Here is a 57,671-nt window from a genome sequence, read left to right on the forward strand (position 1 = left end):
TACAAAAAGAACATCCACCCGTGTACGTAACCGTATAAAAATCTTAACTTGGTTTATTGAATGTAATTTCTGTAAAAATTTTTTATGTCAGACTATATTAACCGCAGAAAATTTGTTGCCAGATCAGCATTATCTGCTGCCGGACTCCTGGTATCTGAGCAAATTATGGGCATACCCAGGTCTGCTTGTTCAGAAAATGCAATGAGTGTGGAAAATCCGGCCAAACCGTACAATCTGATGAAGGATGTGATGAACTATCGGAAACTTGATTCGCATGTTCACGCGCACCTCTTTGATGGTGGTCCGGAGGGAAATATTTCTTTTGCCAACCGTTTGGGAATAGACAGGATGTATGTTTCATTACCGGCTTATAGTGGGGAGGGGACGCCCAAAGAATTCAGGTCCTATAATGATTTAATGCTGAATTGCATGAAGCAGTATCCAGACCGTTTGATTGGACAGTTTACTCTGAATGCTATTTATCAGAAAGAGTCACTAGAAGAAATAAAACGCTGTGTGGATATGGGTATGGTTGGATTAAAGGTTTATACTCAGTTAAAAATCAATGATCCATTGTTTTATCCAATCATAGAAAAGATGATCGATCTAAAGATGATCATCCATATGCACGCCTATGCCCAACTTGGACTTGGAGGTTATAGAATGAAGTATGATACCGGTATCAGGCCGAACACATCGATACCGGAAGATTTCGTAGAAATAGCTAAAAAGTACCCTGAAGCAATGTTCCAGTATGCGCATATTGGGGGCGGGGGCGACTGGGAATATGCATGTAAAATGTTTGCAAAATATCCAAATATTTATGTGGATACTTCGGGAAGTAATAATGCAGAAAATATGGTTGATTTTGCGGTAAAGTGCATGGGAGAAGATCGCGTTTTCTTTGGATCGGATAATTGCTATTACCAAAGTGTTGGAAAGATCCTGGCAGCCGATCTTACAGAAGTACAGAAGAAAAAGGTTTTTTTTGATAATTACAATGCTATATTAAAAAAATCAGGACGAAATGTTGATTGATATTAATGCCTACGTCGGCCATTGGCCATTTATGCAGCTCAAGCATAATACTTGTGATGCCCTCCATGAACGAATGAATAAATTTGGGGTGGATATTTCGGTAATCAGCAACCTGAATGGGATTTTTTATAAAAATACACAGTCAGCAAACGAAGAATTATTCGGGGAAATCAAATCCAAAGCTAAATTCCGGGATCGTTTTATTCCATTTGCTGTCATTAACCCTATTTATGCCGGCTGGCGGGATGATCTGGATTTTTGCATTAACAAGTTTGGGTTTAAAGGAGTAAGAATTTATCCTAAATACCATGATTTCGAAATTCTGGATCCTGCATGTATTGAACTTGTAAAGCGGGTTCGTGATTATGGATTGCCAGTTGCTTTTAATTTCAGGATGGTCGATAGCCGGCAACGTTCCTGGATCGATACAGCTTATGTAAAGGATAATGTGATCAGGGAATGGAATTTCAAGAATATTCTACCAATAATAAAAGCAGTTCCCGACGCAAAATACATGATTCTGAACTTTGCGAATGCAGCAGCGCTGAATGCTGAGGAAATGACACTGGTTAAGAATGCTGATCTCTTATTTGATACTTCAGGCAGGACGATAACTAATATGTCTGATTTTCTGAAAATCTATGGATTCGATAAGTTTGCATTCGGTACCCATTCACCGATTCTGGATTATCTGACAGGATTACTGCGAATTGAATCATTAGGTCAGGAAGAAGCGGATGATGCATTGAAAGAAATGTTAAGGTTTGGAAATGCTAAAAAAATATTATCTATATAATTGTTTATCAGTAAATTATTTTTATATACCTAAATTAATTATTTATATAAAATGATCTTTAAAAATCGAATTAATCCGGGAATTATCTATGTATTAACACTTTTTTTTACTGTTAACTTGATTCCAATTGTCAAAGCGCAGGAAAGGATTGCAGACTGGATTCTGGAAACTCCAAATGCCGCATGGCAGGCAAGGGATTCACAGGGAGAACTGGTGTATAAAAACCAGCTCTGGATATTTGGAGGCTGGTTTAATTCTCAGGAAGCACCGCCACGTGACGTTTGGAGTTCTTCTGATGGTAAAATCTGGAAAATGCATACAGATTCAGCGCCCTGGATCCATAGCGATCTGTCGATGTCTATAACTTTCAAAAATAAAATGTTTATGATGGGGGGATGGTATAATGGACGTCTGAAAGGCCATTCGGCAAGTAATATGGTATGGTCATCAAAAAATGGATATTACTGGAAGCTCGAAACCAATCAGGCGGCATGGTCACCGAGAATTGCCTCTGCTATAGTTGAATTCAAAGGGAAACTATGGATAATAGGTGGAACTGAGAATTACTATTTTGGAGATCAAACTAGTCTTAAAAATGATGTCTGGTATTCTTCAAACGGCCGGGACTGGAAACTGGCCACTGCAGATGCTGGCTGGTCGCCACGGGCTTATCATCAGGCCGCTGTTTTAAACGGAAAAATTTATGTGTTTGGAGGTGGGAATTATGTTCCTGAGTATCATGCCAAAAATGATGTTTGGAGCTCTGAAGATGGTATTCACTGGACAAAACTGAGCAGTGCTGCACCCTGGCATGAGCGTTTATGGTTTTCATCGGTAGTCTATCGCGGTAGGATATGGGTACTAGCCGGATGGTCCAATAACCCATATAAGAATCATTCTGATGTTTGGAGCAGCAAAGATGGAATTACCTGGGAAGAGTTTAAATCAGAAAATGTCTGGAAAGGCCGTCATGAGCAATCAGCTTTTGTATTTCAGGATAAAATTTGGGTAGCAGGGGGTATGACACCACCATTGGTTAATGATGTTTGGTCGTTGAAATTACCGGAAGACTGGAGGTAGGAGTTCTTTAAGCTGAAAGCAGAAAGCAAAAAGCAAGTAACTGACCTTAAAGTACCATGATTATCGAATTTTCAATGAACCAATATATTGCTGCAACTGACAACAGATAACCGGCAACTATTTAAGCTTTTCTGGAAAACCCACTAATTATTTCATTTGAAGTAACCGTGTACTGACCATACATTTCGAAAAATAGTAAGGCTCCATTGGTTTGGAGTAAACCAGCCTGTGTTTCTCTTGATTCCATTCCGGTAGTGCAATCCCGGATTACACTTACCTGATATCCCCGATAATTCATTTGTAATACACCGTAATCTCTGGTAATCAAACATGCGTTTGTATTAAAGCCGCCAAAAAACAGGAACAGTATACCTTTTTGTTTGCAGTAACGATGTAATTCTTCTCCATAGGCAACAACTGCCTCCTTATTCACAGGTACAACTTTAGGGTGAAAGGTCAGCGGTGTAAGTGCATTACGCTCGGCATCTTTTGGTGTAGAAGGACGTCTGTATGAATTATATGGGCCGCTTAGATTTCGAAATTCTTTGGGTGGCCAGCTATCAGGAACAGGTTTTAACTCGGCCTCTGTCATTAGATTAACCCAGTTTGGATGTGTTTTTGCGACCTGAGGTGATGGACAATGGATTACTTCCATTCCGTACTCCCTGCAACTCTTTAAAAGTGGGACATATTTTTCATTTATAATCTTTTCGGCCCTTTCTTCGGGTTCCTTAAGATAGTGCCGCTGCCAGACATCAAGTAAAACCAGTGCACATTGAGAAACCGGTATATTCCAGTCGAGAATGGCCTGTTTGGTGTTAAGCTCCAGCCATTCTTCTCCTTCATCCACTATCCAATTATGAAATCTGGGTTTAACATGAAGTTTTTCATTACTGATTGAATGTTCCGCCGTATTAAGCCTTTCTTCCGCAATAACAGGAATCGTTGTTCCAATTCCTAAAGCGGTTCCAAGTCCACCCAGTGAAGTTTTTTTAATAAAATCGCGTCTTGATGTATCTTTTGCAGTCATAATTATCAATGATCAATTTGAATTTACTAAATCTTTCTATAAAAGCCAATCCTGTCTTATTTAGATGCTGAAGAAATCGCTTTCATTTTGCGTTCCCATCTTAACAACTCTGCTGTAAAAGCAAGATTTTCTTGAGCCCTGTTCAAATAAGTCTTGCGGATCTCATGATATACTTCCGGATTAAAAGCGGCCAGCTCCAGCCATCCATGAAGTATAGGGAAGTAGGCAGCGTGATCGCCTCCTTTACCATCCACCGCCCGCCGTATCCCGCTTCTGTCGGGGAGAATCACATTCTTAAGCAGGGTATTTGAAAACCTCATGATATCCTCTTTAGTAAAAACTATCCCCGCACGTTTAGAAGCAATTACCATCGCAATATCAAGCACTCCATGTGAACTGTCCTCCACATTTGGTGAACCTTTATACACCATAACATTTGAAGAAAGCATATCTTCAGGTTTCCAACCGGTGGTAGTCATTGGTTCATACCAGTAGGTCCATACATACAGATCTGAATCCTGATTGTACTGTAAGCGGTTTTTCAGCAGGTTTGCCATCTTTTCAGAACGCTCGAGATACTCCTTTTTACCAGTTAACCGATATAAGGCAAGTTGAGAACTGGTATGCATACCCAGAAAGTTGATAGGTTGTCCGACATTATCAGCCGGAAATGACTCTCCTCTTTCACAGGTTAAATAATAGCCTTCACCCTGATTCGGGCCATTTCGCCATAAGCGGGCCGATGCATCCCGGTAGGATTCCTCGGCAGCTTTTATGAAACGACTGGCAGCAGGGAGGAGTTCTTCTAATTCACTTTTTTGTCTTGCGAATTCTGCAAGTCTGAGCAGGGGGTTGTAAATTATACCCAGGTAGCCTGAATAAGCAAGTGGTATAGGCTCTAAGGTGATACTTTGTTTAACAGGAACTGATGATCCTGTGACTTTAACCCGGATGAGGTTTGATTTAATATCAACGAAATCTCCGGCACGGGTCGTATAAGGTGATAATGGATCATTCACTATTTTTTCAATGAACCGTTCATCATACGGATTCATGCTCAGATTCGAAAATGTTTCAGTTCGTTTAAAAAAACTGTTGCTTAATCTTAAATCGAAACGTCTTGACTCTGAATCAGGAATTAATTCGATAATAGTCAGATTATTGTTGGAGGAAGGGGTGGAGCGTATATTGATTGAAATTTTTCCAAAAACATCCAGTAGTTCTCCTTTTGCAACAACATATTTTAATCCCATGCTCCACGCCGGTCGGCTTTTTCCCGAACCATCGCTTACTCCACGAATGTCATCACGATGGCTTAGCATACGTTCACCCCGGCGTGCAACTTCCTTCAGATAAGCAGGATCATCGGTAGCCTCATACATATCCACAAGGGTTTCAAGGGTGGCAGCTTCGCCCCATGCCAAAGCACTACCGTCGGGTCTGGCATCCCATGGGTCTGCTTTGGGAAGCTTAGAGATCAGAAAATCTGCCCGGTATCTGCTTATTTCCAATGAATCGGTTTTTATAATTGAGTTTATCCTCTTTCCGGAAGCTATAAATGGGATAACTAACATTAAAGAAATAAATAATATATTTTTCATATAAGGGATTGCTATTCTACAGCATTTAATAGGCTTTGTTTTTTAAGTTTTAATTACGGGTACGTTAACGAATATATAAAAAAAATGAAATGTTTCCTATAATTTGATTTGAAAAGCCATTGATAAAAGTTATTATTGTGTAAGACATACACTATAAAATATTTTTGATATTATATGAAAAAGCGAGTTACTGAACTTACGGGAGTAAAAGAAATTGCAAGGAGAGCGAATGTTTCAATAGCTACCGTCGATCGCGTACTTCATAACAGAAAAGGGGTTTCTAAACAGACTAAAGAAAAGATTCTTAGCATAATAGAAGAATTAAATTATGAACCTAACCTGCTTGCTCAAAGACTAGCTTCCCGAAAAACACTCCGTTTAGCGACACTGGTACCTGAAATTTCAAAGGAAACCAGTTTTTGGGAGGCCCCATTGAAAGGTATAGAGCAGGCTGATAAGGAAATCAAACAATTCGGAATTATAATTGATAAATATTTTTACGATCAGAATAAGATTGAATCGTTTGTAGAGCAAACAAAGATTATTCTTGAAAGTAAACCCGATGGGATTTTACTGGCACCTTCATTTATTGAGGAGTCTGTCAGTTTTACAGATAAGTGCCGGGAATTAAATATTCCTTATGTTCTGATTGATTCAGATCTTCCAAATGGTGGCAGCCTGAGTTATATCGGTCCAAATCTATATCATAGCGGCTACCTTGCTGCCCATTTGGTGAGTTATCTGGTAAAAAATGGTGAAAAAATACTCATAGTAAATATATCCAGGGAGATTGATAATCATCACCATCTATTAAAAAAGGAAGAAGGATTCAGGGCTTATTTTAACAAGCATAATATGCCTGATTCAATAATAAAAATCGATATCAGGGATACTGATCTTAAATCAATTGAAAAGTATCTGAGCAAAATATTTATTGAACATACTGATATAAAGATTGTTTTTGTAACTAATTCAAGGGTTTCCAAGGTTGCTCACTTTATTGAAAACTCAAAAAAGGATGTGATTCTGATTGGGTATGATTTTCTGAAAGAGAACATCATGTATATGGATAAAGGGATTATTGACTTTTTAGTTTGCCAAAAACCAAAACAACAGGGTTATCGGGGACTCATATCTCTTTATCAGCATCTTGCTTTTTCTTCCCCGGTAGAGAAGATATACTTTATGCCTATTGATATACTTACAAAAGAGAACAGCGCGTTCTATAGAAATTAGATTCAGATACTTTTTTGCTCCAGAAAAACAGGGGAAATGCTTCCCATTATCAGATTATTATCATGAGAATTACCTTAAATTCTATTTATTCTATCCTTTGTTTTAGTATATTTTTAGTAAGCATTAACATTCAGGCTTTTGCTGCAGATTTCTATCCCCAGGCTGTTCAGGGGCAATTGAAACTGGCAACCTTTGATGTGGATGCAACCCCACCTGTTGGCAGTAGTTTAACTTATGATCCAATGATTAATAGCTGGGACCTGGGTTTGAGGGCAAAGGGTATAGTGATTTTAGGTGCCGGGGAACCCATTGTAATGTGCTCGGTTGACTGGATTGGGATTGCAAATGATAGTCAGGATGAGTTTAAGCGTATAATGGCAGAGGCTGCAGGTACGATTCCATCCCGTGTGGTAGTTCATGCAATTCATCAGCATGATGCACCGACTTCGGATTTTGGTGCTGAACTTATGCTCAAAACAGCGGGATTGAGTCCTCTGGCTTTTGAAGGAGGCTACGCCAGAGACCTGGTCCAGCGCCTGGGACAGGCTATACGTAAATCCATAGCCAGCGCTGTTCCATTTACACATATCGGTACCGGACAGGCTGAAGTTTATAAAGTGGCTTCAAACCGCCGGATACTTGGTTCGAATGGAAAAGTTAAGTATACCCGAACTTCCGCTGCAAAAGATTCAGTTATTCGTGCAGCCCCCGAAGGACTGATTGATCCAATGGTTTCTCTGATCAGTTTCTGGAATAATGATAAACCCATAGCTGTACTTAGTTATTACGCATCTCATCCCCAAAGTTATTACCGCACTGGGATTTCTAATCCGGATTTTCCGGGTATTGCACGTTTTATGCGTCAGCTTGCGGTTCCTGATGCATTGCATATTCATTTTAATGGAGCAGGAGGCAATCTTACGGCTGGAAAATATAATGATGGTGCTAAAGAAAACAGACTGATTCTTGCAGAGCGGCTGGCTGATGGAATGAAACGCGCATGGAATAATACCAAACTTGATCCGGTAAGTCCGGCTGCCGTGAACTGGACTATTGAACCGGTCGCCTTTAAGCCTGCAGCAGGTATAGAGAATCTTGAAACAGCAATGAAAACACAGACTTCAGTTTTTTTATCAAACAATTTATCTAAATTGGTTTGGTTAAAGCGTTTAGAAGCAGGTAAAAAGATTGACATTTCATTGCTTAGTATCGGAAGGGCACGAATCCTGCATCTTCCCGGTGAGCCTTTCGTAGAGTATCAGTTAGCTGCTAAGGCCGAGCGTCCGGATCTGTTCGTGGCTGTAGCCGGATATGGTGATTATGCTGTTGGTTACATTGGAAATGCAATTGCCTATTCGCAGGGAGGTTATGAAACCGGACAGGCATCGGGCGTTACTGCCGAGGCAGAAGGAATCTTAATGAAAGCCATTCACAAACTGTTGACAGGACAATCCAAATAAGTACTGATCGCATTAAATTGTGATCCGATTTTTAAATAAATTCGGTTACGTACACGCATATCTTTATATTAGGATATATTTTTTAACTCAGCAGCAATTTTGGCTTGAATCAGGGTTTCGAACAAAAATTCATCCCAGAATATCTGGATAAACATAATCTTATGAAATTCAACGACTTAAGCAGAAGGAATTTTATTACTGCGGTTACTGCCACTACTTTAGCAACTGCTTTTTCAAACGTGATTCCTGCATATGGTAATACCAGGAAGAAATCCGGAAAACTTGCAATTTTTGGAGGAACTCCGGTAAGAGTAAAGGTTTGGCCTAAATGGCCTGCTATGATTGCAGACGAGAACTTAATTGAATCGGTTTTGAAAACCACTAAAAGTGGTATCTGGAGCCGTATTCAATCGCCCACAGGAACCGTAGCAACTTTCGAGAAGGAGTATGCCCGTTTGATGGGAACCCAGCTTTGTATTGGCACAGGATCTGGTACTCAGGCATTGGCAACATCAGTTGAGGCTATGGATTTTGGGCCCGGAGATGAGATCATCACTTCACCATACAGTGATTTCGGAACCGTTTCTGCTATTTTAACCAGCCGTGCATTACCTGTTCTGGTTGATTTAGACAGAGATTCATTTCAGCTCGATCCGGAAGAGATAGAAAAGAAGATTAATAAGAATACCAAAGCCATTATTCCGGTTCACATCATGGGTATGCCCTGCAATATGGAGCGTATTATGGCTATTGCGGTGAAACATAACTTGAAAGTAATTGAAGACGCATGTCAGGCGAACTTTGCAAAATATCAGGCTAAGCAACTAGGTACTATTGGTGATTTGGGTTGCTTCAGTTTTCAGGCCAGCAAACAAATCTCATGTGGAGAGGGTGGTGCCATTATCGGGAATGATGAAGTTTTGATGGACAGGTGTTTTACTGTTCAAAACCATGGGACTAACCGAAAGGGTTCGAATGTGACAATCGGACCAAAATACCGTATGAACGAATTTGAAGGAGCAGTACTGATGGGGCAGATTGCCGGTGCCAGAGCACGTTTTGAAAAACGAAATGCAAATGCCGCTTATCTTGACGCTAAACTTAAGGGATTTCCCGGGCTTGTTCCTCAAAAAAAATATCCGGGAACCGAAAGTTCCGGTTATTATAAGTATGCGATGAGTTACAGAAAGGAGCATTTTAATAATGCCGACCGCAGTAAATTTTTAAAAGCCCTTTCTGCAGAGGGTATTAACCTGAGCCCATACATAGCGAGAGGTTTTCATGGAGAACCATGGGTGGATGAAATTTTAGGATTAAGAGAGTACAAGGCATTGTATTCAGCAGCCCGTCTTAAAAGCTACAAGGAAGAAATGAAAATGCCAGTTTGTGATTTGGTTTGTAATGAAGAAATGGTTGTTCTTGAGGGTGTAGCATCATTACTGGGTAGCACTCAGGATATGGATGATGTGATCAATGCGATCATGAAAGTGTATGATAACAGGGACAAACTATAATTTGCCGTATCTTTATTGAAGCCATAATTAGACAAACAAGCTAAATATAGATTTTAATGCGTAATTACAATCGGAGAAATTTTATAAAAATGTCGACTCTGGCTGGCACCGGGTTAAGTATTTATGGAAATATAAGTTCACTTTATGGTAAATCTGCCCTTCTAACAGGGAAAAGAGTCGGTATTATTGGTTTAGATACCTCGCATTCAGTAGCATTTACTAAAACATTAAATGCCAGGGATGCTGCTGCCGTTTATAGAGGCTATAAAATTGTTGCGGCTTACCCAAAAGGGAGTAATGACATAATTACCAGTGTTGAAAGAATTCCCGGATATACCGAAGAAGTGAAAAAGATGGGGGTAGAAATAGTTGGGTCTATTGCTGATCTGTTAAAGAAAGTAGATGTAGTTTTATTGGAAACCAACGACGGACGTTTACATCTTGACCAGGCGATGCAGGTATTAATAGCACGTAAACCGGTATTTATTGATAAACCAATTGCGGCATCACTGCTGGATGCAAAGGCAATATTTGCTGCAGCAAAACAATACAACACACCTGTGTTTTCTTCTTCGTCTTTAAGATTTATTACAGGTATTTCTGATATTAAGTTAGGGAAAATTGGCAAAGTGTTAGGTGCCGAAACCTTTAGTCCGGCAATTATAGAAAAGACGCATCCTGATTTATTTTGGTATGGTATACATGGAGTCGAGCTATTATTTGCGCTTATGGGTACAGGCTGTAAAAAGGTGACCAGAATACATAGCAAAGAGACTGATGTTGTAGTGGGTGTTTGGGATGATGGAAGGCTAGGAAGTTTTAGGGGTACGCGTAATGGCAATTATAATTATGGGGGGAAAATCGCTGCAAGCGATTTTGGAGGAACCGTTTTTGGCGAAAAGGCAAATCTTACTTTGGGTGAATTTAAGGGTTACGATCCTTTGCTTGAACAAATTATCCTGTTTTTTGAAACAGGAAGAGCACCAGTGAATCCTGAAGAAACATTAGAAATAATCGCTTTTATGGAAGCTGCTGATGAAAGCAAGGACAAAGGAGGGACTCCGGTAAGTATAAAAGTTTCCAATTAATGGACTCGATCACTCATATAGCACTTGGTGCATGCATGGGTGAAGCCTTTGCAGGTAAACAGTTAGGGAGGAAAGCAATGCTTTGGGGTGCCCTGGCTCAGAGTATACCGGATATTGATTTCCTGGCATCCTTCTGGATGGATACCTCATCCAATTTACTGGCACACCGCGGATTTACACATTCATTTCTTTTCTGTTTAATATCTGGAATAATTCTAGCCTTACTGGCTGAGCGCTGGCACCGTCCCCATAATATTAGATTTTCAAAGTGGTTCCTATTCTTTACTTCACTGGTGTTTATTCACGTCTTTATCGATGCATTCAATAATTATGGTGTTGGCTGGTTTGAGCCATTTAGCCATAAAAGAATATCATTTAATGCGATTTATGTCGCTGATCCTTTCTTTTCAATCTGGCCTGGTATTGCTCTTTTAGCACTTTTATACATAAAGGGTGAGAAAAATCAGCAAAAGAAAATTTGGTGGAGATTTGGGCTGGGGCTCTCCTCAGTATATCTTGTTTATTGTTTGATTAATAAAATGGTGATAAATAATGATGTCAGGAGGATATTGGATGAAAAGAAAATTTCATATACCCGGTATTTTACAACACCAGCTCCATTACAGAACTGGCTCTGGTACGTAGTGGCTGGTGATAACAAGGGATATCATGTGGGGTTCCGGTCTTTGTTTGACAGCAGCAGATCGATGGAATTTCAGTATTTTCCGAGGAATGACTCACTTTTAAATCCAATACTTGATCATTCGGATCTTCAAAAACTAATACGGTTTTCCCAGGAATTCTACACCGTGGAACAACAAGGGGATAGTCTGGTTTTTAACGATTTACGTTTTGGACAGATCGTTGGCTGGTATAACCCTAAAGGAAAGTTTGTTTTCCATTATTATTTACAGCATCCTGAAGATAATGAACTGGTAGTTCAGCGAGGGAGGTTTGATGGCTGGAATGTGCGAACTGCAAGAGCGCTTGTTCAAAGAGTAAGGGGAGATTAAGGTCAAATACCAGCCTTGATATATTATTTTATAAAGCATAGCCAGGAAATATGAGTTTTGTCAGTTTTTTTATTGACATCTGTCAGGCTGATCATTCACAGAATCAATTAGTTTTGTAAAAATCAGGTATTTTGAATCTATAAATAGCATGTCATTAAAGTCAGATTTAAGATCATTTTTAACACTGAATGGCGAATTATTCAGATTTACCTTTCGGTTTTTCAGTCATGGCTTAAATCCACCTTATGAGTTTGCTGAGTTTTTAAAGCAATGTTATGTAATCGGCTATAAATCGCTGCCACTAATAGGTATGACCGCTTTTATTATGGGGCTGGTTTTAACCATGCAGCTTCGGCCTTCAATGGCAGATTATGGTGTGGAGGCCCAGTTGCCCGCTATTGTCGCGATTGCGGTTATACGGGAAGTAGGTCCTGTAATTACAGCCCTGATCTTTGCAGGTAAGATTGGGAGCAGTATTGGTGCTGAATTGGGATCGATGAAAGTTACAGAACAGATTGATGCAATGGAAGTGAGTGGTACCAACCCTTTCAGATACCTTGTTGCAACCAGGGTTTTGGCCTGTACCTTAATGCTTCCTATACTGGTTATGCTGGGTGATGCTGTATCATTATATGGGGCATATCTTGGGGTAAATATTCATACCAATACCAGCTTTACCTTGTATTGGACACAGGTTTTTGATAATCTCACCTTCGGGGATGTTTTGCCTGCATTTATAAAAAGTTACTTTTTCGGTTTTGCTGTCGGAATCATAGGATGCTATAAAGGATATAACAGCAGTAAGGGTACGGAGGGGGTAGGCAGGTCAGCCAACTCGGCTGTTGTTGTTTCCTCCGTAATCATTTTTGTAATTGATCTGCTTGCTGTTCAGGTTACTGATATTCTGAATTATTAAATGGTATGCAATCTGAATTAAAACTAGATACAGAATCTAATAAAGTTTTGATAATCAAAGAATTGTGTAAGTCTTTTGGTGATAATCATGTTTTAAAGGATTTTAATCTTGAACTCGTTAAGGGAGAAAGTGTGGTTGTTTTGGGAAAATCAGGTTCAGGCAAATCAGTACTTATTAAATGTATTATTGGATTAATAAAACCTGATAAGGGTAGTATTCACATTTTTGGTCATAATATTCCTGATCTGGATCATGACAAATTGGATCAGATCAGAGCTAAAGTGGGTTTTCTGTTCCAGAGTAATGCCTTATATGATTCAATGACGGTAAGGGAAAATCTGGAATTTCCATTGCGAAGGCACTGGCTGGAAGTTAGCCAGAAGGAGGTTGATAATATGGTTATCAGTGCCCTTGAAGATGTGGGGCTTGCACATACCATTGATATGATGCCTGTAGAATTATCAGGAGGTATGAGGAAAAGGGTCGCCTTAGCCAGAACATTGATTTTAAAACCTGAAATTATTCTTTACGATGAACCTACAACTGGTTTGGATACTATTACCAGCAAAGAAATAATTGAATTGATGGTAGAAATACAACAAAAATATAAAACAACTTCACTCATTATTTCTCATGATATGAATTGTGTCCGTATGGCAAGCAACCGTGTTGTGATGCTTATAGAGGGAAAGTGTTATGCTAGTGGTACTTTTAATGAAATAACACAATCAGCTGATCCAAAGGTGAAGCAGTTTTTTGAATAGAAATTTTATGGCGAAGAAAATTGTAAACAGTGTGAGACTGGGGATATTTGTCCTTAGTGGTCTGGCATTTCTTATCCTGCTGCTCTTTATGATAGGGAGAAATAAAAGCCTCTTCGGTTCTACCTACGTGTTGAAAGCAAAATTTGAAAATGTACAGGGTTTAATTCCGGGAAATAATGTTCGTTATTCTGGTATCCAGTCGGGTACAGTAAGGAATATAAAAATTGTTAATGATACCATCATAGAGGTATCCATGATGATTGATACAGAAATGCAGGATATTATCCGTAAAGATGCAATTGCCTCGATCGGAACAGATGGGATTGTTGGTAACAAGGTGGTTAACATCGTTCCCGGGAAGGGGCATGCAGAACTTGCTCGGGAAGGGGATGTCATTTTCTCAAAAAAACCGATTGATACCGACGCAATTCTCCAAAAATTATCAAATACTAATAATGATATTTCAGAAATTGTTTCCGGTTTAAAGATAACAGTGGAGAGGGTCAATAGCAGTACTGCATTATGGGAATTACTTAATGATGAGACGATCCCTAAGGAAATTCGTCAATCGGCTGTAAATCTTCGTTTAACTACATCCAGAGCCGGTATGATGGCCGATGATCTGCATACCATTATTGCTGATATGAAGGCAGGTAAAGGCTCAGTAGGGGTGCTTTTAAAAGACACTGCATTTGCATATAACCTTAATGAAGCTGTTCTTAAAATGAATAAAGTTGGTAGCCAGGCAGATCGCTTAACCAATGATATTGGAACTATTGTAAAAGGTATTCAGCAGGATGTAAATTCTGGTAAAGGGCCTGCAAATGCATTCCTAAAAGACTCTGTAATGGTAAAAAATCTTAACTCAAGCATTGATAATCTCCGGAAAGGGACTGATGGTTTCAATCAAAATATGGAAGCACTTAAAAGAAATTTTCTGTTAAGAGGCTATTTTAAAAGGCAGGAAAGGCAGAAACAGGCAGAAAAGCCTAATCCATAATGAGATTAAACTGCAAACGGATACTCACTATGCTGAAACCTTTCGAAATTTATTTTTATGGATTTCCTGAAACTGCTGAATAAGTCGTTTTATGTCAATTGGTTTTGTCAGGAAATCATTCATTCCCGCATTTAAACAGGCCTCCTTGTCCTCAGTTGTTGAGTTTGCAGTTAAGGCAATAATTGCTGGTGTCTTTCCATATAAACTCCTGATCATTCGTGCCCCTTCCAAACCATCTAAATTTGGCATCTGAATATCCATCAATATTAAGTCATAATGTTTTAGTTTCATCAGCTTTAAGGCCTCAAGTCCGTCATTCGCCAGATCCGGAGCATAACCAAGATTTTTTAAAACCCTGAGGATAACTCTCTGATTCATTTGATTATCCTCAGCTACAAGAATATTAAAAGGATGCTCAATTGCAAAACTTGGTTTTATTAGGCTTTCGCTTTTATTTATTACTCTTTCTCCTGAAGAAACTGACAATTGATTTTCTATGTTTTCTACTACTTTGTACCTTAAGGAAAAGTATACCTGTGTTCCTGAACCTTTACTACTTTCAATTTTGATTGTACCACCCATCATATTGATGAGTCGCTGACATATAACCAATCCGAGTCCGGTACCACCATATTGCCTTGTAACAGACGAATCGAGTTGATGAAAAGCCTTAAATAAATTTGAATGTTGGTCTTCAGGTATACCAATACCGGTATCACTTACTAAAAATCCAAGCTGCCTGGTATTTTCAGTATCAGATTTGATTTCCCGAACCTGAACTACTATTTCTCCGGATTCAGTAAACTTGACAGCATTTCCCACAAGATTAATTAAGATTTGACGAAGGCGTAAACTATCTCCGATAATTTCTCCAGGAATATTATTATCTATCTCGTATCGCATAACAACCTTTCCCTTTTTAATAGCTGGTTGAAATAAGTGAAACACGTCTTTAATATATTTTTCCAGATTAAAATAATGTTCCTGCAGTTCAAAATATCCAGATTCAATTTTTGAAAAATCAAGAACGTCATTGATGATATTCAATAATGATTCTCCGCTTTGCTTTATCGCATTTATGTATTCAAGCTGCTCTTGACTAAGTCTGGTTTCAGAAAGCAGGGTAGCCATACCAAGTACTCCGTTCATCGGAGTCCTTATTTCATGACTCATGTTTGCTAAAAATGTGGTTTTAGCGCGGTTAGCCCGCTCAGCTTCCTTTTTCATTTCCTCCGCCAGCAGACGTGCCTTATATTCCTCGTTCTTTTGTTGGAGTAAGATTTCCGTTTGCTTCTTTAGTTCCTCATTTAGATTCTCCAGGTCAGTAGTTTGTTTAAGAATCTGCGAAGTTCTTTCATTCACCAGAATTTCAAGTTCGGCCTTCTGCCTTTGAACTGTGCGCATTTTGAATCTGAAGAACAGGTATATTACACTTATCAGTGCAACAATAAGTACGAATCTGAACCACCATGTCATCCAAAAGTGAGTTGTAATATTTGTATTTAAACTTGTGCCTTCAAGATTCCAGGAATCATTAGTTGTGGCCGCAATTACACTGAAGACAAATGTTCCGGTATACAGATTCGGATCGGTCGCTTTTGATCCATTTCCAGAATAGTTCAAGACCTTTATTAAAGCCCGACCATCGTATAAACTCATATTATCAGGAGTACTGAAACATTGGAAATTGAATTTACCCTTGTAAATATTCAGAATAGTGTTTTGCGAAATATCATAGGTATTAAGAATCCTGCTCAATTTGAACTTCGGATTTTGTGAAAAAGCCGCAGTCGCTAAAAAGACAATTAAAAAACAGAATATAAAGTGTTTCTTCTTTCGCATTGGGTTTATAAACTCAATATCTATGCCTTAGATTACTGATAATTAGCTCATTTGAAATACAATCGCGTTTTAACCCCTGTTTAATTATATTTCATATTTCAATGTTTAATTTTAATTTAAAGTGTTTAATCTTAATCCATATAAGCCTGTAAAAAAAGAATAATTGAGTACTTTTTTCCCCGATTTGAGTAATCTAATCCCCTTCAGATGAGACACCAGGGATAATTATTACAAATTTCCCTGATGAATCGCCATACCGCTCAATCTGCTTTATAATCTGAACTGTTTCAAGTATTAAAGCAGGATTGATTAACTTTCGGAAATTATTATATTAATCAGAAACATTTAAATGGTAGTTGATTATAGCACAGCCGAAAATGCGGTCAAAGTAATTAAAAATGGACAGCGGGTTTTTGTCCATGGGAGCGCCTCAACCCCAATGAACTTATTAAGGGCACTTTTTAACAGAAGCCGGGAATTAAAGAATGTGGAGTTAGTGAGCATAACTACCCTGGGTGAGGATCTGTTTAATGTCCGGGATTTTGGTGAGAGTTTTTTCATGAATTCCCTATTTGTTTCTCAAAATGTCAGGGAGATTGTCAACGGATCTCATGGTGATTATATTCCTGTATTTCTAAGTGAGATTCCCATTTTATTCGATAAGGGTATTATCTCTTTGGATGTTGCGCTCATTCATGTCTCAGAACCTGATAAACATGGCTTCTGTTCTCTTGGAACTTCGGTAGATATTGCCCGATCAGCGGTTAAGAATGCAAAGCATATCATAGCTCAGGTAAATAAGCAAATGCCCAGAACTCATGGAGATGGGATTATTCATATGAGTGAAATTCATACTCTGGTTCGTGTTGATGAAGCTTTACCTGAAGTGAATTACGGGAACAGGGAGGATGAGACAGCAATGATTATTGGTAGATATTGTGCAGAACTTATTGAAGACAGGTCAACCCTTCAAATGGGTATAGGTGCAATACCTGATGCAGTTCTTTCATGCCTTAAAGATCATAAGGATCTTGGAATTCATACTGAAATGTTTTCAGATGGTGTTATTCCCCTTGTGGAACGTGGTGTTATAAACAATAAATTCAAGAAAAAACACCGTGGCAAGATCGTAACCGGCTTCGCTATTGGGACCCGAAAATTATATGATTTTGTGGATGATAATCCGCAGGTTGTGTTTCTTGAGATTGATTATGTGAATGATACCAAGGTGATTCGTGCAAATCCCAGGGCGGTTTCAATTAATTCCGCATTAGAGATAGATCTGACCGGTCAGGTATGTGCCGATTCAATTGGAACTTATCAGTATTCAGGAGTTGGTGGTCAAATAGATTTTATGAGAGGGGCTGCATTATCAGATGGTGGAAAACCTATCATTGCAATGGCATCTACAACAAAAAACGGTGAATCCAAGATTGTTCCTTTTCTTAAGGAAGGCGCAGGAGTGGTAACCACAAGGGCACATGTACATTTTGTTGTGACAGAATATGGGGTGGCCTATTTATTTGGAAAGAATTTGAGACAGCGGGCGATGGCGCTGATCGCTATTTCACATCCTTTGCACAGGGAATGGCTTGAGAAAGAGGTAATCAAAAGATTTGGTAAGTATTGAGCTAAGAGAAGTTAATTGTGTCAAAAAGCTGGGTAAGGCTTCTGATTTCTTAGGTATAAGAATTATTTATAAATGCAGACTAATTAAATATCATTTGAATCTGATTTTAATTGATATATTTAATAAACCATTCAAATTCTATTTACCCAATTCAAAAAAAGAAAATTATGAAATCACCTTCGGCTCCTAAGCAAATCACCTGGGTTATTGGTTTATTATTCGGGATTTTAGGAATAATTGGTCATTATGCTAATGTTCCGTTCCTGACTGAGAATAATTATATTTTATTGTTAATTGGTTTTATTGCTTTGGCAGCAGGAACGACCTTTAAGGATATTTAATTTCTTATTGCTTAAAATGTACTTTTGATCATCTGATGATGGTCTATCTAGATAGGTATGTCCTGAAAATTAAAATTTCAAGAATAATGTTATGTTCTGCTGAACAATTTGGTTTTAACCCTATGGTATGGCTAAATCAATAACCCGAAATACCCGTTAACATTCATTATAAAACTATAATATTTCTACCGGGAATTATTACACGCTGCTTTTAAGGACAATCATTATTGCACTTTATTATTTACTCCTCAATCTCCGATTCTTACCTAATTAAGGCTTATTCTGTTCCTTGTTAATGGTTAAAAAAATCAGCGGACTAATCATCTGGTATGCTTATATTAGATAAAAAATTTAGTTAATAAACGGGAAATTGGAAATTTATGAATAAAAGAATTTCACTTTTAGTTCTTATTATCACCATAATTCTCTACAGTATTCAGGCATGTAATACGGTTTCAGATAAGACAGAAGTGCATGTTCCAGATAAAATCAGCTATAATTTTGATATCAGGCCAATTTTATCAGATAAATGCTTTAGCTGCCATGGCCCGGATGGAAATAAGCGGGAAGCTGGCTTAAGGCTGGATAATGAAGAAAGTGCCTATCAGGCATTAAAAGAAAATCCCGGATCCCATGCCCTGGTTCCCGGTAAGCCGAAACTGTCGGAAGTATTTCAGCGGATTTCTTCAAAGGATACGATGCTGCTGATGCCCCCACCATCATCCAACCTGAAATTATCCTCCCATGAAATTAAGCTGATTGAAAAATGGATTGAACAGGGAGCAAAATATGAAACGCATTGGTCCTTTATCCAGCCAAAGAAAAGCCCTCTCCCTGAACCTGAAGATCCGGATTGGGTTAAAAATGAAATCGACTACTTCATATCCAGCAAGCTCGGTCAAAGGGGCTTGAGTCCAAATCCGGAGGCTGAAAAGGAATATTTATTAAAACGAGTAAGCCTGGATCTGACCGGTTTGCCACCCGGCCTGGATTTGATGGATGCATTTCTTGCGGATAATAGCCCCTCAGCTTACGAAAAGGTGGTAGATCATTTGCTGAAAAGTGAGGCATACGGAGAAAAAATGGCCCTCCATTGGCTGGATGTTGCCCGTTATGCAGATTCACATGGTTTTCAGGATGATAGTTATCGTTCCCAATGGCCCTGGAGGGATTGGGTAATTTATTCGTTTAACAGGAATATTCCATATGATAAATTCATAACCTATCAGCTTGCCGGCGACCTGATTCCAAATGCAACAAAAGAGCAAATTCTGGCAACCGGTTTTAACCGGAATCACAAAATTACCGAAGAGGGTGGCGTTGTTGATGAGGAATATCGTGTTTCCTATGTCATCGACCGGACTAACACATTTTCAAAGGCCCTGATTGGCGTAACCATGGAATGTGCTCAATGCCACGACCATAAATACGATCCATTCTCCCAGAAGAACTATTATCAACTCTATTCTTTTTTCAATAATGTGAAAGAAGTAGGTATAGAGTCAACTGTTGGAGGGCCGGAGACCTATGCCAAAAAACCGATGATTGAGATCAGTAATGAGGAGGTCAATAAGATCCTGAAATTTATCAATAAACAGGATACCAGTAAGCTGATTGTATCGGTTATGGGCGATAGGGATACCCTAAGAAAAACCTTTATCCTTGAGCGCGGTGCATATGATGCCCTGGGTGCAGAAGTAAAAGCAGGTACTCCTGAATCTATCTTGTCATTTGATCCAAAATACCCTAAAAACAGGCTTGGACTTGCGCAATGGTTATTTGATAAACGTAATCCGCTTACATCCAGGGTTTTTGTAAACCAGATCTGGCAGGAGGTTTTCGGACGCGGAATTGTAAAAACATCCGGTGATTTTGGTATGCAGGGTGAATTGCCCACACATCCTGAACTGCTGGATTGGCTGGCAGTTGATTTTATGAACAATGGCTGGAATATTAAACGCCTTGTTAAACAGATGCTTATGTCGGCAACTTACAGGCAATCGGCAGTGATATCGCCAGATAAATTAAAAGCAGATCCCGAAAATGTATTTCTTTCCAGGGCACCACGGTATAGGATCAAAGCTGAACTGGTTCGGGATCTGGTTCTTTCAAGCAGCGGTTTATTGGTTAAAACGATTGGAGGGCCAAGTGTGAAGCCATATCAGCCGGAAGGTCTATGGGAAAATGCGACTTCAGGACGCGGGATCCTGAGAAACTACAAGCAGGATCATGGTGCTGATCTTTACCGGAGAGGGATGTATACATTTATCAAAAGGACTGTTCCACCACCTGTTATGGGAGTATTTGATGCAAGTAACCGGGATCAATGTGAAGTGACCCGTTTAAAAACCAATACGCCACTTCAGGCACTGATCATGATGAATGATCCGACCGTACTTGAAGCATCGCGGGTACTGGCCGCCAAACTCGATCGGGAACCAATAAAGGTGAGAGACAAGGTAATCAGGGCTTTCCGTTTAATAGTGTGCAGAAGACCCGGTGAAAAGGAAATTGATGTACTGTCTGCTTATTATTCCGATCAGCTCAATATATTTAAGAAGCAAAAAAGTCGTGCTGAAAGCCTGCTTTCCATCGGAGAGTACCCCTTAGCCCCAAACCTGGATAAAAGTTCTGTGGCTGCATGGATGCAGGTTATATCAGCCTTATACAATCTTGAAGAAACCATTACAAAAACTTAATCATGCAAAAAGATTTTCTGGAACATGGATTAAACTTTAACCGCCGTCGGTTCCTGTCGCGACTCAGTCTCGGTCTTGGAAGCGTGGCCTTAGGTTCCCTGCTGGTACCGGATCTGTTTACCGGTGATTCTGCTGATTCAGGATTTGTACCCGGTCTTCCTCATTTCGCTCCTAAAGCCAAGCGGGTGATCTATTTGTTTCAGAATGGAGCACCTTCACAGCTTGAATTGTTTGATTATAAACCTAAACTAAGGGATTTGATAGGGCAGGAGCTTCCATCTTCAGTGAGAGGCGGACAAAGGCTGACAGGAATGACGGCCAATCAGAAAGCCTTCCCGATGGTTGGTTCTTTTACAAATTTTAAGCAATATGGCGAATCGCGAAATTGGATAAGTGACATGCTTCCTTATACTGCAAAAGTTGTAGATGATATTTGTATCATTAGATCGATGCATACAGAGGCCATCAATCATGATCCGGCATTAACCTTTTTTCAAACTGGTGCACAGCAGGGGAATCGCCCAAGTATGGGTTCCTGGTTAAGCTACGGATTGGGAAGTGAGAATAAAAATCTCCCTTCCTTTACAGTATTACTTTCAAGAGGTAAAGGTAATAGTCAGGGTGTTTATTCTAAATTATGGGCTAGTGGTTTTCTAGACTCAATACATCAGGGAGTTCAATTCAGTAGTGGAGATGATCCGGTACTTTATTTAAATGATCCTGATGGGATGAATAAGTTTGAGCGGAGGAAGTTTCTGGATCAGATCTCTAAAATAAACCAGATTTCTTACGAAGAATTTGGTGACCCGGAGATCAGTACCAAAATTCAGCAATATGAAATGGCTTACCGGATGCAAACAGCTGTTCCCGAAATTATGGATCTTTCAAAGGAGCCGGATGAAATAATCAAACTATACGGTACTGATTCAATGACTCCCGGAACCTTTGCTGCCAATTGTTTACTGGCACGTAAATTATCGGAAAATGGTGTACGTTTTGTTCAACTATATCATCAGGGATGGGATCATCATGGTAATCTACCTACAGAGATAGCCTCACAAGCCAAAGATGTAGATCAGGCTTCTGCGGCATTAATTACCGATCTGAAGCAAAGAGGATTATTGGATGAAACTCTGGTAATCTGGGGTGGTGAATTTGGACGTACAAATTATAGTCAGGGAAACTGGACGGCTGAAAATTATGGCCGTGATCATCATCCCAGATGTTTTAGTATCTGGATGGCCGGAGGTGGAATAAAACCGGGTATTTCTTATGGTGAAACCGATGATCTGGGTTATAACATTGTGAAAGATCCGGTTCATGTACATGATTTCCAGGCTACTATCCTGAATCAACTGGGCCTGAACCATGAGAAACTGATTTTTAAACACCTTGGAAGAAGATATCGTCTGACCGATGTTTCAGGAAAGGTTATTAATGATATTTTAGCTTAAGGAATTAAATTCAATCTATGAATAGAAGGAAATTCGTGCAGAATTCTGCAGGGCTTACCGCAAGTCTTATAATTACTAAAGATTTATTTGCGAAGGAAAAAGGACCTGTTTATGGTCACAATGGTATGCGTTATACCCTTGATACCCAATGGGGGCAATTGGATTCTTCAATGTATCCGGTGAATGATTGTCATGAGATGGTTCAGGATAAGAAGGGCAGAATCATCCTGCTAACCAATGAAACCAAAAACAATATATTGATTTACAATAAATCGGGTAAACTTCTGGAGTCATGGGGTAATGAATTTCCGGGAGGGCATGGGCTTACTTTGGCTGATGAAAATGGCACTCAGTTTCTTTATATTACGGATACTGAAAAACATCAGGTCTACAAAACCACAATGAGTGGTAAAATATTGATGACCATTGATGTTCCTATGGAAGCAGGAATATACAAGAGTGCAAAGGAATTTGTCCCAACTGAAGTAGCTGTTGATAGTAATGGGGATTTCTTTGTTGCTGATGGGTATGGAGCCCAATATATCTTACATTACGATGCTAATGGTAAGTTAAAGAATTATTTTGGTGGAAGGGGAGTGGGCGATGAATTCCTGGATAATGCTCATGGAATAGTAATTGACCGCCGTTATACCCAGCCCAGCCTATTGGTCACCGACCGGACCCGTAATTGTTTTAAACGATTTACTATGGATGGTAAACTGCAGGAGATCATCAATTTACCAGGTGCTTGTGTTTGCAGGGCAGTTATAAAAAAGGATCATCTGTATGCTGCTGTATTACGTTCCCCAAGTTTGGCTAATGCCGGATCAGGTTTTGTGACTATTCTCAATAAGGAGAACAAAGTTGTTTCAAATATCGGCGGTACCGAACCAATATATAATAAGGATGCCAGCTTGCAAACCATGATACAGGCCGAGAAAATTTTTGTACATCCTCATGATGTTTGTGTGGATGATGATGAAAATCTATATGTCGCACAATGGGCTTCCGGCAAAGTATATCCCTATAAATTTAAACGAGTCTAACAATTTACCCTTTTTTTACATGAAGATCAATTTGAAAGCTTATTCGGGTAATATTTTATTATTTCTTAATACCCTGATCATCTTTTTATTGATTTTCGAAAATAAACTGATCATCCCCGAATGGCTGCAGCCTCTGGGTAGAATGCATCCTATGTTGCTGCATTTTCCTATTGTATTGCTCTTGGTTTCCTTAATAATGGAGTTTTTCCAGTTTAAAATTATTGAAGAAAGCAGAAAGTTCTACCGTGATATTACAAGCAGGATTATGTTCTCTGGAATTGTAATGGCTGCAATCACGGTAATCATGGGCATTTTCCTGTCACTCGAAGATTCTTATGAGCCTGGGGATGTATTAAATTGGCATAAATGGGCAGGTGTAAGCATTGTATTTTTAGCCTCATTGATTTTTATATTAAGAAGCTCCAATTGGTATAAAAATGCCGTGGCTAAAGCCGGCGCGATTATTCTCAGCCTTACCATTGTGCTTGCCGGACATTTTGGAGCGGTCCTGACGCATGGTGAAAATTTCGTTTTGCAGCCTGTTACCAAAATTCCGATTGTGCCAATTGAACAGGCATTGGTTTATGACCACGTCATTAAACCTATTTTCCAGGAGAAATGTGTAAGCTGTCACAGTGATGAAAAGTTAAAAGGCAAATTAAAGCTGACTGATTCAGCTTCTATTATGATGGGCGGAAAGACGGGCAAGCTTTTTGTTCCGGGAGATCCCCGGGTAAGTTTGTTATTGGAAAGAATACACCTGCCATTGAGCGACAAAAAGCATATGCCTCCATCCGGAAAGCCGCAGCTTAACCCTGAGGAGGTGCTAATTCTTTTCCAATGGATCAAAGGTCATCAGGATTTTAGTAAAAAGGTAATGGATCTGCCTGCAGATGATTCTTTGCGGATTCTGGCAAGCTCCCGCCTCAAGCCTGCTGTCAAAGTTCCGGATGAGTATGATTTTGCTGCAGCAGATGAAGAGACAATTGAAGACCTGAATACTTTCTACCGGATGGTTAGTCCCATTTCCAGGGAATCACCAGCTTTGGCTGTTAGTTATTTCAGCAAGAACGCATATAATTCAAAATCCCTCGAAGAATTATCAGAGATTAAAAAACAGATTGTATCGCTCAGGTTGAGTAGGATGCCGGTGAAAGATGAAGATCTGAAGTTTATTTCGAAACTGAAGGAATTGCAAAAACTGGATCTGAATTTTACAGATATCAATGGCAGCGGACTTCAGGACTTGAGCGCTTTGAAAAAACTGCAGACATTATCATTATCGGGCACCAAGGTAAAGATTCAGCAGCTTCTGCCGCTCCTTAACAATAGAAACCTTCGTGAAATATCCGTATGGAATACTGCACTGACGGAAAAGGATATAGTCCAATTAAAAAAAGCCAACAGTTCACTGAATATAATTACGGGATTTAAAGATGATGGGACAACATTAATCCAGTTATCCAAACCATCCCTTAAAAACAATTCAAGGGTATTCATGAGCCAGACAAATGTGCAGCTCAACCATCCGAGAAAGGATGTGATTATCCGCTACACCCTTGATGGAAAGGACCCGGACAGTGTGGCTTCCCCTGTTTTTAAAAAGGAGATCAGGATTACTGAAAATGTGATGATCAAAGCAAAAGCCTATAAAGCCGGTTGGAAAAGCAGTGAGGTAAGCAGTTTTGCTTTTTACAAATCAGCATTTAAACCAGACCATATCAATTTGTTAAGTATTGCTGATATCAATTTTAAAGGTAATGGATCCAAAACCTTAATTGACGGACAATTGGCTGATTCTGATGTTAATAACACGAATTGGCAGGGTTTTAAGGATAAGGATATGCTGGTGATTCTGAATTTTAATAAAGCTGTTGAGATTAGTTCAGTGGTACTAAATTCATTAGTCAATATTAATTCTTCTGTATTTCCACCAATCCGAATTGAAGTTTATGGTGGACCAGATCCGGATAACCTAAAATTGCTGAATTCTATTAATCCCAAAATGCCTGTCCTAAAAGATCCTCCGCAAATAAGCAAATACGAGATCAAATTTAAAACTACAACAGTATCTTACCTCAAAATTATTGCAAAACCTTTAAATAAAATGCCTTCATGGCATCCCGGAAAGGGGAAGGCGGCATTGATTCTTTTTGACGAGATCCTGATTAATTAGATAAATACCTGCTTCTTTATTTAGAATAATGGGAACTCAAATATTGAATATTAATTTACTTTTAAATAAAAGATCATTATCCATGCATCAAAGATCATTTTCCATTTTTTATATCCTTCTGCTTTGTATTATAGTCTGCTTGCAGCCTTCCAAAGGGTATACTGTTAATGTAAGGGATTTTGGAGCAAAAGGGGATGGTATATCAGATGATACCAGGGCTATCAATGCTGCAATTTCAGGTGCTTTCGACGGGCTGGTTGAATTCCCTAGGGGCAGCTATCGGATCACAAAAACTATAGAAATTGATCTTTCCCGCTATGGGGCCATTGGTCTTTCAGGACGTGGAGCAAGCGCCAGCGTTATTATGGCAGCTGAAGGTGCAGCTTTTAGTTTTATTGGTTCACATGCTAAGGGATCAGCGCTTCCTTCATCGGTAAAACAGGTGACCTGGGATAAAGAAAGGATGCCTTTGATCGATGCATTGGAGATCGTTGGAGATCATATTAATGCCGACGGTATAGAACTCAGAAATACGCTAATGCCCACACTGCGTGCATTGCTGATCCGAAATGTGCGGAATGGGATACATTTGACATCCCGAAACCGGAATATTCTGATTGATGCCTGCCATATTTACAATAACAGCGGTATAGGTATTTTTTTAGACCAGGTTAATATTCACCAGTTTATCATCAGTGACAGCCATATTAGTTACTGTAAAAAAGGTGGTATCAAGGTCTTTAGCAGCGAAATTCGCAATTTTCAGATAACTGGTAATGATATAGAATACAATTGTGACCCTGAAGGACCTGTGTCAGCAGATATTTTGGTGGATTGCTCTCGGGGTGGTAGTGTACGTGAAGGCACAATATCGGGCAATACCATTCAGGCAATACCCAGTACGGGAGGAGCAAATATCAGGTTTTTGGGATTGGAAGGCAATCCGGATAAGATTGGTTTATGGAGCATTACCGGCAACCATATCAGCAATCAGGAGTTAAATATTCATCTTGAAAATACCCGGGGGATTAGTATCACAGGAAATACCTTCATTCGTGGATATAATCGTCATCTGCTGATCAATAATGGCCGAAATCTGATCATAAACGGAAATGTTTTTGATCATAATGAGGATTATTTCCCTTCCCAGCCATCTGCATACGGTGGTATTTTACTCAGTCGCGGGGAGAACGTAATCATGAGTGATAACATAATTGATGGATCAGGAAATGGAAATAAGGAAGATGGAGGGGCTATTGTCGTAACTGACAGCCGGGAAATTAGTATAACTGACTGTCACATAAAAAATCCCATTTTCAACGGAATTCTGATTGAACGGAGCATAAATTTACAGCTTAGGAATTGTATTATCAGTGAGGGTATTAAGAATAATGGAATGCTGACAGGGATATTATTGAAAGGATTGTGTACCGGTACTCTGGTAAAAGATAATAGTATAGGAAATGGAAAAATTTCTCAGATAAAAAATATGGCTACCGGTGTAATTCTGAAAGAAAATACTTCAATTGATTAGTTAAACTTTTTAACGTAAATTTTGGATGAAAGACAAAATTAAGTTGTTTTATATTATGGTAAGCTTGTTTATCGGGCTTCAGGCATGTAATACCGATCAACAAAGCAAAGTACCGGAAATAAATGATATCGCTGCAAATGAAGACGTTGCACGCTATATGGAAGCTTTCAAAGGACTAGGGGCATTAACTGACTCAACCCAGCCAACCCAGCCTCAAAAGGCACTGAGCGATTTTCGCTATCCTGATGATCTAATCATGGATCTGGTCTTATCAGAACCCGAGATAGTTCAGCCTGTTGAACTCAGCTTTGATCATCGGGGCCGGCTTTGGGTGGTGCAATATCATCAATATCCATATCCTCTTGGGCTAAAAGTGACCAGTGTCGACAATTTTTTGAGGGTTCATTTTGACAAGGTACCAGTTGCTCCACCCGGCGGACTTAAAGGCGCCGATAAGATCAGCATTTTTGAGGATACAGATGGAGATGGAACCTATGATAAATCCACTGATGCGATTAAAGGACTTAATATTGCAACCAGTGTACTAACCGGAAGAGGAAAAATCTGGGTTTTGAATCCACCTTATCTGCTTTCTTACGATGATCCGGATGCCGATGGGATACCTAATGGAGAAGCAAAAGTTCATTTAAGTGGTTTTGGACTTGAAGATACCCATGCGGTTGCCAATAGTCTGAGATGGGGCCCCGACGGTTGGTTATATGGTGCACAGGGAAGTACTACCACAGCCAATATCAGTTCTGATGTATCAAAAAATATTGCTTTTTCGGGGCAGGTGATCTGGAGATATAATGTAGATACTAAAGTTTTTGAAGTATTTGCCGAAGGCGGAGGTAATACCTTTAATGTTGAGTTTGACAGCAAGGGAAGGCTTTATTCAGGGAATAATGGTTCCGACCGGGGTCCTTATTATAAACAGGGTGGATATTATCCCAGAAGTCTGGGCAAACATGGTCCATACACAAACCCTTATACCTTTGGGAATCTGGATAATATGGAACTGATTGGTGAAAAAATCCGTTTTACACATTCCCTTATCAGGTATGAAGGAGGCAGTTTACCTGAAGCTTATGAAGGTAAGATGATTGCTGTTAATCCATTATTGAATTATGTGCAACTAAGCCGATTTGAACCGAATGGCTCCAGTTTTAGAAATGTGGATGAAAAAAAAATTGTTGAAACTGAGGATCATTGGTTCAGGCCGGTGAATATTAAATCCGGACCAGATGGTGCGGTATATATTGCTGACTGGTATGATAGCCGGCTGTCACATGTGGATCCCCGTGATACCTGGCATAAGAGTTCAGGCAGGATTTACCGGCTTCGTGCCAAAGGTTCTAAGACTGCTTATCCGAATTTTGATCTGAGTAAATTTACGAATGCTCAATTGATCAAGCTGCTTGATCATAAAAATAAATGGTTTCGCCAGCAAGCAATACTGCAGTTTGCAAATAGGAGAGATAAATCCATTGTTCCAAGATTGGCAGATATTTTAATATCAGGTAAGCCTGATCAGGCATTAGAAGCATTATGGGCTATTAATGTGAGCGGTGGTTTAAATGATGAACTTGCTGGCAAAGCCCTTGATCATCAGGATCAGTATGTACGCGAGTGGGCCGTACGATTACTTGGGGATAGAAAAAAAGTTTCTGTTGCTATAGCTTCCAGGCTGGCAGTACTGGCAGCAAATGAAACCAGCGTGCTGGTAAGAAGTCAGCTAGCCGCCACAGCAAAGAGGTTAGACGGAATTGTTGCTATCCCAATACTGAAAAATCTAATCAACAATCATGATGATTCAAATGATCCGGATATTCCATTATTGATCTGGTGGGCTATGGAGGCCAAATCAGAGTCTGACAGGGATGTTTTGATCGCCATTTTTGAAGATAAGGGAATATGGCAGAAAAAGCTGGTTCGTGATGTATTGTTGAAGCGTTTAATGCAGCGCTATATCATGTCGGCTGGAGATGCCAATTATAGTGCAGCTTCAAAATTGATCCGTCTTGCACCTTCGAAAGTTTATGCTAAAATAGGAATGAGCGGACTCCGTGAAGGGCTTCGGGGCAAGGATGCAATTGGATTATCAACCGAGCTGACTAAAGCGATTCAGCCCTATCAATCGGAGCTTTTTGGTGCTCCTTTGGCTCTGTCTATACGGCAGGGAAATAGGACAGCTGTGAAAAAAGCATTAAGTGTTATTGCCGATGAAAATGCTGATTTTACCCATCGTTTATCCTATATCGTAATTTTTGGTCAGACCAATCAGCCGGAATCTGTTCCTGTTTTACTGGGAATTGTAGAAAGTAGCAAGTCTACCGGTGCAATGAAAGAGGCTGCCCTTCAAGCATTACAACGCTATAATATTGATGAAATTGGTTTAAGGGTGGTTAAGGCCTATCCTCAGTTCAGGGGAGATAACGGTGTGAGGAATGCTGCATTGGATTTATTTGCCAGTAGGGTCAATTGGGCAAATCAATTATTTACGGCAATCGCAGAGACTAAAAGAATAAGTAAGGACGATGTTTCTGATCAGATAGCCCGCAGGTTAAAACTTTTAAATGATACCAAAATCAGTGCTCAGGCCGATAGCTACTGGCCTAATGTGAAACTATCCGGATCTTCAGAAAAGAACAATGCCCTGGCCAAATATTCCAAATTGTTAAAAACAGGTTCCGGAGATATCAAAAATGGCAGAATTCTATACCTGGCCAATTGTGGCTACTGTCACAGGCTGTTTAATGAAGGCGGAACTATTGGCCCTGATCTTACCGGCTATGAACGCAGTAATTTGAACTACTTTTTACTGAATGTAATCGATCCCAATGCCGATATCAGGGAAGGATACGGACTTCACCGGATTATTACAAGCGATGGACGGACGATTGAAGGTAAGATTGCTGCCAGTAATGGAGATACTCATACTATCCAAACACAGGCTGGTAAAGAGATCATACTTTCTGTAGAACAAATTAAAGAGATGAAAGCATTGCCGGTATCCATTATGCCCGAACGTATTCTGGATCGTTTAGATGATCAGGAGATCAGGGATATATTTGCCTATATTATGAAGAAGAATTGATTTTTTCTTCATAATCTTATTCAACCTTCAAGGAAGCGAGGAATCTACATGGTTTACTGACACAGGTATTTCATTTGGCTGAAATCCTTGTGTTAAGTGTGACTGTATAATTACTTTAGATTAAGCACTGGTACAGAAGCATTATTTATAATGAACCTGTTCTTACTTTGTTTGCCAAAGATTGGAAGATTGCTTTTGACATGGCCGGATATTACAATCAGGTCTGATTCTGATTCAACTGCTTTTTTAAGGATTGATTTAGCTGTTCCGGATGTCTTTTCCAGCTCTGTTTTAATATTCCTGGTAGTAATAGAAATGAGTTTATGGACGGAGCGCATCAATCTATTCACCGTATCCAATTCCTTTATGTCATTTGGCGATTTAACCATTCCAAACAAAATAACTTTTGACGCATTTTTTTCTATGATTGGTAATGTCAGTTCAAGCTTAGGAAGATTAGGTTTCTTTAGCCAAAAGGGGAATAATATCATTTTGAAATTATCATGAGGGCAATTTTCAGGAACAACTAAAACCGGACAGGATGTGGTTTTTATAATCGTGGAAACGTCCCTGTTATTGAAGAAACTGAAATGGCTTGAGCCCGACTTTTTTTCTAATACAATCAGCTCACAATCATAAATAGTAGCGACTTTGTCCACTGTAGTGGAGAAGCTACCCTCTTCGATATGGTAATAGCATTTTATTTGATGGGTTTCTTCCAAATCCTTTGCATACTTCTCCAATGATTTCATTTCAGCCATCATGGTTTCTAGTCTGAACCCAATTAGTAATGCCTTCTTTCCGATAGGGTAAGGGAAATCATTTACCTTATTAACCTTCAATAAATGTAAAGAAGCATTATGCCTTTTACACATAGCTAAACCGATTTTGACTGCATTTTCTGTTGAATTAGAGAAATTTATCGCTACCAGAATGTTTTTTATTTCCTTTTTCATAGATGCTATTTTAAGATTATCAGGTTTGATTAATTGTCTCCATTTTTTTATTGTTAATTTCTTGAACATTGGGACTTGAAACCGTAAAAAGAGTTTGAGTTGGATAGGCAAATTCAATTCGCTCTGCCTCAAACCGGCAGAGTATCCCAAAATATATTTCCTCTTGTTTATCCATAAATACGCTATAGTCAGAACTCAAAATGTAATAAACAAATTCAAAATCAAGGCTGAAATCACCAAATCCGGCAAAGTGTCCACGGTCAAGGCGCACATTCTTACTGGATTTAATAATTTCTTTAACCATCGCAGGAATTGCCTTCACCTGTTCGGATGAGGTCTGATAAGTTACACCAAGTTTGAAGACGATCCGCCGCTCTTCCATCCGCTTAAAATTATGAATCCGGGAGTTTGTCAGATAGGTATTGGAGCAAATCAACTGCTCACCGCTAAGCGTTCGTATTCGGGTGGTCTTTATGCCAATGTATTCTATCGAACCCATATTGTTTTCAACTATTATGAAGTCGCCGATTTCAAATGGCCTGTCAAAAAAGATTACAAAATAACTAAAAAGATCACCCAGAATAGTTTGGGCGGCAAGAGCTATCGCGATTCCACCTATTCCCAATCCGGTGATCAGGGTAGTTACATTATAACCCAAATTATCTATAATGAAAACAATCCCCAGTATCCAGATTATGATATTAATAACCAGCAAAAGCCCCTTCGCCTGTTTTTTCTCAGAATCCCTGTTCTCACTCGTTTTTATGAAAGAGAAAATAAATTTTTTCACAACAGAGGTAATAATCCGAAGAATGAAAAATGTAATATACAGCAGGGTAGCTACATGCAGGACAGAAGCTATTTTTGGCCCGATTTCTAACATGTTTATTGCTAAACGGAATATCGCCAGATAAGAGAGGGGAACAACTGATTTTTCGAAATTTGCGATAAGGAAATCATCGAATGTAGTTTCGCTCCTGAAAGCCCATAGTTTGAGGCGCTTTAATACTACCCGTTTAAAAATTGCGATCAGTAAAATTCCTCCCACAAAAATGGAGAGTGATATTAACCAATCCTGTAATGAATTGCCAAAATAGAATCTGGACAAAAATTGAGTCATAGCCAGAGGTTTTATTCTCCAAAGGAGATTGAACGGATGAACAATCCAGGAAGCCGAATATAATTGCCGTAAAAAAAGCTGTTGGCAGGCTACCTGCTTGTAATTATGAGAACAATAAGCTACCCGGGACGAATTAGAAAATTCTGGTTAAGGGATTATTGTTCAGGAAGTACAAAGATACAAAAAATATTTTTGGACCTCAGAAATGGGGACTATGCCTGTATGGAAACATATTTATGAAGTTTCGGGCTTCTGGTAAAGCCAATGATTGTACAAGCCCCCGGAATGGATTCCTGCTTTTTTCTAATGCACTGAGGAATGATCCCCAAAGGCTGAAATAGCTTTTACCTAAACTTGTCTTCCTTGGGTTCCCGAAAGTTGAGAAGGTTGATCATGAACTGGCAGTTCCCCGGTTCCCCCGTATAATCAGTGGCCCTGATACCTTTTTGAACAGAAGCCTATACCCGAATTTTTCAATTATGGTTATTCTATTTGTTCTAACTAGAAAACATTGATTATTTTAACAGGAATTAGGAGGAAATAAAGGAATCTCATCCAGAACCTTTTTTGTTCCATTATTTTTTAAAACCATGAGCAAACTGAACAGACGAAAGTTTATAAGCATGAGCACCGGAGCGGGTATTGCGACCGCATTATGGGGGCCTTTATTGGAACGGGCACTAGCTGTCCAGGCACACAATGCGAGCCGCTCAATTAAAGATGTAGAACATATTGTTATTCTGATGCAGGAGAACCGTTCGTTTGACCATTATTTTGGTACGATGAAAGGGGTAAGGGGTTTTGGTGACCGCTTTCCGGTTCCCCTGAAAAGTGGTCAGCGTGCCTTTCACCAATCTGATGGCAAACAGATTGTTCCTCCTTACAGGGCACATGGTAAAACCTCAAATGCAGCATTGGTTACTGGTACGCCACATAATTTTTCGGATTCACAGGCTGCCTGGAATCAAGGTAAATATGGTTTTTGGCCTCTATTCAAAACACCATTCTCAATGGCATATTATACGAGGGAAGAGCTGCCTTTTCAATATGCAATGGCTGAATCATTCACGATATGCGACGCATATCATTGCTCTATAGCCACAGGTACAGATCCCAATAGGATTATATTCTTTTCCGGCTCCAATTTCGATCCGTATAAACGGGAAGCAGGGATTAACTGCACAGATGAAAATTCGGAGCCTGTAAATCTACGCTGCTGGATAAAGGGTGCTTTACCTGAGCCAGGATATACCTACCAGGGAAGTTCCTTTAATTGGCCAACTATTCCGGATGTCCTGAATAAAGAAGGTATAAGCTGGCGTATTTATCAGGATCCTAATGATAACTGGACTGGAGCGATGCATGGCTGTCTGGCTTTTAAAAGTTTCCGTGAAGCCAAACCTGGATCTTCTATATATGAGAATGGTATGCGGCAATGGACTCTTGAAAATTTAAGAAATGATGTAATGAATGGCTCCTTACCTCAGGTAAGTTGGATATTACCATCCCAAAAGAATTCGGAACATCCAGGCGCACCATCCAGTCCTTATCGTGGCGCAGACTTTACCCATGATGTACTGGAGGCTATCACGTCCAATCCTGAAACATGGAGTAAAACCGTTTTCTTTTTGACATTTGATGAGAATGATGGGTTTTTTGATCATTTGCCTTCTCCTGCAGTCCCATCGTATAATTCAGATAATACACTTGCCGGTAAATCTACAGTTGATCTGAAAGGGATGTATTTTGATAATGAAAATAGTCAGACCAATTACATAGATAAACGGGATGTAGTATCAGGGAATATCCGCCCATGGGGGATGGGACCACGTGTCCCTATGTATATTTTATCTCCATGGAGTAAAGGAGGTTGGGTAAATTCCGAAGTTGCCGATCACACTTCCGTTGCTCAGTTTATTGAAAAACGATTTGGACTAATAATTCCTGCAATTAGTCCCTGGCATCGTGCTGTAAGCAGCGATCTTTGTTCCGCATTTGATTTTGAGAGTCCCAATGATCCTGTTTTTCCGGATTTACCGGATACTTCAGATCATGAGATTCGTGACGAAGCATCAAAGCGTTTACCAATATCAAGAGCTCCTGAAACCCCATCTTCACTATATCAGGAGAGAGGAACAAGATTTTCACGTGCATTACCTTATCGTTTGCATTGTCATTTTAGGGCTTTGAAAATGGATAATAAGATTAAGCTAATCTTTGAAAACAAGGGTTTTTCAGGAGCTGTTTACCATGTTTATGATCTTAATCATTTGGATGAAATCCCCAAACGGTATACAGTTGAATCCGGAAAATCACTTGATGATGAATGGAAAGCAACAAATGAAGGTAAATATGAGCTGGAAGTTTATGGCCCCAATGGGTATTTTCAAAAAATTTTAGGAAATATTTCAGAGAATGAGCCCAAAACAACAATATCATATGATCATAGAATTGGCGGATTAACAGTCAGTATGCAGAATGCCGGAAACAAACCTATGCGCTTAAAAATATCTTCTAATGCTTATGATTACACAGAGCAGGGCTTTTTTGACATTGCTCCCGGAAAGTTGATGAAAAAAAGCTGGGAATTACAAAAAAGTGCAAACTGGTATGATTTCTCAGTTCAATCAGAAGATGGTTATTTGCATCGTTTTGCTGGAAGGGTTGAAACCTCAAGGCATGGTGTGAGCGATCCTGCAATGGCTGCTGAGATTTAAATCTATCAGCTGAATATTGCTTTATGTCTTCCGCTCAGAGTCATAATATAATAATCCTCCTTTTGAACTTGTATCTGTTAATTAAAAAGGCTAAAATTTATTTTTTTAAGCTTGAACGTTGTCTTATCAAGACTGAATTGAGGATTGGTATTTAATAAGAAAAATGGAGTTTGTTCTTGGTCAGACGATTTAAACAGTAACAAGGATAAAGGATTATATATAAATCACCTGCAGCTTTAAACTTTCTCTTTAAAATTAAAAAAATATAAACCTTAAATACCTTACAGGACCAATGCGAAAAACTGTAATTAATAAGATCTGACAGTTCTCTTTAAATTACTGGACTCAAAGCCCTTGGCTTAATAAAATTTTTGAAGAAGCACCAAACTCTACAATAATCAATATCCCGGTTATTCTTTTTTGATATCTGAAAGTATTCTTAAGTTCTGTACTATAGCGGCCAATTGAATATATAAAACGTTTATTATGCTATGGAATTCTTTGTTTTTTTATTGTTTTAACAAAAATTTGATTAATTTTGAATAATTGGATGATGAAAAAATCGAGAAAATCATATAGCGTTTATTTGTCAGTATTTTTACTGATAGCTTTATCTGCTGTTTTTTTGCCGCTCGATGTTTTTCATAATCATGAACCATTTGCTGTTAATAAAACTATCAAGCAGATAAATTCCAGTAGTAAGGAAGATTTAAATGCTAAAAATAGTGCCGATTATTGCTGGGTTTGTGCTGTTCATATCGATAAAACGTTTACCAAAGCAAATTTTGTCGAAAAATTAAGGCTTTCGCCTGCCATGTCTGTATTTCTTAATAATGAAATTACAGGTTATGTTGTTGAATTACTTCTTACCAGTTTAAGAGGCCCCCCTTCTGAATAATTCCTTATTTCTTTTTTGATACACTCTTTTCTGAGTGTTTGTCATTTCTAATTAAATTTTAATTCAAGTATTTCTTTTTTTTAAAATCATCTATACTGATGTTTTATAATTAAGTTTTCTTAACAATTATAATTTAAATAATTACTTAACCCATATGAAAAAGCGATTATTTGCTATAAAAATCAGCATTTTCTGTTTGATTACCTTAAACATTTTTGTAGTTGAGGCAATCGCGCAGGAATGCCATTTTCGATTAAGCGGTATTATTTATGATGGTACAAACAAACAAATTTTGTCTGGTGCCACTGTTTCACTTGTGGGTAGTGATAAAATTGCGGTAACGAATAAATCTGGGGTATATCGCTTTAACAAACTATGTTCAGGAACTTATCGCATAAAAATAACTCATGTAGGCTGCATCCCTATAGAAGCTAGTTTAGTTGTAGATTCTGACTTAGTGAATCAGAATTTTTATCTTTTACATACTTCCGAGCAACTCAGTGAAGTGGTGGTAAGTTCTAGTTATGATACTGATGTTAATTCAATTAAATCCAGCTTATCTGTTGAGGAAATGCAAAAACTTAAAGGCAGCACTTTAGGTGAAATGTTAAAGCAGTTGAGTGGGGTTTCAGTTTTACAAACGGGCAGTACTGTTTTTAAACCTGTTATACATGGATTGCACAGCCAGAGGGTATTAATTCTAAACAATGGTGTCAGACAAGAAGGGCAGCAGTGGGGTGCAGAACATGCTCCGGAAATAGATCCCTTAGTAGCTTCTCGCTTAACAGTAATTAAGGGTGCCGGCGCGCTTAGGTATGGTTCGGATGCTATTGGCGGTGCTGTTTTGGTTGAACCACGTAGTTTAGATATAGACACGGGCCTTCGTGTTGAAGTCAATACAATTTATTCTTCAAATAATAGAATGGGTCTGCTTAATTCTATTGTGGAACAAGGTATTAAATCAGAAAAAAGTTCCTGGGCATGGCGATCACATCTAACTTATAAGCGGGGAGGAAATGCTCGTACACCCGATTATTGGTTGCATAATACCGGTATTCAGGAGTTAAATTATTCATTTCATGGAGGTTATCAGCGGGAAAAAACAAAAGCTGATATCTATTTTAGTGCATTTAACACTAAAATAGGCATTTTTTGGGGCGCACACATTGGAAATTTGACAGATTTAGAGAATGCAATTAATAATAAAACTCCTTTATTCAATATTAATGAATTCGATTACCAGATTGGCAGACCAAGTCAGGAAGTATCTCATTATTTAATAAAGGCGAAACTAACTCAGGAATTAAGCAAAGACCGGAGAATTAACTTTGTATTGTCGCATCAGGAAAATTTCAGAAAGGAATTTGATCGCTCACTCATTGATAATAATCCCGAATTAGATCTCAATTTAGGGACCACCACCGCCGACTTAAATTTTGAGACCGATAGATTTGCTAATACAAATCAACAGTTTGGTTTTACCGTTCAAAGACAGGCCAATATCTGGAGTGGTAGCAGATTTTTTCTACCAAATTATACAAATCTATTATTAGGCTTATACGGGATTAGAAAATGGGAAAAGAATGATTTACAATTTGAAGCGGGTTTAAGATATGATTATCGCAGTCTTGAGGTATTTAGGAATCAAAATGGCCAAAATTTCCAGGTAGACAGACAATTTAATAACCTTTCTTCTTCATTTGCGATCAATTATGTTCCCAATAATAATATGAGTTGGGTAAACAATTTTTCTTTGGCCTGGAGGCCACCTCATGTTAATGAATTATATGTGAATGGCTTGCATCATGGTACAGCCAATTTTGAAATTGGGGATCCAAATTTAAATAGTGAAACCAGTTTGAAATATACAAGTCAGTTTAATTACCAGTGGAATAAAAATACAAAGATTGACTTAACGCTTTATGCTAATTACATTCAGAACTTTATTAATCTGGTGCCAGTTTTACCGGCAACTTTAACATTGCGTGGTGCATTCCCAACCTTTCAGTTTAAACAAGCTGATGCTTTGTTAAGTGGGTCAGATCTAACGTTTAATACTGCTTTAAACCCATCATGGACTTATAGATTTAAAGCTAGTGTTTTAATTCCACGTAATTTAGAATCCCGTACCTGGTTACAGCAAATGCCTGCACCACAAATTGATCAGGAAATTTCATGGTATTTTTCACCTGATAAAAAAAGCAATTATATATCAACCAATGCTTTGTGGGTGGCCAGGCAGCGTTTTATCCCTGATAATTTTATAGATTATCTGGCTCCACCAAGTGAATATTTACTTTTCAATCTCAATTTCGCGACAGAAATACGGCTTATGAAAACCCCGGTTAGCCTTGGTGCTAGTGTTTTTAATTTATTTAATGTTCGCTATCGTGATTACATGAACCGTTTCAGGTATTTTTCTGATGAGGTAGGAACCAATGTTGTATTAAGACTTAAAATCAATGTATAATTATGCTTAAAAAATATGTAATAGGAGTATTGAGTATTGCTCTATCAGTTAGTGCGATATCCTGTAAAAAGGCCAGTATGGCTAATAATGAATCGGAGCATCAAGCTATAAATAGGATAGAGATGCTCTTTAAACAGAGCGGCACTACCGTATCCACAATAGTTGCCGAAGATCCGGATGGTGATGGAGGTAATCCACCATCCAGGATCGATAATATTAGTTTAGATATTAATAAAACCTATGATGTTGAGGTGAAATTCTTCAATATCAGTAATGGAGTTACTAAAGATATAAGCCCCACTATTCTCCAGCAGGCCAAGCAGCATGAGGTTTATTTTATCCTATCAGGTTTGAGTTTATCCATTGAAAAGAAAGATAAGGATGATAATGGATTTCCCATAGGCTTAATATCACAATGGAAGACAGGAAATACAGGTGGACAGGGCTCAGTATTATTAAAATTGATGCATAAACCCCTTATAAAGGGACCGAATGATGATCCCTCTAAGGGACATTCAGATATAGCCATCAGCTTTAACTTAAACGTAAAATAACAATTAATAAATAAATCAAATCTTAAAAACAATTATGAAAAAATTAACAATTATTGCCCTTTTGCTTATACCTGCAAGCATTACTTTTGCTCAAGCCCCAAAATTTGGATTTAAAGCAGGTTTGAATTTTAATAGTGTGAGTACCAATGATGATGATTTAAAGGACGAATTAGGTGGGCGTACCAGCCTTCACTTTGGTGTGATTACTGATTTTTCAATGAGTAAATCATTATCCTTTCAGCCACAATTACTATTTAGTGGCCGTGGTGCAAAAATTGACCATGGCGATCATGCAGATGTTTATGCTTTTAACTCATTAGAGTTACCCCTCAACTTTACTTACAGAAAGGATCCTGCTAAGGGTATTTTTCTGGGTGTAGGTCCATCATTGGGTTACAACCTTAATGGTAATATTAAATCAGAAGAGCATGGAAATGAAGAAGTTGAATTTGGATCAGGGAATGGCGAAATTAAGCGTGTTGATCTTGGTTTAAATGCCCTTCTTGGATATCAGTTTTCGAACAGGTATTTCGTTTCAACCAATTATTCTGCAGGTTTAAGCAATTGGAGTAACAATAGTAACTCTTCATGGAGAAATAATATAATAGGAATTTCTTTAGGTGTCTTTCTTAAATAAGAAGACTCTTTAATTTATAAAAATCCCCAAATCTGTTATAAGTTTGGGGATTTTTGTTTATTAATTATTAATGGAAGGATGTTATTTTTTATACCTTTTCAGGTATCTATTTTCTGTTGATACTCTTACCATTGAAGCCGTCCCGAATGGAGCGGCAATCTACCCCAGCCGAGACTTTCAAAAAAGAGATTAAGGAAAAGGAGATGAAACTTTTTTTTCTATTAGCCAAAAACCGCGTTGAACTTGAAACTAACAATTACATGCAATGATGTTAAATAATTTTCTATCAGATTGACTTTTGAAGCAAAACTACCGGTTTATCAACTTGCCAATTACTGGTATTATTTCGCCATTAACCGGGATCAATAAATGGTACAGAAACTGCAGGCGTGACGACATTGAGGCTTGTATCAATGTCAAAATAGAATAATTAAATAAACCTGAGTTCTACTAATAAAATCACACATGGGATGCTTTATTATCCTTAAACAGTCTGTTAAATTAATATCCGCCATTACAGAAAATAATTGGATTTAATAAACGAACTCAGGTTTCTATTTAGGTATTTTAAATAAAAGATCAGCCTTATTGAACCTGTCTGGTTCAATAAGACGCCAATTATGCTAATGTTTATTTTTAGAAACTCATTTGAATTTTGCTGATATATATTCAATTAAGCCTTCATCACTCATTTTATTAGATGTGCTTTCTTTAGCCAGCACATTTTTGTACTGTGGGGTTTCTTTTAAGTATTTAATAAATTGTTCCTGTGCAGTACCGGTTCCGGTTACATGTACTTCGTCAACGTTTTGCATATGGGAAGTTATGCCTTTAAATAATTTTTGAAGCGAATCCCTTTCGGCATTGTTCGCCGCATTTTCGCTCGAATTTCCATGCTGACTATCTGCCTTTTCATGGGCTAATACTACAAAATTTCCGGAGTCTACATTTTCTTTACCTACAACAGTTGCATGTTGCGAATCCATCCAAATACCAAATTGTTTTTTATTTCCTGACATTTTATACATTTTTTATATTCAATTAATTACGCAATAAGCATGCCATTTAGGTTTTAATGAATTGCTTAAAATTCGCTTAAAACAGATGCTGGTATACCTATGTTCATTCTTCCCTAAGACTTTAAAACATAGGATGGCTAAACAATAGGGGAGTAGCTCTTATATTTTCATAAGTACCCCCAAATAAAAGCGCTAAGGCTCAATAGCAAAAAGAAAAACAACACAGGTTTCCATAATGTCTGCAAAATTTTCCTTTCCATACCTGATTCATTCAGTACAGCTTGAACCATTGCGATGTTTTGAACAGACAAGGCGTTTCCTAAAGCGGATCCGGCTAACTGGCAAGCCAAAAGCAGAGAAGTATTGAGTCCGGCATTGACCCCTAAGTTATACCACTCTGCACCAAACATCAGATTCGACATTGTGGCGCTTCCGGCAATGAAACTACCCAAAAAACCAGTAGCGATGGCCAGTGAGGGAGCAAAGGCAGCCGGGATGAACCCAGTGGCAAACAACTCTTCCATTTGCAGATTCGACGCGAGTAAACTGGCTATGATGGCAAGACAAGCAATACAAGCAAACGTTGTAGGTAAACGTTGTATTGAAGCCTTAAATGCAGGTCTGATACTGGCACCTTGTTTACTATTAGACAGATAGATGCATAAGAGTCCTATAAAAAAGACTAATCCCGGTTGAAAAACATTGATGCTCTTATTTAACCCAATTGAGGGCCATAGGATCGAAAATTTAGTACTACCCAGTAATGTTTTTCCAAGAATAAGCAACAAAGCTATTAGCAAATATGGCTTAAAAGTTTTAAAAAGTTGTTTGATTAAGGTGCTATTTACCCTTGGCATTGACCCACCAATATTCTTCAGCACCTGTAACCACGCAAGCAGCCCTATAATTGCGGCCATTATAGACGGTAATTCTACACTGTATAGAGAAATTACAATAAAGGGCACAACAAATGCAATACCTGCCAGTAAACTTACAAAATTGAGCTTTCCGGTTTCCGGGTAGATAGTAATCATCCCCCCGAGCTTCAAAAGACGCTTTAAGGCAAATGGCATCAAAATAGTAGGTAGCAACAATAGTAAGGTGGTATATTGAGGCACCTGGGTTATAGGGAGGTCGTCAAACCCAATTTTGATTGGTGTTCCCACAGCACCGAAAACAACCGGTATCGTATTAGCCAGCAATGATAACGAAGCAGCCAGATAGGGCGGAAAACGTAGTCCGAGTAGTATAGGAGCCACGATCATGGCAGGCGTTCCAAAGCCTGAGATGCCTTCAATAAACCCACCGAAATAGAAGGCTAGTAATATCACAACCATCAGCTTGTTTGTTGAGAATGTCTTTAGCGAGGTCTCCAAATTCTGAATAAAACCGGCTGATTTGAGGTAGTTGAAAAATGTCAATGCCCCGAGAACTAATAAACTAATTTCTAATGCTACGATGGTCCCATGTATACCGGCTCTCAAAATGCGAAAGGAACTAAATCCTTCGCTGATTATGATTCCCATTATCACAGTCGCCAAACTAACGAAAGCAGCGATCAATAGACTCTTGTTCAACACAAGGGTAAACAAAAGTAAAATTACAAATGCAACAAAGAGCAGGATTATATCCATACCAGACAATCATTTAATAGTAGTTTCGATAAAAAGAACACAATTGGCAGCTAACGCAAGAGAAATAGTTGTTAGCATTAAGCGGATTGGTTCTTCACACCAGAGGTAGCCCATTGCAAAAATGATTACTTAGATAACCAAATGCCAGTGAGGTCGGCAATTTTGTTACCATAGAACAAAAGTTTGGTCCCACAAAATATTACAGTAGCGCGAGCGATAAAACCAGATATATTTTATATGGATTATCCACTTTATTCTCAGTTAACCACCGTATGTCAGCTACTAAGTGCAATTATCAACCTATCGATTATTTTACTTTCGCTGTTATTTTTCCCGCGATAGGCATTCGCTATGGTCTCGGCTGTTTGTAATATATTACCGACAAGTGTTGGAGTAAAGCGGGATTTATTCTCATCGTAAAACTCCAGGAATGAGTCAAGTCCGTTTCGTTCAGTGCTTTCTGCTTCTTCATATTCAAATGCGAAATCTATTAAATTTGCCTGGTCAGTTCCATACCTATCAATGGACCCTTCTAATGGTTTCCAGGTATTTTGGATTAGTTTCTGCAAGGATTCTCGTTCAGTTGAATGTACTTTACCATCTATGACAGCAATGGAATAAAAAAGTCTCCCTAATTCAATGTATAATTGTTCGTAAAACATAAAATGGTTTATTTATTGTTAAATAATTTAATTATTAGTTTAATAATATTTATCTTCTAGAGCTATGTTGACATTAGTTTAAATAAATAGTCTGCGTCTTCCTTTCTGCATAATTCAGTACCCGGGTTCATGGTCGCGGCTGTACCGCAGGCTACACCAAACTGCGCAGCTTCTTCAATGCTTTTATTTAGTGCAAGGCTCAGCACTATCCCGGCCACCATACTGTCACCAGCGCCTACAGTACTTTTTACTTTAACAGCCGGGGGCATGATGTGCATCGCTGTATTTCCACTTACCAGCATGGCACCCGCCGCACCCATTGACACAACTACCACTTCACATTTCCATTTGTTTATTACTTCCCTGGCAGCTTCATCCACCCGTTCAATATTCAGATCTTCTTTACCCACCAATGAACTCAGTTCAGCCAGGTTGGGTTTAATTAAATAAAGACCTGCCTGCACGGCCTCCCTTAAAGCTTCACCGGATGTATCAACAATAAGTTTTGCATTTATTCTTCCTGCTATAGATGCAATTTCTGAATATACAGAAACGGGTATACCCGGTGGTAAAGCGCCGCTTACTACAATGAAGTCAGCATCATTTATGTTTTCAATAAGTGCCAGGCATTGTTGCCACTCCTGTTCAAGGATGGACGGGCCCGGCATTCCAAAACGGTATTGCTGATTCGTTGAGGTTTCAAGCACAATAAGGTTTTCTCTTGTATTCTCTTTTATTTCAGCAAGTATTGAATCTATGCCTTCCTTGTTAAGCAATTCCGTAAATGCTTTGCCGGTATAGCCCCCGGCCATATAAATGGCAGTTGGCTTTCCCCCCAGTTTTTTTATAGCTCTTGCCACATTGATTCCTCCACCGCCAGGCTCATAAACCGGGTTAGTGCACCTTAATTTCTTTTCAGGCATCAGGGCTGCTACTGTGGTGCTCTTATCAATGGCGGGGTTGAATGTAATTGTTATGATTTTTGACATGCTGCAAATACTGATGTGATTAAAATATTTACTATATTTTTTCGATTCAATCTAACCATGTCGTGGGTACATACCTATGCACGGTCCCTTTCCCTGTAAGCTCATTTTCTGTAGGATTATCTTGCGCCCAGCAGTCTATATTGTAAAAAGTATTGTCAGCAATGTTCGACAATGCTTCCTTTGTCGCATATGCCTGATGAGGGGTTACAATAACATTGGGAAAGCTGATCAGTTTTTCCAGCATTTCATCCTGTATTGGGTTCTTAGAGTGATCGTAAAAGGATATGCCTTTTTCTTTTTCATACACATCGGTACCGAGGTATCCTATTTTGCCCCTTTTCAATGTTTCAATTACGTGTTGCATATTCATTACGGCGCCTCTTTCTGTGTTAATGAGCAATACATCCTGCTTCAAATTATTGTTTTCATCTGTCATGTTTTAATTGCCCAGATCATTTTTACTTAAGCGGCATTACGCCAGCCATTTCTCCAATTACATTTACAATCTCTGATCCCGCCGGCACTACAATTTTTGCATTTGATTTAAGTGAAGTTTCAACAGTTTCAAGTTTCTTTAATAATTGAGTATTTCCTTTAAAGTGTTGATTTGCATTGATGTGTCCATTTTTTCCTCCACTTTTAATGTTTTTAAATACAATTATTTTGCTGCCTTCATCATCAATTCAGCTTTTGATATATTCTCAATTCCTTTGGCCAAAGCATCGGGGGTAAAAGAAATTGAGTCGATGCCCTGGTCGACCAGGAATTGTGAAAATTCCGGAAAATCACTCGGTGCCTGACCGCATAAGCCTATTTTGATTCTTGCCTTCTTTGCTGCTGCAATTGCCTGTGCGATTAATATTTTTACTGCTTCATCATTCTCGTCGAACAAATGGCTTACAATATCAGAATCTCTGTCAAGTCCAAGTGTCAATTGAGTAAGGTCATTTGAACCAATTGAAAAGCCATCGAACAGCCCTGCAAACTTGTCAGCCAGTATAACATTACTTGGTATCTCTATCATTACATAGATTTCCAGCCCATTCTCACCACGCTTCAGGCCAAATGTGTCCATGGTATGCAATACTTTTTCTGCTTCTTGTATAGTACGGCAAAACGGGATCATCACTTTAACATTGCTGAGCCCCATGTCATTTCTTACACGCAATACCGCTTCGCACTCCAGGCCGAACCCGGGTAGGTATCGGGGGTCGTAGTATCGCGACGCGCCCCTGAAACCCAGCATTGGGTTTTCTTCTTCCGGTTCATAATATTCACCCCCGATCAGTGATTTATATTCATTGGACTTAAAATCACTCATCCTCAGTATCACCTGATTGGGATAGAAGGCTGCAGCAACTTTTGCTATAGATTCTGCAAGCTTATGTACGAAATATTCTGTTTTGTTTTTATAATCCGCAGTTATCTGAGCAATGGTATTCTTTACCGGACTTTTCGGTAAGGTTTCAAATTGCACTAATGCCATGGGATGAATTAGAATGCTATTGTTGATTATAAATTCCATGCGTAATAGACCTACACCCTCAGCAGGGTAATGCGATAGTTCAAAAGCCCTGTCAGGGTCTGCCAGTATAAACATGGGGGTAGTCTTTACCTGGGGCAACTTTGAAAAATCAGTTGTGAATTTTTCGTAAGCAACTGTACCTTCAAGTACGTTTCCCTCATCACCTTCAATATTTGCTACTGTTATTATTTGTCCGTCGTGGATCACCTGCGTTGCATTGCCAGTACCTACTACCGCAGCGATACCTAACTCACGCGCTACAATAGAGGCATGGCTGGTGCGACCGCCTTTGTTGGTAACGATACTGACAGCTTTTCGCAGCAGCGAATTCCAGTCGGGATTGGTGATATCAGCTACCAGAATATCACCATCCTGTAGTTTATGTGCTTCAGATAAAGAATGAATAATGCAGGCACGTCCGCTTATGATCATTTTACCTACCGACTTACCGGTACATAATATTTTCCCTTTCTCTTTCAGTTTGTAGGTATACACCTTTCCATGTTCTTTCTGCGAATGGACCGTTTCGGGCCTTGCCTGAAGAATATATATTTCATTTGTACTTCCATCTTTTCCCCATTCTATATCCATTGACATGCCATAGTGCTGCTCAATAGTATGGCTCCATCGGGCTAGCTGCAACACCTCATCGTCAGTTAATATCCAGGCGGATCGTTTATGCAAGAGGGTCTCTATGTTCTTCACTGGTCTTTCAGCACCAGGCGAATCATCATAAACCATGGTATGCTCTTTAGCTCCCTTCTGTCTGCTAATAATGGCATTTTTTTCTTGCTGCAAAGTAGGCTTGAACACCCAAAACTCATCTGGTGTTACCGCACCTTGCACAACATTCTCTCCGAGCCCCCAAGCACCTGTAATGTAAATGGCGTTTTTGAACCCGCTCTCAGGGTCAATAGTAAAGATTACTCCTGCACACCCGAGGTCAGACCTTACCATGTATTGTACCCCCACAGATAAACCTACCTGCATGTGATCGAACCCATTGTCAATTCTGTATTTGATTGCGCGATTATTAAAAAGAGATACATAACACTTATGAACTGCTTCAAGGAGGGCATCCTCACCCCTTATATTGAGAAACGAATCGTGCTGACCAGCAAAACTGGCAGTGGGTAAGTCTTCTGCAGTGGCGCTGCTTCGTACAGCCACAGCTACATTGCTATCCTGAGCAGATAAATTGCGGTAAGAATTCAGAATTTCTTCCTTCAAATTCTTGGGCAAGGTGGCATTTGCCATCAAACTCCTGCACTCCTTTGCGATTTCAGGAAGATTTTCAAGCGTTTCATGGTGTATCGAATCCAATAATTGTTTAAGCCGATCGGTAAGATTATTATCAGATAGAAAAAGCTGGTAGCCTTTCACGGTAACTGCAAAGCCATCCGGCACCTTGACACCAAGCGGCAGCAGTTTATTGAACATTTCGCCTAATGAAGCATTTTTACCACCGACTTCAGGTATTTGCCCGATGTCTAATTTATTAAAGGGAAGGACTAGTGAATTCATAATTAATGTTTAATAGAAATTATACACTATTGCTACTCATAATCAATGACTAAGTCAAAGTTTGAGAGAGATACCAAATTCGAAGATATCGTTACCATTGGTTACAAAAAATGATTCAGGTCAATATAGGGGATGACTTCTATCAATGCTTAAAGACCGTGAAATGCAAGTTTGGGAAGCTTTTGTATACTGAGTTTTTGCCAAATCCCAAGGTCGGCTAATAATATTGTTCTATAAATTGAGGTCGCCTTAGCAAACTCGCTCCAGATTTAATAGGCATGCCCTTCAAGCAACTGGTTCAAAATTAGTACAGGCACATCCGAATACATTACCATCTCTTTTTCTACGCTTTTGTAAAAGAGCTTATGCAAAAAGCTATGCTCTTTATGGATGACAATAATCAGGCCTGCGTGGTGTTCATTGCAAAATTCTCTTATACCCTTACCTATATTGCGATGATTCGTATAATAATAATCTATGAGATTTCCATCCAACAGCCTGTGTAATTTTCCTATACCCATGATTTGATCAATATCACTGCTTTCCTCTCCATTAGTGTCAACATTCAAGACCAATAACCTGCATCGGTAATCATTGATGAATTGATTTATCAACATGCGAGGCATTTTTTCCACCTCCAGGAGATCTGTAGCTAATACCGCGCTATATACCGGTTCAAAAATATAGGCAGTGGGAATAATTAGCACTGGTAAGTGCACGTTTTTAATAAGATCAAATATTTGACTTCCAATTAGAAGCATACCTAATGCAGAGCGATTTTTGCTTCCTGCTATTATAAAGTCGACATGATGGTCCCTGGATATGTCTGATACTGCAGTAATTAATGGCCTCTCATCAGTGAGCGTTTCTATACGAGTATTAGCATTTCTAAAGGGTTCAAGTGATAACTGTAGATCTTCCATCCGTTGGTTACTCTCCGCCTTTAAGGAATCGGATTCTACAGTAATGAAGGCAATTTCGCCTGAAGAACCAAGCAGATCGTAATAAGAATTGTATAGGATTATTTTGCTGCTCTCAAAGGTGCCAGCAAAAGTCAGTGCGTAGCGAGCCGCGTTAAAAGAGCTGTAAGAATGGTCGGTGAGTAGGAGGATTGTTTTCATAGTCTAAATAGTTTTAACCAAAATCGTAACTACATTTGAGTTATTTAATGTCCATAATCATTTTGACCGATGATCTTCATCACATGATGATAATCAGATACTTAGGTGATTTCTCTCATAGACGCTAAGACGCAAATGGATACAGGTTATAAAAATCATTCCTTTTAGATGGATATTTCGCGTCTGCAATAAATTAAAAGCTATGGCTGGTGAGATGGTGCATTATAATGCACCTTAATGCTGAAACATTTATCAGGAACTATGAGATAGTGCAAAAAGTGCAGTATAATGCTCTTTTTATTTGTTTTATTAAGTATTACCACTATATTTGAGTAAATAGAGCATTATAATGCACCAAACAGAACTTGTAACAGTCCTTAAAGAAAGGAGAGAGGCCTTGGGCATAACGCAGGCGCATCTGGCTGAGCTTGCCGATGTAAGCCTGCGGACATTGAAATCCCTGGAGGTTGGAAAAGGCAACCCCACGTTGGAAACCTTAGCTAAACTGATCGAAGTTTTGGGCATGGAGCTCAAGTTGGAAATAAAAGCACCACAGCACGATAAATAATGAGAAAAGCCAATGTTTACCGGAATGGAGAACTGGTCGGCAGTCTTACGGAAGAAACCGTGGGTCATTATATCTTTGAATATGATGATGAATGGTACCGCGACGACTCAAAGCCCGCTGTAAGCCTCACACTGCCAAAATCTCAGAAAAGGTATGAAAGCAAGTACCTGTTCCCTTTTTTCTATAATATGCTGAGCGAGGGCGTGAACAAAAAACTTCAGTGCACCCAGTTAAAAATTGATGAGAAAGACAGCTTCGGCCTGCTGATGGCTACCAGCCAGCATGATACAATCGGCGCTATCACCGTCAAACCCGCTGACCTAGCATGAACTTAAAAGAAATAAAATTTTGTCCGGGAACTCTTGCAGAAGGATTTGACACGTATAGTCCGCTCTGTCTAAAGAACATGTTCAATAAAAAGAAGGTGAGCCATATCTTGCCTTATGAGGCTGCGCGCAATGAGGAAGTAGAAGAACAGTTCATTGAAAACCGGAAGCGTATTTCTTTATCGGGTGTTCATGAAAAGCTGAGCATGGTTTTAGAGAAAAACCAGCTCCGTTTAACCCATCCGGGAGAACAGGGAACTTATATATTAAAGCCAATACCCCGGGATTTGAAAAAAGTTGATCAGGTACCTGCTAATGAACACCTCACCATGCAGATCGCCAGACAGGTTTACGGTATAAAAACAGCAGAGAACGCGCTGATCTTTTTTCAGGATGGTACTCCCGCTTACCTGACCAAACGCTTTGATGTGAAAGAGGACGGCACAAAATGGGGAAAAGAAGATTTTGCTTCGCTTGCTCGTCAGTCAACTGATAGTGCCGGACCCAATTTCAAGTATGATTATAACTATGAGGCCTTGGGGCTGCTTTTCCAGAAATTCGTCCCAGCCTGGAGGATAGAAATAGAGAAATACTTCGTTATGGTACTATTTAACTATCTTTTTTCTAATGGTGATGCGCATCTCAAAAACTTCGCGCTACTTGAAAGTGCATCCGGCGACTATTTATTAAGTCCGGCATATGATCTGATCGATACCCGGCTGCATGTAGATGATACTGATTTTGCGCTGACAGCGCTTTTTGCAGATAAATTCCAGTCCCGGGCCTGGAAGAACAAAGGTCATGCCTCGGCAGAAGATTTCAGAGAGTTAGGCAAACGGATCGGTGTGCAGTCCAAAAGGATAGATAAATTATTACCGCCTTTTCTTTCCAAACAAGAACAGGTAGAAAGCCTGATCTCACGCTCATTCCTGAACGATCCGGCCAAACGAGCTTACCTGATGCATTATCAAACCAAAAGGAATTACCTGAACGGCTAGATCAGCTAATGATATTCAACAACAAAGCTAACCTGCGAAGAAAAACCGCCCGCTTGTATAGCCTTTATGCCCGACCGGCGGGGCTAAATTTGCGGAGGTGCTGAAATGGATAATTGGCCTTTAAGAAATGTTATCTTGGAGCCTGTTACCAATGCGAAATGGTTTAACTATTGTTAATAGCTAGGTGTTAAAGCAAGATCAAGTGTAACCCTAGCCTTAGGCTTATCGCATCGCCCGATGAAACCCGGCCGATCATCACTAAAAAAAAATGATTCAAAAAAACCCGCCATAAATTAAAAGCTATGGCGGGCGAAGTCGGGTGGCAGGATTAGCTGCGCTGATCCTGAATAGGGGGGCTTACAAACACAAGCCTTACGCTTCTCGTACCTCGAAGCTGGCTTTGTTGTTTTACTTCGTCCCTCAAGGGCACCGTGATGTTGGGTGTGGCAGGGTTAGCTGCGCTGATCCTGAATAGGGGGGGCTTTACAAACTCAAGCCTTACGCTTCTCGTACCTCGAAGCTGGCTTTGTTGTTTTACTTCGTCCCTCAAGCCTTGCAGGCTTGGTGACTTTGTAAAACAACAAAGCCCTTTCTGCTGAAGCAGAAAAGGCTTTTCGTTTGTCGGGGTGGCAGGATTCGAACCTACGACCTCCTGGTCCCAAACCAGGCGCGATACCGGGCTACGCTACACCCCGAACATTTAACAAGAATTGCAGAAGCCTTTCAATTGTTAAGGGATTGCAAAGATAGACTTTTCGGCATTTGTGACAAATATTTTTTAAAATAATTTGAACATATTTTACAGGTTTTCCATAACCGGCTGAGAGATAGGCTAAAGAATTTATTGGTTTTAGATTATGATCATTTTATTTAATAAAAATAGCCCCGGAATGTTCCGGGGCTTACAGGTTTATCAGGTTAATCTATTCTTAAATGTTCGTGTTAAGGTACCTTCTCATATCTCACATCTCACATCTCAATCAATTCACATGTCCCAGATTAATACCATTAAAAACAATATTAAACTCTGTTTTTCTGTTTAATTGTTGTACAGCTAAGGAGCAAGAAGGATCATCATTGCATGGGTTTCCCATATTTGGTCTGCCATATTTTTCTATCTGTAAACGATCTGCCGAAATTCCTTGGGATATCAGATAATTAATGGCTGATTGAGCTCTGTTTGCGGCAAGTTTTTCATTGTATTTTGACATTCGGCTGTCAGAATAAGCTGTGGTTGCTACATTGATTCCAGGATTTTCTTTCATCAAAATCACAAGATTATTTAAAACAGGAAGGGCATCAGGACGAATAGAGGCATCGTCTAAATCGAAATAGATATCGGCTATTGCAAAGGCTTTTTTCAATGAACTCAGATTGTCAAAAACAAACTGTTCAGATACCATATACATTGCTTTTCTGTACAGTACAGCATCAACTTCATTTGCCGTTCTAGTTGAAATTGTATTCCCTGGCTCTAATAAACTGTCATGCGAAACTAAGGTAGAATTATTAACTGCCATGTAGTTTGCAGATCCGGAAACTTGTGCAAAAACATTATTTATTATAATACTGGTTGAGAGAGTTAATACTGCGATAAATAATTTAGTTTTCATATCACTTGTTTTTGTATTTACTGACTCTTACGGTCATATCATACCAAATGTTTCACAATTATTTGTTTTTTCTCACAATTAATAATGAAAATATCATAAATATACTTTGTGTATATTGAACACTTAATAATTATTGTATATAAGTATTTGATATGTAATGAATTACGATACAATTATGAATATTGCAGAAGCAAAATCAAAAACAAATTGTTGACAATCTCATGACTTATGGTTTTTCATCATGCTGAATTGCAGGAAAGATAAGCAGTCGCATGATTAATGAACCAAACACTATCCCCGCAAAAATGACCATCAATAATACCAGAAAAGGCATGCTGATACAATTTTCACCGGCCCCAAACCAGGGAAATCTATTGTCAATATAGAGCCACATAAAAATGGTAATAATAAAGAGATTGATGGAAACAATAAGGATTTTGATCAGAAGCTTTTTCCAGCGCCACTTTTCCCCCTTGTCCTTAATCTGATAGATCAGAATAATGATGATTATAAGTGAGAAGAGTCCGAGAATAATATTGACAATGGTTAACAGAAGTTCATCCGGATGATCATATTGTTCATCACAGGGAAATTGTAATGCATTGTAATATGCTACTGAATTAGATTTAATATATCCCCAGATCGATTGATCATTAGCATGCCGCGGTTTAAGAGGAACCAATTCCTTTGAAATAGTGTCTATGCTAATAAATTTACTGGCTAAGACATCCCATAATTCACCATATCCTTCATCTGCACCTAAATCCCTGATCGCTACCCCTCCAAGTCCGTTTTGAATAATAAATTCGTATTTCTGTTCCAGAGAGCTTTCATTATCATAATAAATATGTCCGGTTAGGATTCCTTCATCGTCCCGGGTTTCTATTGAAGCATAGGCCTGATCTTTATTATAGCTTACCGGCGCATATTGATGGTTTAATCGGATTTCCTTGTACGGAATATAATTTTTAAACCTTTCTATTCCGGTTCGGGCATTACGCTCAAATACAGCACCATAATAGCTTAGTCCTAAGATGAATTTATAAGGAGGAATTCCAATATTAAGATATCTGGAAACGCTCGACTGAATACTATAATCACTGTCATCGCTAAGAGGAGCAATCGGACCAGGAAAATTGGTCGGCTTATTACTGAAATCAATAATAAACCGGTCTGTCAGGGTATCCAGAGCAGGGATATCATAGGCATTACTCTCATCATATACCGGTAAGGTAATGATGACCTGATATTGTTTGGTTTTTAAACGGTAAGCTTTTGATAAATCACTGACAAAATCCACAAAATATGGACGAAGCGTTTTATTAAGTCCTGTAAATGCGATATTAATTCCTTCGGCATCGCGCTGCTCCAGAAGATCTAAGGTATTATTGATCAGGTTTTTTCTGGCTGTTTCGTTGGTTAGAAATTTTGCAGTTTCAAGTGAGTTTTTATTGCCTACTGTTAAAATGACCTTTGCACCGGCTTCTTTTACATTATTAATAATTGATGCATCCCTCCAGCGGTTAAAATTTTTGGATAAACCGGTAGCCGGGTCTATTTCATAATAATCATACAGCAATGAGCTAAGTGTACTTAAATTGTACTTTCCAGGGCTGTTCCTTATATCAAAAGGATAAATTCCTAATACTTCAGCTCTATGACCTAGTTTTAACCGGTATCTGATTACCGTACTGTCATTGATAGTATCGAGAAATGCACTTTTGCTTGCATAAACATCACGCATTAATTTTAATTGTTCCTGCCTGTCTTTTTTCTTTTCCTGTTCTTCCTTATTATCAGTTAATATTGGGATCAGGCGGTCTACAAGATCATTGATGTATTTATCATTGGGATCAGGTTCCTTTATTAATTTGAAAGGTTTATTTCCGCTTGGGATTGATTCAGGCTGTTCTGAGACTGTGGGATTTTCAGGAATTTTGAGCTGTTTTATCAGATCCAATAAAGTTTGAAATTGTTCTTTATTAGCTTCAGCGAGTTCCAGTTTGAAATCTTCCAGGTGCTTTACTGTTACAAGTGAGGTATCTGTTTTTATTATTTTTTCAATAAGGACCATTACCCGCTGCTGCTCCTTAGTAATGGCATTTTTTTTGAATTTCAGGGCATCCAGAAGTAATTTGAGCGGGTTTGATTTTGGTTTTTCGGCTTTGGCAGTATCCTGAAATGTGCTATATTCTTTATGAGAAAGACTGTTTCTATCGTTTTTCGCCCTTGAGTACGAGGAGGTTAACGATAAAGTTATAAGGAATATAAGGCAAACCAGGGATCTAAGCATTTTTGTTCTTCAAAGGATACAGGTAAAGATGAATAAAAAAAATATTTTTTTTAAAATTCAATTTATTTTCTTAATGTTACAATAAATATCTCTTTACGTGTGAATATAAAATGAATAATTTTATTGAAGCATTGTAAATTGTTTGGAATTAATCTGGTGTTGGTTTAGGATATTTAACAAAATGATTTACGAGGCATTGTCATGTCTGGTTGATGAAATTAATGAACATTTCAGAATCAGGCTAAAAGTTTCAGAAGATAAGGTCAGCTTATCAGCCATTGTAAATCAGGATGGTACCATTGCCATCCAAGGCGAAAATAAAATCCTCCTGACCCTTATTAATATCGAAAAAGAAACTGTAGGAATGAATAATTCCGCATTTTCAGGTTCTTCGCTCGGTATTAATAAGTCACCTGTATTAACCATTAACCTTTATGTACTTTTTTCGGCTTATTTCAGCAATGGAAATTATCCGGAATCATTAAGGTTTATCTCTTTTATTATCGCTTTTTTTCAACAGAAAAGCGCTTTTACCAGGGTCAATACTCCCCGTTTAGACCCGGAGATAGAGAAGTTAGTATTTGAAATGGCAAGCATAAGTCCCGAGCAATTAAACAATGTCTGGGGAAGTCTGGGAGCCAAATATATGCCGTCAGTAATTTATAAGGTGAGAATGCTGACTTACAATAATAACATTATAAGGGAGATCAGACCAGTAGTGTCGGGTGTGGAGAGCGATAACAATATTGCTAATTCATAACAATGAGATATGCCTACGAGGTATTGGTAAACGTTTCGTTTAACCATACTTATTTTTCAAGCAAGGTATTTGCGGGACTGGCTTTTACGCCATCTTCATCAACACAGCTATTATTTTTAAATAACGGCTTGCTGTTTAAACCTTATCCGGGTGGTTTTCGCATTGTATTTGATACCAACTTCAATAACAGCAGCAGGAGCAGGGAAGATCTGATTTCTGATTTGCCGGATTGCAGATTCACAGCCACGCTGAGTGATACAAATTTTTATAATTATACTTCAATTGAAGGTTCAGACATTGGCAAAAAAATATTTCATTTTTCCAATGCTGAAGCAAATGAATCATTGCTGAAAACCTCAATACATTCGGGTGATTTTGTTTCAGAAAGCGACCTTAAGGCGCTAACTGAAATTGATGAACCATTTTTTGTTAAGCCTTTCGCCATTCTTGATCTCAGGATTGCTCAGGGTCTTCCTGAGAGTTATTCCCTGAATTTTAAAGCCAAAGAAACAATCTGGAGATATGTTCTGATGAGTGAAGATTTGCAATCCCTCAATAATCCTGCAATAATTGATAATAACGGTACTGAACCATTTGATGGCCCCGAATTATTGAAATTCAGCGGGATAGAAGGTCTGGCTTTCAAATCTAAACAAGCCATCAGTTTTTCAGAAAGAAGTAGTCAAAATTTTCAACTGGTTGAGAATTATGATGCCGAAACAGGAAGATATAAAGTGGTAATGCGTGCATTGCCAAAAGCAAACCCAGAAATGATCAGTTTGATTAAGAGCGACAATCCAATAGAAAACAACAATTATTCAGAAATATTTATTAACTAAACTAAATTAAAAAATGGCATCAACATTAATGACACCAGGAGTCTACCTGGAAGAAAAGAACGCCTTCCCAAGTTCGGCAGTTGCTGTGGAAACAGCTGTGCCTGCTTTCATTGGCTACACATCAATGGCAGAGCGGAACGGGAAATCGTTGGTAGGAAAACCTACCCGGATTACTTCATTTGCCGAGTACATCGAATGTTTCGGCGAAGGGTTCAAATCTAAGTTCACGATTGTGGATTCACAAATTGGGGATGATGAATCATTTATGCTCGAAAGGGCTCCTAAAAAGGTTGCATTTAAGGATGGAAACATCGCTTATATGTTCAACAGTATTCGTTTGTTTTATGCAAACGGTGGTGGCCCTTGCTATATCCTTTCTGTAGGTATTTACGGCGGAGCAGAATCCCTGGAGATTAAACCCGGTGATTTTGAAGTTCTGGACATTTTGGAAAAGGAATTTGAGCCAACCCTGGTCGTAATCCCTGATGCCATTGCTCTGGGTGCTGAATGCTATGGAATTTACCAAAAGGTACTGGCACATTGTGCTAAAATGCAAAGCCGTTTTGCAATTTTTGATGTAGTGAAACAAGAGCCTACAGATGAAACAGCAGTTGTGATCAATGATTTCCGTGAAGCTATTGGTATCAACTTCCTGAATTATGGTGCAGCTTATTACCCTTGGCTGAATACCTCTATCGTTCAGAACGATGAAATAGATTTTGAAAATGTTGATGGTGATCTTTCTGCCTTACTGCCTGAAGCCGATGCAAAAAACATCTATGCGAAATATAATGAAGATAGTGCTAAGTTAGAGGCAGGTTCAGCTGATTTGCTTACTGCCAAGAAACACCTGCATCAGGGTTTAAAAGCTGTTAGTCCTACCTATACTAACATTCTTACTGAAATTCGTACCAAGCTGAATCAGCTTCCTCCAAGCGGAGCGATGGCAGGTATATATACCCAGGTTGATAACAGCAGGGGAGTATGGAAAGCACCGGCCAATGTTTCTGTGAGCATGGTTAATGCGCCGGCAGTGAACATTTCAAGTGAAGGTCAGCAAAGTCTTAATGTAGATGTAATGGCCGGAAAATCAATTAACGTTATCCGTTCTTTCCCTGGAATTGGTTGTCTTGTTTGGGGCGGTCGTACATTGGATGGAAACAGTCAGGATTGGAGATATATCAATGTGAGAAGGACTTTGATCATGATTGAGCAATCAATTAAATTAGCTGCCAGGGCTTATGTATTTGAGCCTAATGATTCAAATACCTGGGTAACTGTCAAAAGTATGATTGATAACTTCCTGATTAATCTCTGGAAACAAGGAGCTCTTGCAGGTGCAGCACCTGAAGTAGCTTTTGATGTACAGATAGGTCTGGGATCTACAATGACACCAACTGATATACTTGATGGAAAAATGTTGATTACAGTAAAAGTTGCATTGGTTCGCCCTGCTGAATTTATCGTAATTACGTTCCAGCAACAAATGCAACAATCATAATCAATTAATTAAACTTATTATTTACATTTAAATATTACAATTATGGCAGAAGATGGTTTAGCACAATCAACGGCAACCTGGCCGTTAGTTAAGTTCTCATTTCAAGTGAAATGGGACGATGCAGAGCTTATATTTCAGGAAGTAACCGGTTTATCTTCAGAAACTCAGGTTATTGAGTATCGCGGAGGAAACAGTAAAGTATATTCAACTGTTAAAATGCCCGGCATTAAGAAGTTTGGTAATATTACTCTCAAAAAGGGTATATTTAAGGGTGATAAAGCACTTTGGGATAAGTATAACCTGATCAAGATGAACACGATCAAGCGTTCAACTATTCTTATCAGTTTACTTGATGAAGGTAATGAGGTTGCAATGAGCTGGACATTATTAAACGCATTTCCATGTAAAATGACCGTTTCGGATATGAAATCCGATGCGAATGAAATCGCGGTAGAGACAATGGAACTGGCTCACGAAGGCCTATCAATAAAATAATAATAATTAATGGGAACTACTGATCAATATTACCCACCTGTCGGATTTAGTTTTAAAGTAAATGTTGAAGGGATAACGGGAGTAAATGAAGGTAGTT

Annotated in this window: 46 protein-coding genes and 1 tRNA gene (1 of these 47 running past the window's edge); 32 read left to right on the top strand and 15 right to left on the bottom strand. The window is 38.9% G+C overall.

From position 1 onward, the window contains the following. Positions 1–84 precede the first annotated feature (84 nt). Genes Q8S11_RS08740 through Q8S11_RS08750 form a run of 3 tightly spaced genes read left to right on the top strand, consistent with a single transcriptional unit; the run spans position 85 to position 2,914 of the window. Positions 85–1,038 (top strand): amidohydrolase family protein, encoded by a 954-nt coding sequence (locus Q8S11_RS08740; protein WP_305661707.1) that lies wholly within the window; start codon positions 85–87, stop codon positions 1,036–1,038. Further along, entirely contained in the window at positions 1,028–1,834 is an 807-nt protein-coding gene (locus Q8S11_RS08745) for an amidohydrolase family protein (protein WP_305661708.1), read from the top strand. Before Q8S11_RS08740 ends, Q8S11_RS08745 begins: the two co-directional genes overlap by 11 nt. A 51-nt stretch (positions 1,835–1,885) precedes the next feature. Then, positions 1,886–2,914 carry a hypothetical protein gene (locus Q8S11_RS08750; RefSeq protein WP_305661709.1) on the top strand — a complete coding sequence of 343 codons (1,029 nt, stop codon included), beginning with the start codon at positions 1,886–1,888 and terminating at the stop codon, positions 2,912–2,914. A gap of 121 nt (positions 2,915–3,035) precedes the next feature. Here the strand turns inward: Q8S11_RS08750 and Q8S11_RS08755 are convergent, their stop codons facing one another. Both Q8S11_RS08755 and Q8S11_RS08760 read right to left on the bottom strand, forming a co-directional pair. Beyond that, positions 3,036–3,944, bottom strand: coding sequence for an isochorismatase family protein (locus tag Q8S11_RS08755; RefSeq protein WP_305661710.1), 909 nt, complete (start codon positions 3,942–3,944; stop codon positions 3,036–3,038). A gap of 56 nt (positions 3,945–4,000) precedes the next feature. Next, the gene (locus Q8S11_RS08760) at positions 4,001–5,545 is read right to left on the bottom strand and encodes a hypothetical protein (RefSeq protein WP_305661711.1); all 1,545 of its coding nucleotides are present in this window, start codon (positions 5,543–5,545) and stop codon (positions 4,001–4,003) included. 174 nt (positions 5,546–5,719) lie between these two features. Between Q8S11_RS08760 and Q8S11_RS08765 the strand changes: the two genes are divergently transcribed. The 8 genes from Q8S11_RS08765 (at position 5,720) to Q8S11_RS08800 (ending at position 14,536) form a co-directional block, all read left to right on the top strand. Continuing rightward, a complete protein-coding gene (locus Q8S11_RS08765) occupies positions 5,720–6,781 on the top strand; it encodes a LacI family DNA-binding transcriptional regulator (RefSeq protein WP_305661712.1) in 1,062 nt (353 codons plus the stop codon). Between the two features lie 62 nt (positions 6,782–6,843). Continuing rightward, positions 6,844–8,241 carry a hypothetical protein gene (locus Q8S11_RS08770; protein WP_305661713.1) on the top strand — a complete coding sequence of 466 codons (1,398 nt, stop codon included), beginning with the start codon at positions 6,844–6,846 and terminating at the stop codon, positions 8,239–8,241. Positions 8,242–8,402: 161 nt separating this feature from the next. Beyond that, a complete protein-coding gene (locus Q8S11_RS08775; protein WP_305661714.1) occupies positions 8,403–9,755 on the top strand; it encodes a DegT/DnrJ/EryC1/StrS aminotransferase family protein in 1,353 nt (450 codons plus the stop codon). 89 nt (positions 9,756–9,844) lie between these two features. Next, the gene (locus Q8S11_RS08780; RefSeq protein ID WP_305661715.1) at positions 9,845–10,843 is read left to right on the top strand and encodes a Gfo/Idh/MocA family protein; all 999 of its coding nucleotides are present in this window, start codon (positions 9,845–9,847) and stop codon (positions 10,841–10,843) included. Next, on the top strand, positions 10,843–11,856 hold the full coding sequence (locus Q8S11_RS08785) for a metal-dependent hydrolase (protein ID WP_305661716.1): 1,014 nt from the start codon (positions 10,843–10,845) through the stop codon (positions 11,854–11,856). Before Q8S11_RS08780 ends, Q8S11_RS08785 begins: the two co-directional genes overlap by 1 nt. A 148-nt stretch (positions 11,857–12,004) precedes the next feature. Beyond that, entirely contained in the window at positions 12,005–12,772 is a 768-nt protein-coding gene (locus Q8S11_RS08790; protein ID WP_305661717.1) for an ABC transporter permease, read from the top strand. 5 nt (positions 12,773–12,777) lie between these two features. Next, the gene (locus Q8S11_RS08795; protein ID WP_305661718.1) at positions 12,778–13,536 is read left to right on the top strand and encodes an ABC transporter ATP-binding protein; all 759 of its coding nucleotides are present in this window, start codon (positions 12,778–12,780) and stop codon (positions 13,534–13,536) included. Between the two features lie 7 nt (positions 13,537–13,543). Then, complete coding sequence (locus Q8S11_RS08800; RefSeq protein ID WP_305661719.1) at positions 13,544–14,536, top strand: MlaD family protein; 993 nt, start codon at positions 13,544–13,546, stop codon at positions 14,534–14,536. Between the two features lie 27 nt (positions 14,537–14,563). Here the strand turns inward: Q8S11_RS08800 and Q8S11_RS08805 are convergent, their stop codons facing one another. Continuing rightward, entirely contained in the window at positions 14,564–16,378 is a 1,815-nt protein-coding gene (locus Q8S11_RS08805) for an ATP-binding protein (RefSeq protein ID WP_305661720.1), read from the bottom strand. A gap of 349 nt (positions 16,379–16,727) precedes the next feature. Here Q8S11_RS08805 and Q8S11_RS08810 point away from each other — a divergent pair, with 349 nt between their 5' ends. The 8 genes from Q8S11_RS08810 to Q8S11_RS08845 all read left to right on the top strand — a co-directional run bounded on the left by Q8S11_RS08810 (position 16,728) and on the right by Q8S11_RS08845 (position 30,355). Next, positions 16,728–18,008, top strand: coding sequence for an acetyl-CoA hydrolase/transferase family protein (locus Q8S11_RS08810; RefSeq protein WP_305661721.1), 1,281 nt, complete (start codon positions 16,728–16,730; stop codon positions 18,006–18,008). A gap of 167 nt (positions 18,009–18,175) precedes the next feature. After that, positions 18,176–18,349, top strand: coding sequence for a hypothetical protein (locus Q8S11_RS08815; RefSeq protein WP_305661722.1), 174 nt, complete (start codon positions 18,176–18,178; stop codon positions 18,347–18,349). Positions 18,350–18,729: 380 nt separating this feature from the next. After that, positions 18,730–21,048, top strand: coding sequence for a PSD1 and planctomycete cytochrome C domain-containing protein (locus Q8S11_RS08820; RefSeq protein WP_305661723.1), 2,319 nt, complete (start codon positions 18,730–18,732; stop codon positions 21,046–21,048). Positions 21,049–21,050: 2 nt separating this feature from the next. After that, positions 21,051–22,502 carry a DUF1501 domain-containing protein gene (locus tag Q8S11_RS08825; RefSeq protein WP_305661724.1) on the top strand — a complete coding sequence of 484 codons (1,452 nt, stop codon included), beginning with the start codon at positions 21,051–21,053 and terminating at the stop codon, positions 22,500–22,502. 17 nt (positions 22,503–22,519) lie between these two features. After that, entirely contained in the window at positions 22,520–23,548 is a 1,029-nt protein-coding gene (locus Q8S11_RS08830; RefSeq protein ID WP_305661725.1) for a hypothetical protein, read from the top strand. 19 nt (positions 23,549–23,567) lie between these two features. Further along, positions 23,568–25,724 carry a DUF2231 domain-containing protein gene (locus Q8S11_RS08835; RefSeq protein ID WP_305661726.1) on the top strand — a complete coding sequence of 719 codons (2,157 nt, stop codon included), beginning with the start codon at positions 23,568–23,570 and terminating at the stop codon, positions 25,722–25,724. Positions 25,725–25,806: 82 nt separating this feature from the next. After that, entirely contained in the window at positions 25,807–27,258 is a 1,452-nt protein-coding gene (locus Q8S11_RS08840) for a right-handed parallel beta-helix repeat-containing protein (protein ID WP_305661727.1), read from the top strand. Between the two features lie 25 nt (positions 27,259–27,283). Then, on the top strand, positions 27,284–30,355 hold the full coding sequence (locus Q8S11_RS08845; RefSeq protein ID WP_305661728.1) for a c-type cytochrome: 3,072 nt from the start codon (positions 27,284–27,286) through the stop codon (positions 30,353–30,355). A gap of 110 nt (positions 30,356–30,465) precedes the next feature. Here the strand turns inward: Q8S11_RS08845 and Q8S11_RS08850 are convergent, their stop codons facing one another. Together Q8S11_RS08850 and Q8S11_RS08855 are read right to left on the bottom strand one after the other, a co-directional pair. Next, a complete protein-coding gene (locus Q8S11_RS08850; protein ID WP_305661729.1) occupies positions 30,466–31,311 on the bottom strand; it encodes a universal stress protein in 846 nt (281 codons plus the stop codon). Between the two features lie 19 nt (positions 31,312–31,330). Next, entirely contained in the window at positions 31,331–32,431 is a 1,101-nt protein-coding gene (locus Q8S11_RS08855) for a mechanosensitive ion channel family protein (RefSeq protein WP_305661730.1), read from the bottom strand. Positions 32,432–33,021: 590 nt separating this feature from the next. Here Q8S11_RS08855 and Q8S11_RS08860 point away from each other — a divergent pair. The 5 genes from Q8S11_RS08860 (at position 33,022) to Q8S11_RS08880 (ending at position 39,707) form a co-directional block, all read left to right on the top strand. Then, positions 33,022–35,148, top strand: coding sequence for a phosphocholine-specific phospholipase C (locus Q8S11_RS08860; RefSeq protein ID WP_305661731.1), 2,127 nt, complete (start codon positions 33,022–33,024; stop codon positions 35,146–35,148). 550 nt (positions 35,149–35,698) lie between these two features. Further along, positions 35,699–36,046, top strand: a complete 348-nt coding sequence (locus tag Q8S11_RS08865) for a hypothetical protein (RefSeq protein WP_305661732.1) — start codon at positions 35,699–35,701, stop codon at positions 36,044–36,046. Between the two features lie 154 nt (positions 36,047–36,200). Continuing rightward, on the top strand, positions 36,201–38,516 hold the full coding sequence (locus Q8S11_RS08870; RefSeq protein ID WP_305661733.1) for a TonB-dependent receptor: 2,316 nt from the start codon (positions 36,201–36,203) through the stop codon (positions 38,514–38,516). A gap of 2 nt (positions 38,517–38,518) precedes the next feature. Next, positions 38,519–39,070 carry a hypothetical protein gene (locus Q8S11_RS08875; RefSeq protein ID WP_305661734.1) on the top strand — a complete coding sequence of 184 codons (552 nt, stop codon included), beginning with the start codon at positions 38,519–38,521 and terminating at the stop codon, positions 39,068–39,070. Between the two features lie 34 nt (positions 39,071–39,104). Then, the gene (locus Q8S11_RS08880; RefSeq protein ID WP_305661735.1) at positions 39,105–39,707 is read left to right on the top strand and encodes a porin family protein; all 603 of its coding nucleotides are present in this window, start codon (positions 39,105–39,107) and stop codon (positions 39,705–39,707) included. A 644-nt stretch (positions 39,708–40,351) separates the two neighbouring features. On the opposite strand, the gene Q8S11_RS08885 is transcribed toward Q8S11_RS08880, so the two are convergent. From Q8S11_RS08885 to Q8S11_RS08915, 7 genes are all read right to left on the bottom strand, one after another. After that, positions 40,352–40,726 (bottom strand): hypothetical protein, encoded by a 375-nt coding sequence (locus Q8S11_RS08885; RefSeq protein ID WP_305661736.1) that lies wholly within the window; start codon positions 40,724–40,726, stop codon positions 40,352–40,354. A 167-nt stretch (positions 40,727–40,893) separates the two neighbouring features. Continuing rightward, positions 40,894–42,360, bottom strand: a complete 1,467-nt coding sequence (locus Q8S11_RS08890) for an L-lactate permease (RefSeq protein WP_305661737.1) — start codon at positions 42,358–42,360, stop codon at positions 40,894–40,896. Between the two features lie 275 nt (positions 42,361–42,635). Then, positions 42,636–43,022, bottom strand: a complete 387-nt coding sequence (locus Q8S11_RS08895) for a hypothetical protein (RefSeq protein ID WP_305661738.1) — start codon at positions 43,020–43,022, stop codon at positions 42,636–42,638. Between the two features lie 62 nt (positions 43,023–43,084). Further along, a complete protein-coding gene (locus Q8S11_RS08900) occupies positions 43,085–44,011 on the bottom strand; it encodes a 1-phosphofructokinase family hexose kinase (RefSeq protein WP_305661739.1) in 927 nt (308 codons plus the stop codon). 46 nt (positions 44,012–44,057) lie between these two features. Then, entirely contained in the window at positions 44,058–44,447 is a 390-nt protein-coding gene (locus Q8S11_RS08905) for an NAD(P)-dependent oxidoreductase (RefSeq protein ID WP_305661740.1), read from the bottom strand. Between the two features lie 222 nt (positions 44,448–44,669). Beyond that, positions 44,670–47,060, bottom strand: coding sequence for a phosphoenolpyruvate synthase (gene ppsA, locus Q8S11_RS08910; protein ID WP_305661741.1), 2,391 nt, complete (start codon positions 47,058–47,060; stop codon positions 44,670–44,672). 269 nt (positions 47,061–47,329) lie between these two features. Then, on the bottom strand, positions 47,330–48,181 hold the full coding sequence (locus Q8S11_RS08915) for a universal stress protein (protein ID WP_305661742.1): 852 nt from the start codon (positions 48,179–48,181) through the stop codon (positions 47,330–47,332). 349 nt (positions 48,182–48,530) lie between these two features. On the opposite strand from Q8S11_RS08915, the gene Q8S11_RS08920 reads away from it, so the two are divergent. The 3 genes from Q8S11_RS08920 to Q8S11_RS08930 are packed head-to-tail and all read left to right on the top strand — an operon-like array spanning position 48,531 to position 50,073. Beyond that, entirely contained in the window at positions 48,531–48,749 is a 219-nt protein-coding gene (locus Q8S11_RS08920; RefSeq protein ID WP_305661743.1) for a helix-turn-helix transcriptional regulator, read from the top strand. Beyond that, the gene (locus tag Q8S11_RS08925) at positions 48,749–49,078 is read left to right on the top strand and encodes a HipA N-terminal domain-containing protein (RefSeq protein WP_305661744.1); all 330 of its coding nucleotides are present in this window, start codon (positions 48,749–48,751) and stop codon (positions 49,076–49,078) included. The genes Q8S11_RS08920 and Q8S11_RS08925 overlap by 1 nt, the downstream gene beginning before the upstream one ends. After that, positions 49,075–50,073 carry a type II toxin-antitoxin system HipA family toxin gene (locus Q8S11_RS08930; RefSeq protein WP_305661745.1) on the top strand — a complete coding sequence of 333 codons (999 nt, stop codon included), beginning with the start codon at positions 49,075–49,077 and terminating at the stop codon, positions 50,071–50,073. Before Q8S11_RS08925 ends, Q8S11_RS08930 begins: the two co-directional genes overlap by 4 nt. Positions 50,074–50,694: 621 nt before the next feature. On the opposite strand, the gene Q8S11_RS08935 is transcribed toward Q8S11_RS08930, so the two are convergent. From Q8S11_RS08935 to Q8S11_RS08945, 3 genes are all read right to left on the bottom strand, one after another. Then, positions 50,695–50,768 (bottom strand) — tRNA-Pro (locus Q8S11_RS08935). 285 nt (positions 50,769–51,053) lie between these two features. Beyond that, positions 51,054–51,686, bottom strand: coding sequence for an OmpA family protein (locus Q8S11_RS08940; protein WP_305661746.1), 633 nt, complete (start codon positions 51,684–51,686; stop codon positions 51,054–51,056). 226 nt (positions 51,687–51,912) lie between these two features. Next, positions 51,913–53,979 (bottom strand): glycoside hydrolase family 18 protein, encoded by a 2,067-nt coding sequence (locus tag Q8S11_RS08945; protein WP_305661747.1) that lies wholly within the window; start codon positions 53,977–53,979, stop codon positions 51,913–51,915. Between the two features lie 181 nt (positions 53,980–54,160). On the opposite strand from Q8S11_RS08945, the gene Q8S11_RS08950 reads away from it, so the two are divergent. The 5 genes in view from Q8S11_RS08950 to Q8S11_RS08970 are tightly spaced (at most 42 nt apart) and all read left to right on the top strand, a layout consistent with a single transcriptional unit that may run on beyond the window. Then, positions 54,161–54,739 carry a DUF4255 domain-containing protein gene (locus Q8S11_RS08950; RefSeq protein ID WP_305661748.1) on the top strand — a complete coding sequence of 193 codons (579 nt, stop codon included), beginning with the start codon at positions 54,161–54,163 and terminating at the stop codon, positions 54,737–54,739. 2 nt (positions 54,740–54,741) lie between these two features. Then, positions 54,742–55,578 carry a hypothetical protein gene (locus Q8S11_RS08955; protein ID WP_305661749.1) on the top strand — a complete coding sequence of 279 codons (837 nt, stop codon included), beginning with the start codon at positions 54,742–54,744 and terminating at the stop codon, positions 55,576–55,578. A 13-nt stretch (positions 55,579–55,591) separates the two neighbouring features. Next, positions 55,592–57,079 (top strand): phage tail sheath C-terminal domain-containing protein, encoded by a 1,488-nt coding sequence (locus Q8S11_RS08960; RefSeq protein ID WP_305661750.1) that lies wholly within the window; start codon positions 55,592–55,594, stop codon positions 57,077–57,079. Positions 57,080–57,121: 42 nt separating this feature from the next. Further along, positions 57,122–57,574, top strand: a complete 453-nt coding sequence (locus Q8S11_RS08965; RefSeq protein WP_305661751.1) for a phage tail protein — start codon at positions 57,122–57,124, stop codon at positions 57,572–57,574. 9 nt (positions 57,575–57,583) lie between these two features. After that, a protein-coding gene (locus tag Q8S11_RS08970; RefSeq protein WP_305661752.1) for a phage tail protein crosses the window boundary here: on the top strand, positions 57,584–57,671 show its 5' end (the start). It continues 362 nt past the right edge of the window; only the first 88 of its 450 coding nucleotides appear in the window; it begins with the start codon at positions 57,584–57,586; the stop codon falls past the right edge of the window.

Origin of the sequence: Daejeonella sp. (genome assembly GCF_030695525.1) — a bacterium.
Taxonomy (GTDB): Bacteria; Bacteroidota; Bacteroidia; order Sphingobacteriales; family Sphingobacteriaceae; genus Daejeonella.

Excerpts from the sequence above, each read along its gene's own strand:
- Q8S11_RS08740 (WP_305661707.1), top strand. The coding sequence starts at position 85 with ATGTCAGACTATATTAACCGCAGAAAATTTGTTGCCAGATCAGCATTA.
- Q8S11_RS08745 (WP_305661708.1), top strand. The coding sequence starts at position 1,028 with ATGTTGATTGATATTAATGCCTACGTCGGCCATTGGCCATTTATGCAG.
- Q8S11_RS08750 (WP_305661709.1), top strand. The coding sequence starts at position 1,886 with ATGATCTTTAAAAATCGAATTAATCCGGGAATTATCTATGTATTAACA.
- Q8S11_RS08755 (WP_305661710.1), bottom strand. The coding sequence starts at position 3,944 with ATGACTGCAAAAGATACATCAAGACGCGATTTTATTAAAAAAACTTCA.
- Q8S11_RS08760 (WP_305661711.1), bottom strand. The coding sequence starts at position 5,545 with ATGAAAAATATATTATTTATTTCTTTAATGTTAGTTATCCCATTTATA.
- Q8S11_RS08765 (WP_305661712.1), top strand. The coding sequence starts at position 5,720 with ATGAAAAAGCGAGTTACTGAACTTACGGGAGTAAAAGAAATTGCAAGG.
- Q8S11_RS08770 (WP_305661713.1), top strand. The coding sequence starts at position 6,844 with ATGAGAATTACCTTAAATTCTATTTATTCTATCCTTTGTTTTAGTATA.
- Q8S11_RS08775 (WP_305661714.1), top strand. The coding sequence starts at position 8,403 with ATGAAATTCAACGACTTAAGCAGAAGGAATTTTATTACTGCGGTTACT.
- Q8S11_RS08780 (WP_305661715.1), top strand. The coding sequence starts at position 9,845 with ATGTCGACTCTGGCTGGCACCGGGTTAAGTATTTATGGAAATATAAGT.
- Q8S11_RS08785 (WP_305661716.1), top strand. The coding sequence starts at position 10,843 with ATGGACTCGATCACTCATATAGCACTTGGTGCATGCATGGGTGAAGCC.
- Q8S11_RS08790 (WP_305661717.1), top strand. The coding sequence starts at position 12,005 with ATGTCATTAAAGTCAGATTTAAGATCATTTTTAACACTGAATGGCGAA.
- Q8S11_RS08795 (WP_305661718.1), top strand. The coding sequence starts at position 12,778 with ATGCAATCTGAATTAAAACTAGATACAGAATCTAATAAAGTTTTGATA.
- Q8S11_RS08800 (WP_305661719.1), top strand. The coding sequence starts at position 13,544 with ATGGCGAAGAAAATTGTAAACAGTGTGAGACTGGGGATATTTGTCCTT.
- Q8S11_RS08805 (WP_305661720.1), bottom strand. The coding sequence starts at position 16,378 with ATGCGAAAGAAGAAACACTTTATATTCTGTTTTTTAATTGTCTTTTTA.
- Q8S11_RS08810 (WP_305661721.1), top strand. The coding sequence starts at position 16,728 with ATGGTAGTTGATTATAGCACAGCCGAAAATGCGGTCAAAGTAATTAAA.
- Q8S11_RS08815 (WP_305661722.1), top strand. The coding sequence starts at position 18,176 with ATGAAATCACCTTCGGCTCCTAAGCAAATCACCTGGGTTATTGGTTTA.
- Q8S11_RS08820 (WP_305661723.1), top strand. The coding sequence starts at position 18,730 with ATGAATAAAAGAATTTCACTTTTAGTTCTTATTATCACCATAATTCTC.
- Q8S11_RS08825 (WP_305661724.1), top strand. The coding sequence starts at position 21,051 with ATGCAAAAAGATTTTCTGGAACATGGATTAAACTTTAACCGCCGTCGG.
- Q8S11_RS08830 (WP_305661725.1), top strand. The coding sequence starts at position 22,520 with ATGAATAGAAGGAAATTCGTGCAGAATTCTGCAGGGCTTACCGCAAGT.
- Q8S11_RS08835 (WP_305661726.1), top strand. The coding sequence starts at position 23,568 with ATGAAGATCAATTTGAAAGCTTATTCGGGTAATATTTTATTATTTCTT.
- Q8S11_RS08840 (WP_305661727.1), top strand. The coding sequence starts at position 25,807 with ATGCATCAAAGATCATTTTCCATTTTTTATATCCTTCTGCTTTGTATT.
- Q8S11_RS08845 (WP_305661728.1), top strand. The coding sequence starts at position 27,284 with ATGAAAGACAAAATTAAGTTGTTTTATATTATGGTAAGCTTGTTTATC.
- Q8S11_RS08850 (WP_305661729.1), bottom strand. The coding sequence starts at position 31,311 with ATGAAAAAGGAAATAAAAAACATTCTGGTAGCGATAAATTTCTCTAAT.
- Q8S11_RS08855 (WP_305661730.1), bottom strand. The coding sequence starts at position 32,431 with ATGACTCAATTTTTGTCCAGATTCTATTTTGGCAATTCATTACAGGAT.
- Q8S11_RS08860 (WP_305661731.1), top strand. The coding sequence starts at position 33,022 with ATGAGCAAACTGAACAGACGAAAGTTTATAAGCATGAGCACCGGAGCG.
- Q8S11_RS08865 (WP_305661732.1), top strand. The coding sequence starts at position 35,699 with ATGATGAAAAAATCGAGAAAATCATATAGCGTTTATTTGTCAGTATTT.
- Q8S11_RS08870 (WP_305661733.1), top strand. The coding sequence starts at position 36,201 with ATGAAAAAGCGATTATTTGCTATAAAAATCAGCATTTTCTGTTTGATT.
- Q8S11_RS08875 (WP_305661734.1), top strand. The coding sequence starts at position 38,519 with ATGCTTAAAAAATATGTAATAGGAGTATTGAGTATTGCTCTATCAGTT.
- Q8S11_RS08880 (WP_305661735.1), top strand. The coding sequence starts at position 39,105 with ATGAAAAAATTAACAATTATTGCCCTTTTGCTTATACCTGCAAGCATT.
- Q8S11_RS08885 (WP_305661736.1), bottom strand. The coding sequence starts at position 40,726 with ATGTCAGGAAATAAAAAACAATTTGGTATTTGGATGGATTCGCAACAT.
- Q8S11_RS08890 (WP_305661737.1), bottom strand. The coding sequence starts at position 42,360 with ATGGATATAATCCTGCTCTTTGTTGCATTTGTAATTTTACTTTTGTTT.
- Q8S11_RS08895 (WP_305661738.1), bottom strand. The coding sequence starts at position 43,022 with ATGTTTTACGAACAATTATACATTGAATTAGGGAGACTTTTTTATTCC.
- Q8S11_RS08900 (WP_305661739.1), bottom strand. The coding sequence starts at position 44,011 with ATGTCAAAAATCATAACAATTACATTCAACCCCGCCATTGATAAGAGC.
- Q8S11_RS08905 (WP_305661740.1), bottom strand. The coding sequence starts at position 44,447 with ATGACAGATGAAAACAATAATTTGAAGCAGGATGTATTGCTCATTAAC.
- ppsA (WP_305661741.1), bottom strand. The coding sequence starts at position 47,060 with ATGAATTCACTAGTCCTTCCCTTTAATAAATTAGACATCGGGCAAATA.
- Q8S11_RS08915 (WP_305661742.1), bottom strand. The coding sequence starts at position 48,181 with ATGAAAACAATCCTCCTACTCACCGACCATTCTTACAGCTCTTTTAAC.
- Q8S11_RS08920 (WP_305661743.1), top strand. The coding sequence starts at position 48,531 with ATGCACCAAACAGAACTTGTAACAGTCCTTAAAGAAAGGAGAGAGGCC.
- Q8S11_RS08925 (WP_305661744.1), top strand. The coding sequence starts at position 48,749 with ATGAGAAAAGCCAATGTTTACCGGAATGGAGAACTGGTCGGCAGTCTT.
- Q8S11_RS08930 (WP_305661745.1), top strand. The coding sequence starts at position 49,075 with ATGAACTTAAAAGAAATAAAATTTTGTCCGGGAACTCTTGCAGAAGGA.
- Q8S11_RS08940 (WP_305661746.1), bottom strand. The coding sequence starts at position 51,686 with ATGAAAACTAAATTATTTATCGCAGTATTAACTCTCTCAACCAGTATT.
- Q8S11_RS08945 (WP_305661747.1), bottom strand. The coding sequence starts at position 53,979 with ATGCTTAGATCCCTGGTTTGCCTTATATTCCTTATAACTTTATCGTTA.
- Q8S11_RS08950 (WP_305661748.1), top strand. The coding sequence starts at position 54,161 with ATGATTTACGAGGCATTGTCATGTCTGGTTGATGAAATTAATGAACAT.
- Q8S11_RS08955 (WP_305661749.1), top strand. The coding sequence starts at position 54,742 with ATGAGATATGCCTACGAGGTATTGGTAAACGTTTCGTTTAACCATACT.
- Q8S11_RS08960 (WP_305661750.1), top strand. The coding sequence starts at position 55,592 with ATGGCATCAACATTAATGACACCAGGAGTCTACCTGGAAGAAAAGAAC.
- Q8S11_RS08965 (WP_305661751.1), top strand. The coding sequence starts at position 57,122 with ATGGCAGAAGATGGTTTAGCACAATCAACGGCAACCTGGCCGTTAGTT.